We start from the raw sequence: 53,609 nt of genomic DNA on the forward strand, positions 1-53,609 counted from the left end.
ACGGCCGCCACCGAAGCCGAACAGGCAGCCAAGGACGCCGCCAAGTACGCCAAGGAAGCCCAGGACGCGGCCGACAGAGCCGAGAAAGCGGCCAAGGGCAAGCAGATCGAAGACGGAGCCGTCAGCGACGAGAAGGGCTCCATCGGCAACGTCTTCTACGAAGTCGACCACATCGAGAAGATCGGCGATCCGGAGGTCGTCAGCAAGACGGACGGCTGCGACCACTGGTGGAACCACCTCGCCTACCGGGGCAACTGCACGATCACCACGAAGATCCGGTACAAGGCCGTTCTGAGCCTGTACCTGTGCGCCGCCGAGGGCATCGACCCGCAGAAGCTCATGTGCCCGAGCGCTGCCACGACGTATCTGGGCGAGGTCAAGACCGACGAGCTGTCCCAGAAGTTCACGCACACCATCACGATCGCCGAGTGGCAGGACGGCGTCGATCCCGTCGACATCCTCTTCGGCAGCTGGATCAAGTGCGCCCAGAAGTTCAGCTCCGGCTTCGAGAGCGGAAGCTGGGGCGGCTGCGCCTGGGCGTCCCTGGACGTCGCGAGCCTGTTCGCGGGCAAGATCATCAGGCCCATCGCGGAAGCACTGCGCGCCGTGGACGCCGCGTTCGCCACCGGCATCGGCGTCCGGGACGCGTTCAAGGCGCTCAAGGCCGTCAACGGCATAGACGCGGCGGCGGTGGCCGCGATCGAGCGGGAGGTCGAACTCTACGAGGACATGATCACCACCTGCACCCGGAACAGCTTCCCGGGTGACACCCAGGTCCTCATGGCGGACGGAAGCCACAAGGCGATCCGCGACGTACGCGTAGGTGACACGGTCCGAGCGACGGATCCGGAGACCGGCCGGGCGTCGGCACGGCGGGTGACCGACACCATGCGGCACGCGACCCGCCGCCTCGTCGAGATCACGGTGGCCGGCGGAAGCCTGTCCAGCACGGCGGGCCACCGCTTCTTCGTCGAAGGCCGCGGCTGGACCCTGGTCTCCGCCCTGCACGTGGGCGACAGCCTGCGCACACCGGACGGCACGTTCCGCACCGTGACGGCCGTGAAGGACCGGGCCGGCCTGCCGCCCCGTGACGTCTTCGACCTGACGGTCGACGGCATCCACACGTTCTACGTCGGTACCGAGGGAGCCCACCCGCAGAACGTCCTCGTCCACAACTGCGAGGACATCGTCCTCGACGAGGACGTGGAGGGTGCGCACACCATCAGCGAGCACGTGAACAAGACCGACCAGCAGATGGAGGCCAAGGCCCTCGACCCGAGGACCACAGGGGGTGTTGCCACCCGCTGGGCCAGCCTCGACATCGCCAAGGACGCCGTCGACAAGACCATGACCCAGTGGCTGGAGCACAATCCGAAGCACCTGCAGGAACTCACCAAGTGGCAGACCGAGCAGGCGCAGAAGATGGGGCGCAAGCTGCCGACGAAGCTCAAGACGATCCGCTGGGAAGTCAGGGACATCGACACCGGGGGCGGCCCGCTGGGCTACAAATGGGTGAAGACCGGCAATACGGCCCAGAAGAGCGTGGTCACGTCCAAATGGGTCATCGTCCAGCTCAAGTACATCGGCAAGGGCAGTCGCCTGCACCCTCATGGCAAGTGGGTCGTGTACACCAGCTACCTGGAGGGGTGACCGTGGCGCACGAACCCGAAAGTGACGCCCCCGGAGAGTTCCTCGAGGGCATCTACACGACAGACATCGGGCTGACCTGGGTGGCCTCGCAATGGGAAGTGCTGGAGGAGGTCTATCGGGAGTACGTCCGGTCCCGTCCCGACCACGGCCCCGTCATGGTGTGGCTCAGGATCGTGGAGATGTCGGTCGACGAGTTCGACCGCTCCAAGGCCGCCCAGCTGGGCGAGGACATCCGGCGACTGCTGAACTCCTCGCTGACGGACGCGACGATCCGTACGGTCTGGCTCGCCGCCACCCACGGCGTCTTCGACCCGAACGAGCACGGCATGAGCGCCGGTGCCTGGCTACGCAGGGCCGAGGAGACATGGCTGGCCCGGGTACGCGAGGACGATCCGGCGTTCGAGCCCCCGCCGCCACGGCCGGTGGCGGACGACGAACTGCGGCGGGCCGTCCTGGAGGCGCTCCACCCGGTCGCGGAGCGGCTGAGCCGAGCGGTCGAGGATCCCCCGTTCGGCACTCCGGTGTCCGGCCTCGTCCCCGCGCTGGAGCGCGTGGTCACCGAGTGCTGCGCGGACCTCGGCTACCGGCTGTTCCTGCGCGCCATGAAGGCGTACCACGTGCCGGCCGACCGACCGGGACTCGTCGCCCTCGGTGAGCGGTTCGGCTACCCGGAATGGGTCGTACCCGAAGGGCTCAACGACCGGACCGACTGACGCGGGGCCCCAGGGGCGGGCGGACACGGAACTCCGCCCGCCCCTGCGGCATGTCCCGCCCCGGCCCACGTGACGCACCCCACCCACCACCCCCTTCGAACTCCGTTAACAATGGACTGTGATCTCACCGGTCCCCTCGATGCCCCGGAGCGCCCACCGGCCCAGGCCGGAGGCGACTCCCTACGTCGATCTCACCCGTGCCGAGTGGAGCGCGCTGCGGAACAAGACGCCGCTGCCGCTGACCGCCGAGGAGGTCGAGAAGCTGCGCGGGCTCGGCGACGTCATCGACCTCGACGAGGTGCGGGACATCTACCTCCCGCTCTCCCGCCTGCTCAACCTCTACGTCGGCGCCACGGACGGCCTGCGCGGGGCGCTGAACACCTTCCTCGGTGAGAAGGGCTCGCAGTCCGGGACCCCGTTCGTCATAGGCGTGGCCGGCTCGGTCGCCGTCGGCAAGTCGACCGTCGCCCGCCTCCTGCGCGCCCTGCTCTCCCGCTGGCCCGAGCACCCGCGCGTCGAACTGGTCACCACCGACGGTTTCCTGCTGCCGACCAGGGAGCTGGAGGCCCGCGGGCTGATGTCGCGCAAGGGGTTCCCGGAGTCGTACGACCGCCGGGCGCTGACCCGGTTCGTCGCCGACATCAAGGCGGGCAAGGCGGAGGTGACGGCGCCCGTCTACTCCCACCTGATCTACGACATCGTCGACGACGAGCGGCTCACCGTACGCCGGCCCGACATCCTGATCGTCGAGGGCCTGAACGTGCTGCAGCCCGCCCTGCCCGGCAAGGACGGCCGCACCCGGGTGGGCCTCGCGGACTACTTCGACTTCAGCGTGTACGTCGACGCGAGCACAGAGGACATCGAGCGCTGGTACCTCAGCCGCTTCAGGAAGCTGCGCCAGACGGCCTTCCAGAACCCGAACTCGTACTTCCGCAAGTACACCCAGGTGTCGGAGGACGAGGCCCTGGACTACGCGCGCACGCTCTGGCGGACGATCAACAAGCCGAACCTGGTCGAGAACATCGCCCCCACCCGCGGCCGCGCCACCCTCATCCTGCGCAAGGGCCCCGACCACAAGGTGCAGCGGCTGCGGCTCAGGAAGCTGTGACGGGGTCGCGGACGCCTGTTAGAAAGACGTCATGCTGCATCTGCGCCTGATCACCCCGGCCGACCGGACCGACGAAGTGGTCCGCCTGGCCGAGAAGACCGTCGGCACCACCCACCTCGTGGTGCTGCCGGGAGCCGCCCGCAACCCGGCCGGGGACGTGGTGATGTGCGACGTGGCCCGCGAGGCGGGCGACGAACTCATCGCCGGGCTGCGGCGGCTGGGGATCGACGACACCGGTTCGATCGCCGTCGAGAACATAGACCTGTCGCTGTCCCGGCGCGCCGACAAGGCGGAGGAGGAGGCACCGGGCGAGGGCGCGGACGCGGTGCTGTGGGAGGGCCTGACGGACGCCACCCACGAGGAGTCGACCCTCTCCTTCACCTACGTCGCCTTCATCACGCTGGCGACCATGATCGCGGCCTGTGGTGTCGTGCTGGACAACGCCATCCTCATCGTGGGCGCCATGGCGGTCGGCCCGGAGTTCGGCCCGCTGGCCGGCGTCTGCACGGCCCTGGTCCGGCGCTACCCGCGCCTCGCCCTGCGCTCCCTGACCGCGCTGCTCGTCGGCTTCGCGCTGGCGATGGCGGTCACCGTCGGCTTCACCCTGTTCATGGACGCCATCGGCCTGTTCCACCGGTCCGACCTGGAGGGCAAGCGGCCCAACACGGCCTTCGTGTACGCCCCCGACGCCTTCTCGTTCGTCGTGGCGGTCCTGGCCGGCATCGCCGGCACCCTGTCGCTCACCTCGGCGAAGTCGGGCCTGCTGGTGGGGGTGGCCATCTCCGTGACGACCGTCCCGGCCGCCGCCAACGCCGCCGTGGCACTGGCCTACGGCGACACCGCCCAGACCCTCGGCTCGACGGACCAGCTCCTGCTGAACCTGCTGGGCATCCTCCTGGCCGGAACGCTGACGCTGCTGGCCCAGAAGTGGCTGTGGGCCAGGCAGCGCCAGCGTACGGTCAGGGCCGACGGGTTCTAGAACCTCTTCTCGCAGTTCGAGGAGACCGTGTCGCCGGTGTCGGCGAAGACCGTGTCGACGCCCCCGCCGCAGCTCACCGTGTCACCACTGCCGTTGTCCTGGACGTCGATCAGATCGCTGCCGCCGGCCGTGGTGACGTTGTCCCTGCCGGTGCCGGCGTCGACGACGACGTTGACCGAGGCGCCGACCGAGGCGTCCACCACGGCCTTGTCGTCCATGTCGTCCAGCGCCATGACGAGCCGGGGGACGGTGCTCACGCTGCCGCAGTCGGCGCTGGTGGCGGACCTTCGGGTGCAGCCCGGGCCGATCGCGACGCCTGTCGCGTCCGAGAGGATCAGACGGCCGCCGATGACCTCGGCGCGGACGTCGTTCGCCACCCCGGACCGCGCCTGGAGCCCGGCGAGCACCCCGAAGAACCGGAACGCGGTGGACCCCGGCGTGGCGGCGGTCGCGGCGGCCGCGGCCGGGGCGGCGGCCGAGGTGACGACGAGACCGGCGACCAGGGCCGGGCCGGCGGCCCGCTTCAGAATGCTGCTCACGATCTTCATGCTGTGGCTCTCTCTTTCGTCGAGGCGGTGGCCCCCCGACGAAAGTGAACAGTCAGCCTCCGGTCGTGCGCCCTCCGTCGCGTTCCTTCGGGTGACGAACCCGACCCGCAGGAGGTACGGGCGTTAGCCCAGCGCCGACTTCACCGCGTCCGCCAGACGCCCGGCGACGGTCCGGGCCTGGTCGATGTCCGCCGCCTCGACCATCACCCGGACCAGCGGCTCGGTGCCGGACGGGCGCAGCAGCACCCGGCCCGTCCCGCCCAGTTCCCGCTCCGCCTCGGTGACGGCGGCGGCGAGTTCGGCGGACGTGTTCACCCGGGACCTGTCCACGTCCGGCACGTTGATCAGGACCTGCGGCAGCCGCTCCATCACGGAGGCCAGCTCGCGCAGCGTACGGCCGGACTCGGCGACGCGGGCCGCCAGCAGCAGGCCCGTCAGCGTGCCGTCACCGGTGGTCGCGTGGTCGAGGATGATCACGTGCCCGGACTGCTCGCCGCCCAGGGCGAAGCCGTGCTCCTTCATCTCCTCCAGCACGTACCGGTCGCCGACGGCCGTCTGCACCAGGCGGATCCCGGCCCGCTCCATGGCCAGCTTGAAGCCGAGGTTGGACATCACCGTGGCGACGACGGTGTCGGAGCGCAGCTCGGACCGCTCCCGCAGGGCCAGCGCCAGCACGGAGAGGATCTGGTCGCCGTCGACCTCCTCGCCGGTGTGGTCCACGGCCAGGCAGCGGTCGGCGTCGCCGTCGTGCGCGATGCCGAGGTCGGCGCCGTGCTCGAGGACGGCGGCCTTCAGCTTGTCCAGGTGCGTGGAGCCGTAGCCGTCGTTGATGTTGAGGCCGTCGGGCTCGGCACCGATCGTGACGACCCGGGCGCCGGCCCGCCGGAACGTTTCCGGAGAGACTCCGGAGGCCGCGCCATGCGCCTCGTCCAGGACGACCGTCAGCCCGTCGAGCCGGTTCGGCAGCGCGCCGAGGAGGTGGCCGACGTACTCCTCGAAGCCCTCGTCGTACGCGCGCACCCGGCCGACGCCGGAACCGGTGGGCCGCTCCCAGGGCTCGCCGTGGCGGTGGGAGTCGTAGACGGCCTCGATCCGGTCCTCGAGCTCGTCGGCGAGCTTGTGGCCGCCGCGGGCGAAGAACTTGACGCCGTTGTCCGGCATGGCGTTGTGGCTCGCGGACAGCATCACGCCGAGGTCCGCGCCGAGCGCGCCGGTCAGGTACGCCACCGCGGGCGTCGGCAGCACGCCGACCGTGAGCACGTCCACGCCGGCGCTCGCCAGGCCGGCGACCACCGCGGCCTCCAGGAACTCCCCGGACGCACGCGGGTCCCGTCCGACCACGGCCTTCGGCCGGTGGCCCGCGAAGGTGCCCGCCTCGGCCAGCACGTGCGCCGCCGCGACGGACAGGCCGAGCGCCATCTCGGCCGTCAGGTCCGCGTTGGCGACACCGCGCACGCCGTCCGTGCCGAAGAGTCGTCCCACTTGTCCTCCTGAGGAAGCGTCAGTTCGTGCCGGGCCGGGCATCCCATCACACCAGCCGTTGAACACCTTGTGCCGTTATACGCCCAAGTCTCGTGATAGACGAACGCCCCGGTGGCACAGTGGCGTGCCGCCGGGGCGTTCGGAGTACGAGCAGGCAGCTGTGATTAGCGCTTGCTGTACTGCGGGGCCTTGCGGGCCTTCTTCAGACCGGCCTTCTTGCGCTCGACCGCACGGTCGTCGCGCTTGAGGAAGCCGGCCTTCTTCAGCGGGCCGCGGTTGTTGTCGACGTCGGCCTCGTTCAGCGCGCGGGCGACACCGAGACGGAGCGCACCGGCCTGACCGGAGACACCGCCACCGGCGATGCGGGCGATGACGTCGTAACGGCCCTCGAGCTCGAGCACCTTGAAGGGCTCGTTGACTTCCTGCTGGTGCACCTTGTTCGGGAAGTAGTCCTCGAGGGTGCGACCGTTGATCTTCCACTTGCCGGAGCCCGGGACGATCCGGACGCGGGCGATGGCGTTCTTGCGGCGGCCCAGGCCGGCGGCCGGCTGGGGCTCGCCGAAGCGGGAGGCCATGGACTCCGAGGTGTACTCACCCTCGACGGGGACCTCGGACTCGGTGGTGTAGCTGTCGATGTCAAGCTCTTCGAGCGGCTGCTCGGCAGTGGTCTCGGCCACGATTCTCCTCAGATTCTCTTCAGTCTTAGGGGGTGGCCGGACTTACTGCGCGACCTGGGTGATCTCGAACGGCACCGGCTGCTGGGCAGCGTGCGGGTGCTGGTCACCCTTGTAGACCTTCAGCTTCGAGAGCATCTGACGGCCCAGAGTGTTCTTGGGGAGCATGCCCTTGACGGCCTTCTCGATGGCCTTCTCCGGGTTCTTGTCCAGCAGCTCGTCGTAGCGGACGGAGCGCAGACCGCCCGGGTAGCCGGAGTGGCGGTAGGCCATCTTCTGGGTCCGCTTGTTGCCGGAGAGGTGCACCTTGTCGGCGTTGATGATGATGACGAAGTCACCAGCGTCGACGTGCGGCGCGTAGATCGGCTTGTGCTTGCCCCGGAGGAGGGTCGCTGCGGTGGTGGCGAGACGGCCCAGGACGACGTCCTGAGCGTCGATGACGTGCCACTGGCGCGTCACATCGCCGGGCTTGGGGCTGTACGTACGCACGGTTCGTAGCCTTCGCTTCGAGTGAATGGTCCTGAACAGGTCACCGAAACGATCACGACAGCCTTGACCGCACTGCGGTGACGCAAACCGCGTGCTGGTCGCTGGTCATCGGCCCGGTGGACCGGTGTAAGGGCCCGTCCCGTGAGAATGAGCAAGCCAATACACAACGAAGAAGCAGGTTACCTGCCCGGCCCCGGACGGGTCAAAACGACGCCGTTCCCCCTCATGTCGGCGGACAAACGCGGCATGCCGCCGCACGCACTCCAGCACCCCTCGCCCCCCGTCTAAGATGCGCCCCATGAGTTACGGGCAGGGGGGACCCCAGTCTCAGTGGGATCCCTGGAAACCGAATTCCCAGCAGCCCTGGAGCAGCGGCGGCGGTGACGGGACTCCGGACTGGGCGGCGCTCGCCGAGGCCTCGGAGACGCGGAACAGGCGCCGTAGGCTGCTGTTCATCGGCGGCGGCGTGGTCGCGACGATCGCGGTCGGCACCGCCGTCGCGATGGCCGTAGTGTCCGCGAACAGCGGCGACCAGGCCTCCGGCAAGCCCACCAACCTGCCCGCCAGCGCCGCCCTGCCGAGCGGCTCGGCCACCGCGCCGTCCTTCGCGCCCACCAGCGCCCCGCCGCCGCTGGACCCCAAGGACTTCATATCCAGCGCCGCGAAGGACACCGCCCCGCTGAGCCCGGAGACCCTCTTCCCGGGCACCCAGCTGACCATGGGCGACACGGTGTACAAGAAGGGCGCCACGGCCGACACGCAGAACTGCGCGAGCGTCGCCGGCGGCACCCTGCCCAAGGTCCTCACCGCGAACGGCTGCACCCGGCTGATGCGGGTCAGCTACGTCAAGGACGGCGTGGCCGTCACGGTCGGCGTGGCCGTCTTCGACACCGAGGCGAAGGCCGGCAAGGCCAAGACGCAGGCCGACAAGAAGAGCATCGTGCGGTCCCTGTCCGGCAAGGGCGTCAAGGCCTTCTGCGACGCCGCGATCTGCCGCACCACCACCAACGCCTACGGCCGCTACGCCTACTTCACGATCGCCGGCTTCACCAATGGCAAGAACGTGACCGGCAAGGACACCAAGGTCTTCGCGGCCGGCGACGACCTGGCGGAGTTCACCTTCCGCCAGATCCGCCGCCGCGGCGAGGCGCAGGCCTCGGCTGCCGCCAACCGGTAGGGCCGCCTCAGCAGCACCCCGCCGGCGGAAGCGAGCGCTTGTTCCGCGCCTCCTTGTTGCGCGCGGCAAGCAGCTCGTCGGCGGGGTAGCCGACCTCCTCCAGGGTCAGCCCGTGCGGCCGTACGACGTGGACGGCCGAGTCGCGGACCCCCGCGGCCAGCACCGTGCCGGGCCACTCGGGCCCCCGGTGCCCGTCCCCGACGAACAGCAGCGCGCCGATCAGCGAGCGCACCATGTTGTGGCAGAAGGCGTCGGCGCGGACGGTGGCGGTGATGATGCCGTCCCCGCCCCGCACCAGGCTCAGCTCCTGGAGGGTGCGGATCGTCGTGGCACCCTCGCGCTTCTTGCAGTAGGCGGCGAAGTCGTGCTCGCCGAGCAGCCGCCGCGCCGCCTCGTTCATGGCGTCGACGTCGAGCGGCCAGTCGTGCCACAGGACGTGGTTGCGCAGGATGGGGTCCACACCACCGGGGTTGTCGGTGACCCGGTAGGCGTACCGGCGCCAGACGGCGGAGAACCGGGCGTTGAAGCCGCTCGGCGCGGGCCTCAGCGCCCACACCCGCACGTCCTTCGGCAACCGCCCGGCGAGCCGCTTGAGCAGCTTCTGGTTGTGCTCCCGCCAGACCTCCTCGGGCAGGTCGACGTGCGCCACCTGGCCGCGCGCGTGCACCCCGGCATCGGTCCGTCCGGCGACGGTCAGCTCGTACGTCTCCCGCGACCGCGTCACCGTGCGCAGGGCGTCCTCGATCTCGCCCTGCACGGTCCGCCTCCCGCCGGCCTGCTTGGCCCAGCCGTGGAAGTCGGTGCCGTCGTAGGAGACGTCGAGGCGGACGCGGACGTGCCCGGGCTGTACTTCATCACTCACGTGGAGATCCTCTCAGGGCGGTGCCCCGGGGGAAAAACGCGGAAGCGGGCCCGTCCACGAGGGACGGACCCGCTTCCGGCGTCAGGCGGAGCCTCAGGCGTCCTTCGACTCCTCGGCGGCGGCCTCGTCGGCCGGAGCCTCGGTGGTCTCCTGCGCCTTGGCCTCGTCGGCCTCCTTGACCGCACGCTTGGTGGCGGCCTCGGCCTCACCCACGGCGTTCTGCTGCACCGTCAGCGCCTCGACCAGCTCGATGACGGCCATGGGCGCGTTGTCGCCACGGCGGTTACCGATCTTGGTGATGCGGGTGTAGCCACCGGGACGGTTCTCGTAGCGCGGGCCGATCTCGGTGAAGAGCGTGTGGACGACGCTCTTGTCCGTGATCACCTGGAGCACCTGACGGCGGTTGTGAAGGTCGCCCTTCTTCGCCTTGGTGACCAGACGCTCGGCGTACGGACGCAGCTTGCGCGCCTTCGCCTCGGTGGTGGTGATGCGGCCGTGCTCGAACAGCGACTTCGCGAGGTTCGCGAGGAGCAGCTTCTCGTGCGCGGCACTGCCGCCCAGACGGGCACCCTTGGTGGGCTTCGGCATGGTTCTTCTCCTGTGTGTCTGCCCCGGCCGTATCAGGTACCGGAGTCAGTATCCGAGCAGGCGGTCGCCTGTCGGAGACCCCGCGCCCGAAGGGGCGCGGGGAACTGCGCGGCCAGCCACGGCGGGCCGGCAGCCGAAAACGGACCGGTGGGCCCGAGCTCTCAGTACTGCTCGGTCTCCACGAAGCCCGCGTCCGCGTCGTCGTCCGCGCCGAACGCGTCCGCCGCAGCGGTGGGGTCGAACCCGGGGGGCGAGTCCTTCAGCGCCAGGCCCATACCCGCCAGCTTCGCCTTGACCTCGTCGATCGACTTCGCACCGAAGTTGCGGATGTCGAGCAGGTCGGCCTCGGAGCGGGCGACGAGCTCACCCACGGAGTGGATGCCCTCGCGCTTGAGGCAGTTGTACGACCGAACGGTGAGCTCCAGCTCCTCGATCGGCAGCGCCAGGTCGGCGGCCAGGGCGGCGTCCGTCGGGGACGGGCCCATGTCGATGCCCTCGGCGTCGATGTTCAGCTCGCGGGCGAGACCGAACAGCTCGACGAGCGTCTTGCCCGCGGAGGCCATGGCGTCACGGGGACGCATCGCCTGCTTGGTCTCGACGTCGACGATCAGCTTGTCGAAGTCGGTGCGCTGCTCGACACGGGTCGCCTCGACCTTGTAGGTGACCTTGAGAACCGGCGAGTAGATGGAGTCGACCGGGATACGGCCGATCTCCTGGCCCACCTGCTTGTTCTGCACGGCGGAGACGTAGCCGCGACCGCGCTCGACGGTCAGCTCCATCTCCAGCTTGCCCTTGCCGTTGAGCGTGGCGAGGACCAGGTCGGGGTTGTGCACCTCGACACCGGCCGGGGGCGCGATGTCGGCGGCGGTGACCAGACCCGGGCCCTGCTTGCGCAGGTACATCACGACCGGCTCGTCGTGCTCCGAGGAGACGACCAGCTGCTTGATGTTGAGGATCAGGTCGGTGACGTCCTCCTTGACGCCCGGCACGGTGGTGAACTCGTGCAGGACACCGTCGATGCGGATGGACGTGACCGCCGCACCCGGGATCGAGGAGAGGAGCGTACGACGCAGGGAGTTGCCGAGGGTGTAGCCGAAGCCCGGCTCCAGCGGCTCGATCACGAACCGGGAGCGGAATTCGTCGACGACCTCTTCGGTCAACGAGGGACGCTGAGCGATCAGCATGTGTGGATCAGATCCTTCAGTCGTGGGCGCCCGCTATATGACACCCGACTCAAGCCGCACCCGGAAAGGTGCGGGTATTGCAAGGGTACGGGCGGTACCGCCCCGAAGGGGAGATACCGCCCGGACCGCAGCACGCTTGGGCGTCAGACGCGACGACGCTTGGGCGGACGGCAGCCGTTGTGCGGGGTCGGGGTGACGTCCTGGATGGAGCCGACCTCGAGACCCGTGGCCTGCAGGGAGCGGATCGCGGTCTCACGACCGGAACCCGGGCCCTTCACGAACACGTCGACCTTGCGCATGCCGTGCTCCTGGGCGCGGCGGGCGGCCGACTCGGCGGCCATCTGCGCGGCGAACGGCGTGGACTTCCGGGAGCCCTTGAAGCCGACGTGGCCGGCGGAGGCCCAGGAGATCACGTTGCCGGACGGGTCCGTGATGGAGACGATCGTGTTGTTGAACGTGCTCTTGATGTGCGCGTGGCCGTGAGCGACGTTCTTCTTTTCCTTGCGGCGCACCTTCTTGGCAGCGCCCTGACGTCCCTTGGGGGGCATCTACTAACTCCTACGGGAGGTGGTCGGTCCTACAGCGAAGACCGTGGACAGGTGTCCGCTGCGGACTACTTCTTGCCCGGCTTCTTCTTGCCGGCGATGGCGCGACGCGGGCCCTTGCGGGTACGGGCGTTCGTGCTGGTGCGCTGACCGCGGACGGGCAGACCACGGCGGTGACGCAGACCCTGGTAGCAACCGATCTCGACCTTGCGGCGGATGTCGGCCTGGATCTCGCGACGGAGGTCACCCTCGGTCTTGATGTTGTTGTCGACGTACTCGCGGATCGCGACCAGCTGCTCTTCGGTCAGGTCACGGACGCGGGTGTTCGGGTCGATACCGGTCTCGGCCAGCGTCTGCTGGGAGAGGGTCCGGCCGATGCCGAACACGTAGGTCAGGGCGACCTCCACGCGCTTTTCGCGCGGGATGTCAACACCGGAAACGCGTGCCATTCAATGGCTCCTGGTGATCTTCGGAGGTCTTCCACAGAACCGGCTCCCAGCCGCCGTACCAGGTACGAACTGGGTCCCCGGCCTCCGAACCGGGGGTGTCAGACGGGTGCTCGCCCGGCTGGGTCCTGCGTATGAACAAATTCAGCTTGCGTCGCGCGAATCTCTGCGGTGGATGCAGAGGGATCGGTCCTGCGTCAGCCCTGGCGCTGCTTGTGGCGCGGGTTCTCGCAGATGACCATGACCCGACCGTGACGGCGGATCACCCTGCACTTGTCGCAGATCTTCTTGACGCTCGGCTTGACCTTCATGGGATTGAGGTTCTCCGGGTCAGTTGCCGGCAGCCCCGCGTGGGTACGCGGGACGTGGGCAAGATCTACTTGTAGCGGTAGACGATCCGGCCACGCGTCAGGTCGTACGGAGACAGCTCCACCACGACCCGGTCGTCAGGGAGGATGCGGATGTAGTGCATGCGCATCTTGCCGCTGATGTGTGCCAGGACCTGGTGGCCGTTCTGGAGCTCGACCTTGAACATGGCGTTCGGAAGAGACTCGACGACAGTGCCCTCGATCTCGATGGCACCTTGCTTCTTGGCCACGCTTCGCCCTTCGAATCGACTACCTTGATCGACTCACGAGCTTTCCCTTGCGGGCGCATGCGGACATGCGGGTGCACGAGAGCCGACGAGTCAGTCTACGTCAGCGCACCCGGAAACACGAATCGAGGAAGTCTGCCCCGCACCGGTGATCGTCATGCGAGCGGGTCGGGGGCCGCCGTCACGCCGTGCTCCGCCAGCTTCGCCCGGCCTCCGTCCGGGGCCGTCAGCACCAGGGGGCCCTGCTCGGTCAGGGCGACCGAGTGCTCCCAGTGGGAGGACCAGGTGCCGTCCGTCGTGATGACCGTCCAGTCGTCCGACAGGACCTCCGTCTTCGGCGTGCCCAGCGACACCATCGGCTCGATGGCGAGGCAGAGGCCGGGGACCAGCTTCGGGCCCTTGCCGCGGCGGCGGTCGACGTAGTTCAGCAGGTGCGGGTCCATGTGCATCTCGGTGCCGATGCCGTGGCCGCCGTAGTCCTCGATGATCCCGTACTTGCCGCCGCCCGGCTTCGGCTGGCGGCGGATGTAGGTCTCGACGGCGCGGGAGATGTCGACGAGGCGGTTGCCCTGCTTCATGGCCGCGATGCCGGCCCACATCGACTCCTCGGTCACCCGGGAGAGCTCGATCAGCTCCGGGGCGTGACCGGAGCCGACGAAGGCGGTGTAGGCGGCGTCGCCGTGCCAGCCGTCGACGATCGCTCCGCAGTCGATGGAGATGATGTCGCCGTCCTTGAGGACGACGTCGTCGGAGGGGATGCCGTGGACGACGACGTCGTTCACGGAGGTGCAGATGGTCGCGGGGAAACCGCCGTACCCCAGGAAGTTCGACTTGGCGCCGTGCTCGGCGAGGACCTTGCGGGCGACCTCGTCCAGGTCCTTGGTGCTGGCGCCGGGGACCGCCGCCTCCCGGGTGGCCGCGTGGATCGCGGCGACCACCAGCCCCGCCGCACGCATCTTCGCGATCTGCTCGGGGCTCTTGATCTGCACCATGGGGGCCTGCGCTCTCCGTCACTCACGTCGACTGGGGTACGTACACAACACTACGGCCGCGGCGCCCGCCAGGGCACCGCGGCCGGAAGGACCGCGATCTACTTGTTCTCGGCCTTCTCGCGCTTGAGGGCCTCCAGCGCCCGCTCCGTGATCTCGTCCACCGGGCCCAGGGAGGAGATGGTCACGACCAGGCCCTGCGCCTTGTAGTAGTCGATGATCGGCTCGGTCTGCGTGTGGTAGACCTCGAGCCGGGTGCGGACGGTGTCCTCGGAGTCGTCGTCGCGCTGGTACAGCTCGCCGCCGCACACGTCGCAGACGCCCTCCTGCTTCGGCGCGCTGTACGTCACGTGGAAGACGTGGCTGGAGTCGTTGCGGCAGATGCGCCGGCCGGCGATCCGCTTGACGACCTCCTCCTCCGGGACCTCCAGGTCCAGGACGGCGTCCAGCTTGATGCCCTCGGACTCCAGCAGCTCGTCGAGCGCCTCGGCCTGCGAGACGTTGCGCGGGAAGCCGTCCAGCAGGAAGCCGCGCGCGGCGTCCGGCTGCTCCATGCGGTCCTTGGCCATCGCGATGGTGACCTCGTCGGGTACGAGGTTGCCGGCGTCCATGTAGGACTTCGCGAGCTTGCCCAGCTCCGTCTGGCGGCTGATGTTGGCGCGGAACAGGTCACCCGTGGAGATGTGCGGGATGGCCAGCTTCTCTGCGAGCCGGACGGCCTGCGTTCCCTTACCGGCACCCGGCGGCCCGACGAGGACGATACGCATCAGCGGAGGAACCCTTCGTAATTGCGCTGCTGGAGCTGGCTCTCGATCTGCTTCACCGTCTCCAGACCCACACCCACGATGATCAGGATGCTCGTCCCGCCGAACGGGAAGTTCTGGTTCGCGTTGAAGCCCACCAACGCCATTGTCGGCACGAGAGCGATCAGACCCAGGTACAGCGAACCCGGCCAGGTGATCCGGTTGAGCACGTAGCTGAGGTACTCAGCGGTCGGTCGGCCAGCCCGGATGCCCGGGATGAAGCCACCATACTTCTTCATGTTGTCGGCGACTTCCTCGGGGTTGAAGGAGATCGCCACGTAGAAGAACGCGAAGAAAACGATGAGCAAGAAGTACGAAGTGATGTAAATCGGGTGATCACCCTTGGTCAGATTCTGGGTGACCCACTGCTTCCAGCCCGAGTTGCCCCCCGCGAACTGCGCCACCAGTGCCGGGATGTACAGCAGCGACGAGGCGAAGATGACCGGAATCACACCGGCCTGGTTCACCTTGAGCGGGATGTACGTGGACGTACCGCCGTAGGAGCGCCGGCCGATCATGCGCTTCGCGTACTGCACGGGGATGCGCCGCTGGGCCTGCTCGACGAAGACGACGAGCGCGACCATCACCAGGCCGACCAGGATGACGGTGCCGAACTCGATCCAGCCGCCGGCCAGAGTGCCCTGCTTCTTGATGGCCCACAGGTTGCCCGGGAAGGTCGCGGCGATCGAGATGAACATCAGGATCGACATGCCGTTGCCGATGCCGCGGTCGGTGATCAGCTCGCCGAGCCACATCACGACGGCCGTACCGGCGGTCATGCAGATCACCATGGTGATCGTGGAGAAGATCGCCTGGTCCGGGACGATGCTCGAGGCGACCGAGCAGCCGCTGAACAGGGCGCCGCTGCGGGCGGTGGCGACCAGGCCGGTGCCCTGGAGGATGGCGAGCGCCACCGTCAGGTACCGGGTGTACTGCGTGATCTTCGTCGTGCCGGCCTGGCCCTCCTTCTTCAGGGCTTCCAGGCGCGGGATGACCACGGTCAGCAGCTGAAGGATGATGCTGGCCGTGATGTACGGCATGATCCCGAGCGCGAAGACCGTGATCTGCAGCAGCGCACCGCCGCTGAACATGTTCACGAGTCCGAAGAGGCCCTGATTGGCCCCCGCCTCGCCGACACACTGCTGGACGGCCTTGTAGTTGACGCCGGGGATCGGGACGTGGGTACCGACCCGGTAGACCACGATGATGCCCAGCGTGAAGAGCAGCTTCTTGCGCAGGTCGGGCGTCCTGAACGCCCGGGCGAACGCGGTGAGCACGGTGCCTCCTGCGACCCCCGCGCAACTGCGTCAAGGGTGACGGTCTTGAGGTTCGACGAATACGAAAAAGAACAGTGCAGGCCACCTTACCGGCGACACTGCCCCCCTTGGAACGACCGACCGGGGATACCTCATTGTGAGGTATCCCCGGTCGGGTTCGTTTACGACATCGAGCGTCCGCCTGAAGGGACTCAGACCAGCTCGGTGACCGTGCCGCCGGCGGCGGTGATCTTCTCCTTGGCGGAGCCGGAGACGGCGTCGACCGTCACCTGCAGCGCCACGGAGACCTCGCCCTGGCCGAGGACCTTGACGAGGCTGTTCTTGCGAACGGCACCCTTGGCCACGAGACCCTCGACGGTGACCTCGCCACCCTCCGGGTACAGCGCGGCCAGCTTGTCGAGGTTCACGACCTGGTACTCGGTCTTGAACGGGTTCTTGAAGCCCTTCAGCTTCGGGAGGCGCATGTGGAGGGGCATCTGCCCACCCTCGAAGCGCTCCGGAACCTGGTAGCGGGCCTTCGTGCCCTTGGTACCACGACCGGCCGTCTTACCCTTCGACGCCTCACCACGACCGACACGGGTCTTGGCGGTCTTGGCGCCCGGGGCGGGACGGAGGTTGTGGATCTTGAGCGGGTTGTTCTCCGCCATGATCAGTCGACCTCCTCGACCGTCACGAGGTGGCGGACGGTGTGCACCATGCCGCGGAACTCGGGGCGGTCCTCCTTGACGACCTGCGTGTTGATGCCCTTGAGACCAAGGGAGCGCAGGGTGTCGCGGTGGTTCTGCTTGCTGCCGATGTAGGACTTGACCTGCGTGATCTTGAGCTGCGCCATGATTACGCACCCACCCCGGCACGCGCACGCAGCAGGGCCGCGGGAGCGACGTCCTCGAGGGGCAGACCACGGCGGGCCGCGATCTCCTCGGGACGCTGCAGACCCTTCAGGGCCTCCACGGTGGCGTGCACGATGTTGATGGCGTTGTCGGAGCCGAGCGACTTCGACAGCACGTCGTGGATACCGGCGCACTCGAGCACGGCACGCACCGGACCACCGGCGATGACGCCGGTACCCGGGGACGCGGGCTTGAGCAGCACGACGCCGGCAGCCTTCTCACCCTGGATGGGGTGGGGGATGGTGCCCTGGATCCGGGGGACCTTGAAGAAGTGCTTCTTGGCCTCCTCAACACCCTTGGCGATGGCGGCCGGCACCTCCTTGGCCTTGCCGTAACCGACACCCACGGTGCCGTCACCGTCGCCCACCACGACCAGCGCGGTGAAGCTGAAGCGACGACCACCCTTCACAACCTTGGCGACGCGGTTGATCGCGACGACACGCTCGACGTACGCGGTCTTCTCGGCGGCAGCAGCGCCGCCGTCACGGCCCTTCCGGTCCCGCCGCTCGCCGCCACCGGCACCGCCACCGCGGCGCTGGGGTCCAGCCATTGGAATTACCTCTCTCTGTTTCCGCTAGCTACGGCAGGCTCAGAACTTGAGCCCGGCTTCGCGGGCGGCGTCCGCCAGGGCGGCGATGCGCCCGGCGTACTGGTTGCCACCACGGTCGAACACGACAGCCTCGACACCGGCGGCCTTGGCGCGCTCGGCGACCAGGGCGCCGACCTGCTTGGCCTGCGCCGACTTGTCGCCCTCGCCACCGCGGACGGACGCGTCCAGGGTGGACGCCGACGCCAGGGTGTGGCCCTTGAGGTCGTCGATCACCTGCGCCACGATGTGGCGGTTGGAGCGGGTCACGACCAGACGGGGACGCTCCGCCGTACCGGCGATCCGCTTGCGGATCCGGATGTGACGGCGCTTGATCGCGGCGCGCTTGTAGGCGTCGCCCTTGAGGATCTTCTGCCCGTATGCCATGGCTTACTTACCCGCCTTTCCGACCTTGCGGCGGATGACTTCGCCCTCGTACTTGACACCCTTGGCCTTGTACGGGTCGGGCTTGCGCAGCTTGCGGATGTTGGCCGCAACCTCGCCGACCTTCTGCTTGTCGATGCCCTCGACCTGGAAGCGGGTCGGGGTCTCCACCTTGAAGGTGATGCCCTCGGGCGCCTCGACGACGATCGGGTGGCTGTAGCCCAGAGCGAACTCGAGGTTCGAACCCTTGGCGGTCACGCGGTAACCGACACCGCTGATCTCGAGCTTCTTCACGTAACCCTGGGTCACGCCGGTGATCATGTTCGCCACCAGCGTGCGGGACAGGCCGTGGAGAGCCTTGTTCTGACGCTCGTCGTTCGGGCGGGTGACGTTCAGAACGCCGTCCTCACCCTTGACGATCTCGATCGGCGCCACGACGGTGTGGGTCAGCTCGCCCTTGGGGCCCTTGACCGAGACCGTACGGCCGTCGATGGTGACGTCCACGCCGGCGGGAACCGTGATGGGGAGCTTGCCAATACGCGACATAGCTGTTTCCTCCGTTCCCTTCCGCTACCAGACGTAGGCGAGGACTTCCCCACCCACGCCCTTCTTGCCGGCCTGCTTGTCGGTGAGGAGCCCGTGCGACGTGGAGATGATCGCCACGCCCAGGCCGCCGAGCACCTTCGGCAGGTTGGTGGACTTCGCGTACACCCGGAGACCGGGCTTGGAGATCCGCTTGATGCCCGCGATGGAGCGCTCACGGTTCGGGCCGAACTTCAGCTCGAGGACGAGGTTCTTGCCGACCTCGGCGTCCTCGACCTTCCAGCCCGTGATGAAGCCCTCCTGCTGGAGGATCTCCGCGATGTGAGACTTGATCTTCGACGCCGGCATCGTCACGGAGTCGTGGTATGCCGAGTTCGCGTTACGCAGACGCGTAAGCATGTCTGCGATCGGATCAGTCATGGTCATGAATTGGCCTGTGGCCTTTCTCGCCGGGGTTTCCTATATGCGCCATCCCTCTCCCCGTACTTCTGCAGACGGGACGGGTGCGGTGCGGGGACCTACGGCGTAGTAAGTCGTTCAGGGCGGCAGAGCCCAACCCCACAAGCCTACGGCATGCGGGGGTCGGGCCCTGCCGTCCCGGTTGCTTACCGAGAGGTCCAGGAATCCCTAAAGGGGGGATTACCAGGAGCTCTTGGTCACGCCCGGCAGCTCGCCACGGTGAGCCATCTCACGAAGGCACACGCGGCAGAGGCCGAACTTGCGGTAGACGGAGTGCGGACGGCCGCAGCGCTGGCAGCGGGTGTAGCCACGCACACCGAACTTGGGCTTGCGAGCAGCCTTGGCAATCAGAGCCTTCTTCGCCATCTCGCTCACGCCTCCTTGAACGGGAAGCCGAGGTGACGAAGGAGCGCGCGGCCCTCAGCGTCGTTGGTCGCCGTGGTGACCACGGTGATGTCCATGCCCCGGGTACGGTCGATCTTGTCCTGGTCGATCTCGTGGAACATGACCTGCTCCGTGAGACCGAAGGTGTAGTTGCCACGGCCGTCGAACTGCTTGGGGGACAGGCCGCGGAAGTCGCGGATGCGCGGCAGCGCGAGCGACAGGGTGCGGTCCAGGAACTCCCACATGCGGTCGCCACGGAGCGTGACGTGCGCGCCGATCGGCTGACCCTCGCGCAGCTTGAACTGCGCGATGGACTTGCGGGCCTTGGTGACGGCCGGCTTCTGACCGGTGATGGTGGTCAGGTCGCGGATCGCGCCCTCGATCAGCTTCGAGTCACGGGCGGCGTCGCCGACACCCATGTTGACCACGATCTTGACGAGGCCGGGAACCTGCATGACGTTCTCGTACTTGAACTCGTCACGCAGCTTGCCCGCGATCTCCTCGCGGTACTTCTGCTTCAGACGCGGAGTGGTGGTGGTAGCCATCAGATGTCCTCACCCGTCCGCTTGGCAACGCGGATCTTGTTGCCCTCTTCGTCGAAGCGGTAGCCGACACGCGTGACGACCTTGTTGCCGTCCTTCTCCACGACCAGCTGAACGTTGGACACGTGGATGGGGGCCTCGGTGGTCACGATGCCGCCGGCCTGGGAACCGCGAGCGGTCGGACCGGCCTTGGTGTGCTTCTTGACCCGGTTGACACCCTCGACCAGGACGCGGTCCTCGCGGGGGTAGGCCGCGATGACCTTGCCCTGCTTGCCCTTGTCCTTACCGGTGATGACCTGGACCAGGTCGCCCTTCTTGATCTTCATGCTTACAGCACCTCCGGCGCGAGCGAGATGATCTTCATGAACTTCTTCTCGCGCAGCTCACGGCCGACGGGGCCGAAGATACGGGTGCCGCGAGGGTCGCCGTCGTTCTTCAGAATGACGGCGGCGTTCTCGTCGAAGCGGATGTACGAGCCGTCCGGACGGCGGCGCTCCTTGACGGTGCGAACGATGACCGCCTTGACGACGTCACCCTTCTTCACGTTGCCACCGGGGATCGCGTCCTTGACGGTGGCGACGATGACGTCACCGATGCCCGCGTAGCGGCGACCGGAGCCACCGAGCACACGGATGCAAAGGATCTCCTTCGCACCAGTGTTGTCGGCGACGCGCAGTCGCGACTCCTGCTGGATCACGTCTATCTCCTGAATGTCTGCCGGTTCCCCGGGGGCCGCTCACCGAGCGGCCCCCGGAGCCTGGCGGAACTGTCCTGCGAGGGGTGCCCCGCAGGAGAATTACTTGGCCTTCTCGAGGATCTCGACGACGCGCCAGCGCTTCGTCGCGGACAGCGGCCGGGTCTCCATGAGGAGGACGCGGTCGCCGACACCCGCGGCGTTCTGCTCGTCGTGCGCCTTGAGCTTGTTGGTACGGCGGATGACCTTGCCGTACAGCGCGTGCTTGACGCGGTCCTCGACGGCGACGACGACGGTCTTGTCCATCTTGTCGCTGACGACGAGACCCTCACGGGTCTTGCGGAAGCCGCGGGCCTCTGCAGTCTGCTCAGTCACGTTGCTCTCACTCATCAGGCGCTCTCCACCGTCTCGATGCCCAGCTCGCGCTCACGCATCAGGGTGTAGATCCGCGCGATGTCCTTGCGGACGGCCTTCAGCCGACCGTGGTTCTCGAGCTGACCGGTCGCCGCCTGGAAGCGGAGGTTGAACAGCTCTTCCTTGGCCTCGCGGAGCTTGCCCAGAAGCTCCTCGTTGCCCAGCTCGCGCAGCTCGGACGCCTTGGTACCGGCCGACATCACGCTTCACCTGCCTCGCGCTTGACGATCCGGCACTTCATCGGCAGCTTGTGGGCCGCGCGAAGGAGCGCCTCACGGGCGATCTTCTCGTTGGGGTACGACAGCTCGAACATCACCCGACCCGGGTGAACGTTCGCGATCCACCACTCCGGCGAACCCTTACCGGAACCCATGCGGGTCTCGGCAGGCTTCTTGGTCAGCGGGCGGTCCGGGTAGATGTTGATCCAGACCTTGCCGCCACGCTTGATGTGGCGGGTCATCGCGATACGGGCCGCCTCGATCTGGCGGTTGGTCACGTACGCCGGCGTGAGGGCCTGAATGCCGTACTCGCCGAACGCAACCGTCGTACCGCCCTTGGCCATACCACGGCGCTTCGGGTGGTGCTGCTTGCGGTGCTTGACCCTACGGGGGATCAGCATGACGGTCAGGCCTCCGTTCCGGTGCTCTCAGCCGGAGCGGACGCGGGAGCCTCGGCCTTGGGGGCCTCGGCGCCGGCAGCCTGCTGCGGCTTGCGACCGCGCCGCTCGCCACCACGGCCACCACGGGCCGGGCGGTCTGCACCACCACGGGCCGGGCGGTTACCCGCACGGGCCGCAGCGTTCTCGGCGCGGACCTCGGCGATGTTCTTGACGTCGCCCTTGTAGATCCAGACCTTCACACCGATGCGGCCGAAGGTCGTCTTGGCCTCGAAGAAGCCGTAGTCCACGTTCGCGCGGAGCGTGTGCAGGGGCACGCGGCCCTCGCGGTAGAACTCCGAGCGGGACATCTCGGCGCCGCCGAGGCGGCCACCGCACTGGATCTTGATGCCCTTGGCGCCGGCCTTCATCGCCGACTGCATGCTCTTGCGCATGGCACGGCGGAAGGAGACGCGGGAGGACAGCTGCTCGGCGACGGCCTGGGCCACCAGCTGAGCGTCCGTCTCCGGGTTCTTGACCTCGAGGATGTTGAGCTGGACCTGCTTGCCGGTCAGCTTCTCCAGGTCACCGCGGATGCGGTCGGCCTCGGCGCCGCGGCGGCCGATGACGATGCCCGGGCGAGCGGTGTGGATGTCCACGCGGACGCGGTCACGGGTGCGCTCGATCTCCACCTTGGAGATGCCGGCGCGCTCCATGCCGGACGTCATCATCCGACGGATGGCGACGTCTTCCTTGACGTAGTCCTTGTACAGCTTGTCGGCGTACCAACGCGACTTGAAGTCGGTCGTGACACCGAGCCGGAACCCGTGCGGGTTTACCTTCTGGCCCATTACCGGGTTCCTTCCTTGCTGCTGACGACCACGGTGATGTGGCTGGTCCGCTTGCGGATCCGGTAGGCACGGCCCTGGGCGCGCGGCCGGAACCGCTTCAGGGTCGGGCCCTCGTCGACGTAGGCCTCGGAGATGTAGAGGCTGTCGGCGTCGGTGTGGTCGTAGTTGTGCGCGGCGTTGGCGATGGCGCTGTCGAGCACCTTGCCCACCGGCACGGAGGCGGCCTGCGGAGCGAATCGCAGGACGGCCTGGGCCTCCGTGGCGTCCATGCCACGGATGAGGTCCACCACGCGGCGGGCCTTCATGGGCGTGACGCGGATGTACCGCGCCTGGGCCCTGGCTTCCATGGTTGTCCCTTCAGTTACTTACGTGTCTGAATGCGATCCGCTACTAGCGGCGCTTCGACTTCCGGTCTTCCTTGACGTGGCCCCGGAAGGTGCGCGTCGGCGAGAACTCGCCGAGCTTGTGGCCGACCATCGACTCGGTGACGAACACCGGGATGTGGGTCTTGCCGTTGTGCACCGCCAGCGTGTGGCCGAGCATGGCCGGGACGATCATCGAGCGGCGGGACCAGGTCTTGATGACGTTCTTGGTGCCGGCTTCGTTCTGGGCGTCCACCTTCTTCATGAGGTGGTCGTCGACGAAGGGCCCCTTCTTCAGGCTACGAGGCATCTCAACCCGTCCTTAGCGCTTCTTGTTCGTCTTGCGGCGGCGGACGATGTACTTGTTCGACGCCTTCTTGGGCGAACGAGTACGGCCTTCCTTCTTGCCCCACGGGGACACGGGGTGGCGGCCACCGGAGGTCCGGCCCTCACCACCACCGTGCGGGTGGTCGACCGGGTTCATCACGACACCACGGACGGTCGGGCGAACGCCCAGCCACCGCTTGCGGCCGGCCTTGCCCCAGTTGATGTTGCTCTGCTCGGCGTTGCCGACCTCACCGACGGTGGCGCGGCAGCGCGCGTCCACCATGCGGATCTCGCCGGACGGCATACGCAGGGTCGCCATGGCGCCCTCACGAGCCAGCAGCTGAACCGAGGCGCCCGCGGAACGGGCGAGCTTCGCGCCACCACCGGGACGGAGCTCGATCGCGTGGATCGTGGTACCGACCGGGATGTTGCGGAGGGCCAGGTTGTTGCCCGGCTTGATGTCGGCCCCGGGACCGTTCTCGACGCGGTCACCCTGCTGCAGGTTGCGCGGGGCGAGGATGTAGCGCTTCTCGCCGTCGGCGTAGTGCAGCAGCGCGATGCGCGCGGTGCGGTTGGGGTCGTACTCGATGTGCGCGACCTTCGCCGGCACGCCGTCCTTGTCGTGACGACGGAAGTCGATCACGCGGTAGGCGCGCTTGTGTCCGCCACCCTGGTGGCGAACGGTCACACGACCGGCGTTGTTACGGCCGCCCTTGCTGTGCAGCGGGCGGACCAGCGACTTCTCCGGCGTGGACCGCGTGACCTCGACGAAGTCGGCGACGCTGGCGCCACGACGGCCCGGCGTAGTCGGCTTGTACTTGCGGATTCCCATTTCTCAGTCCTCGTCCGATATCGGACGATCCGACCCGCTTACGCGGTCGGACCGCCGAAGATGTCGATACGGTCGCCCTCGGCGAGGGTCACGATCGCGCGCTTGCTGCCCGCGCGCTGACCGAAACCGGTCTTCGTGCGCTTGCGCTTGCCCTGGCGGTTGATCGTGTTGACCCCGGTGACCTTGACGTCGAAGACCGCCTGGACGGCCTGCTTGATCTGGGTCTTGTTGGCGTTCGGGTCGACGATGAACGTGTACTTGTTCTCGTCGAGGAGCGCGTAGCTCTTCTCGGAGACGACCGGCTTCAGCAGGACGTCACGGGGGTCCGTGTACGACTTGCTCAGCGGGGTCTCGACGGTGTTCTTGCCCTCGGTGGCGTGGCGACGCGCCTTGGCGACGCGCGCGGCCTTGGCGGCCTTGGCGGCCTTCGAGGCGATAGCGGGGTGACGGATGGCCATCAGACCTCGCTCCCTTCGGTGTCGTTGGCCTTCGGGCCGGCGACGAAGGACTCGAAAGCGGCCTGGGTGAAGACCACGTCGTCCGAGACGAGAACGTCGTACGTGTTCAGCTGGCCCGGCTCCAGGATGTGGACCTGGGGCAGGTTGCGGGCGGACAGCCACGCGGCCTCGTCGGCGCGCTCGACGACCAGGAGCAGGTTCTTGCGCTCGCTGATCTTGCCGAACAGGCTCTTCGCGGCCTTGGTGCTGGGGTTCTCGCCCTCGACCACGCCGGAGACGACGTGGATGCGGTTGTGGCGCGCCCGGTCGGTGAGGGCACCGCGCAGGGCGGCGGCCTTCATCTTCTTCGGGGTGCGCTGCGAGTAGTCGCGCGGCTGGGGGCCGTGCACGACGCCACCGCCGGCGAACTGCGGCGCGCGGGTCGAGCCCTGACGGGCGCGACCGGTGCCCTTCTGGCGGTACGGCTTCTTGCCACCGCCGCGGACCTCGCCACGCGTCTTGGTCTTGTGGGTGCCCTGGCGGGCAGCGGCCAGCTGCGCGACGACGACCTGGTGGATCAGCGGAACGCTGACCTTGGCGTCGAAGATCTCCGCGGGGAGCTCGACGGAACCGGCCTTGTCGCCCGCCGGCGAAAGGATGTCAACAGTGCTCATCGGTTACCTCAGGCCCCCTTGGCCGCGGTGCGGACCAGGACGAGGCCGCCGTTCGGACCGGGAACCGCGCCCTTGATGAGCAGCAGACCCTTCTCCGCGTCAACGGCGTGGACGGTCAGGTTCTGGGTGGTGACCCGCTCGTTGCCCATGCGACCCGCCATGCGGAGGCCCTTGAACACGCGGCCCGGGGTGGCGCAGCCACCGATGGAACCGGGCGAGCGGTGCTTGCGCTGGGTGCCGTGTCCGGCGCCGAGGCCCTTGAAGTTGTGACGCTTCATGACACCGGCGAAGCCCTTGCCCTTGCTCTTGCCGGTCACGTCGACCTTGATGCCGGCCTCGAACACCTCGGCGGTGATCTCCTGGCCGAGGGTGTACTCGCTGGCGTCAGCGGTACGGATCTCGACGAGGTGGCGGCGGGGAGTGACGTCGGCCTTGGCGAAGTGGCCCTTGAGGGGCTTGTTCACCTTGCGCGGGTCGATCTCGCCGAACGCGATCTGGACGGACTCGTAGCCGTCGACGTCGTTCGTGCGGACCTGGGTGACGACGTTGGGGCCGGCCTTGACGACGGTGACCGGAACAACACGGTTGTTCTCGTCCCACACCTGCGTCATGCCGAGCTTCTCGCCCAGGATGCCCTTGATCTGCTTAGCCATCGTTCAGATCACCGGCCTCAGAGCTTGATCTCGATGTCGACACCGGCCGGGAGGTCGAGTCGCATCAGAGAGTCAACGGTCTTGGGGGTCGGGTCGAGGATGTCGATCAGGCGCTTGTGCGTGCGCATCTCGAAGTGCTCGCGCGAGTCCTTGTACTTGTGCGGCGACTTGATGACGCAGTACACGTTCTTCTCAGTGGGCAGCGGCACCGGGCCCGCGACCGACGCACCAGTGCGGGTCACCGTCTCGACGATCTTCTTCGCCGAGGAGTCGATGACCTCGTGGTCGTAGGCCTTGAGCCGGATGCGGATCTTCTGTCCCGCCATGGCTACTCAGTAGTCCTGTCTCTCTTACGCTCTGGAACCCGGCGGATTCCTTCTGCTGCCGTCGTTTCTCCGACCCACGCGGTCGGGCGTGTCGCGCTCCCGCTGACACAGATGTCCCTTGTTCGAACATCCCTGCGGGGAATGCAACGGCCCTTCCGGAACCGCGGACCGGGGACCTCGGGCCCACCGGGCGCCTGGCCGGTGCCGCACTCACACTTCCCGGAAGATTCCCGTACTTCCAACCCGCGCAGGGTTGACGAGTACCGTGGGACTCGCTTCCGGTCCTCCCGGCGGGAGGCGCGCAGCATCAACACTCGACCGAGCAACTCGGACAGTCTGCCACAAGGGGCGGGGGGCTGGCCAATCGGGTCGATGAGAGTACCCCCGGAGTGACGCAGGTCAAACCCGGGCGGGGCCGAGGCCGCGCTCCCCCTCTTCTTTGTCTCCCCTTGAAACGCCAATCACGGCCGACGCATTGACGCGTTCACGGCAGCGCCCTTACCTTCCGTTGCGGAAGAAAGCGCTTTCTCCTGCACATGTGCACGCCCCCCACTGGGTCCACGGGACTGAACCTGGAGGCACAACCATGCAAGTACGCCCCGTCATCGCCTGCGTGAGTCTGCTGGCCGGCGCGCTGTTAGCGGTGTCCGGCACCGCCGCGCAGGCCGCGACCGCCGCGAGCAGCACCCTCTACGTGTCACCGAGCGGCAGCGACAGCGCGGCCGGCACGCAGTCGGCCCCCACCACGCTCACGTCGGCGATCGGCCGCATCGCCCCCGGCGGAACGATCTACCTGCGCGGCGGCACCTACACGTACACGTCGACCATCACCATCCCGGCCGGCAGCAACGGCACCTCGGGCGCCCGCACCACCCTGACCGCGTACGCGGGCGAGAAGCCGGTGCTGGACTTCTCGGGCGAGAGCGACGGCAGCCGCGGCATCCAGCTGAACGCGTCGTACTGGCACCTGTACGGCCTCACCGTCGAGCACGCCGGCGACAACGGCATCTACGTCGGCGGCAGCGACAACGTGGTCGAGCGCGCGGTCACGGCGTACAACCGGGACACGGGCCTGCAGCTCGGCCGGATCGCCTCGACCACGCCGAGCAGCCAGTGGCCGTCGAACAACCTGATCGTCAGCTCGGAGTCGCACGACAACAAGGACTCCACCGGCGAGAACGCCGACGGCTTCGCCTCGAAGCTCACCACCGGCACCGGGAACGTCTTCCGCTACGACGTCTCCCACAACAACGTCGACGACGGCTGGGACCTCTACACGAAGTCCGCCACCGGCCCCATCGGCCCGGTGACCATCGAGTACTCCCTGTCCTACGGCAACGGCACCCTCTCCGACGGCACCCAGAACAAGAACGGCGACCGCAACGGCTACAAGCTCGGCGGCGACGACATCGCGGTCGACCACGTGGTCCGGCACGACATCGCCTACGACAACGGCCACCACGGGTTCACGTACAACAGCAACCCCGGCAGGATGACCGTCTCGAACAACGTCAGCATCGACAGCGTGCAGCGCAACTTCTCGTTCGACGCGGGCAGTTCGGTGTTCCGGAGCAACACGTCCTGCCGCTTCAAGGTCAGCGGCTCGAACGACAAGACGGTCGGCGACGCGGACGGCTCGAACCAGTTCTGGACCGGCACGAACGGCTCTCGCTGCTCCTCCTACTCGGGTGCGCTGGGCTGGTCCTTCACGTCGAGCGGCTCGCTGGCGGTCACGTTCGGGGGGAAGGTCGTGACGCCGTAGGGCCGGGTTTGCTTCGAGCGCCCCGCTGCCGGTCCGTACCGGGGGCGGGGCGTCTGCCTTGCGGTTGATCGTTCACGCGCAGCCCAGTGTTTTGACGGTGGCTGGGAAGTAGGCGCGGATGAAGGTTTCGATGTCTTTGCGGTGGGAGTTGTCTCCCGGTTTCACTTGGGGTAGCTGGAGGGTGAGGGTGAAGTAATTTCCGCCCTTGGTCTTACAGGGGGTTTGAGAGATTGCGCCGTCGGTTCCCACCAGCGTTTTGTATAGACTGTTGTCCATGTAGCGCGGGGCAGTGACGCCTGAGACTTTTCCGGTATCTTTCGCCAGGTACATCAAGTCCGTTGCCACCGCCCGCCAGGAGAAGCGGACACTCACAACTTCATTGCTTCCCGAGAGGACAAAGCAAGGCGCTGTGATCGCTCGCTGTCGATCGACCCGGTTGTACTCATGCCAGTTCTTGGTCGGCGTCCCAAGTCGACGGGTGAGAGCGGGATCGATATGTGTTCCACAGAGCACATCGGGCACCTCATCGGGCGCTGGCCGAGCACACGACGCCAGGATCACGAGCAGGCCCAGGAGAGGGATGCGCAAGCATGCTTTCACTTGGCCATCACCCCGGATACTCCAGCAGCGTGATCGAGGCCGTCTCCGGCGGATCTGCTGACCTCGGTCTCCGGGTCGAAGTGGGGATCCGTAGCCGTTCGATGCACTTTGGACCATTCGCGAGCAAGAGCGACCAACTGCTGGTTCCTGTCAGAGTATGCCTGGACATTGTCGGCCGTCTGTTTCGCATCGAGCCTTTCCTGCTCGTCCTCCAGCCACTTTCCTGTCACGTAGTCGAAGCCTGCCTGAACGTCGGAGCTGGCCACAGGGATGTAACTGATCGCCTTATCGAACAGTGGCTTGGCTTCGAACTCAGCGGTCTGCGGATCGCCCTGAGATTGAATGCGAGCCTCCTCCAAAAAACCAACGGTTCGCCCGGCCCGGCGCAAGGATCCCGCCGACTCCGAGTGATCATCATGGATGTCGGCAACCATCGCCTGATTGAGGCCGCCGTTGAGCGTGCCGTAGGCGTCCTTGTCCTTCGAGACCTGCTTGGCGACCTCGAAGAGCTGGCCCTGGTCCAGGGGTGACTTCGAGATGTCGACCTCGCTCATGGACGCATGAACAACCGCCCCGTGGTTCACCAGAATCGAGGCCACGGGCTGCCGCAGAGACGGCGGGAACTTGTCGCCGCTGTCGGCCAGGTAACCGACCGCCGATTTGAAGACCGCTTCGTTCTGCCCGGTGTGCGCCACATAGCGCGCGTGCTTGTCGGACGGATCGATCCCCGTCGTCGCCGCCTGCAAGGCCCTGCCGAAGCCGGCGCGGTCGTCCCCGTCCAGGCCGGCCGCGTACGTGCTGACCGTCGCGCCCTCGTGCTCGTGGAGGACGACGTTCCAGTCGCGCTCCTTCATCAGGTACTTCATGCGGGCATCCGAGGAGAGGTAGTGCGCCGCCGTGCCCGGGTCCCGGCTCATGATGCCCAGCGCGCCGTCCACCGGATCGTTCGCGAACCAGCCACCCCGCTTGCCGCTGTACTCGCCCTTCAGCCGCCAGATACCCGGATCGCTCCGCTCCGCCGCGATCATGTCGTCGGTCAGGTCCTCGAGCATCGCAGGCGCGTACCCATGCCCCTTGCTCATGAGCGTGACGAGGGACTGGTAGCCCACCGCCTTGTCCAGGCGTACGCCCTGCGCGTCCGTGGCGTGGTGCTCGACGCCGGCGTGCCGCATGGCGGCGCGCCAGTGCCGGTACCAGGCCGAGTGCGTGTCCCTCGTCGCCGTCGCGAGTGTGTTCGCCAGGCCCGACTCGATCGTCGCGTACGTCCCCGCTCCCGGCCCGCCCCGGGCGTGGATCAGATCGTTCAGCTCGTTCGTCAGCGTGATCGTGCCCGCGGGGCCCAGGTCGTCCAGCAGAGTGCGGGAGAACGCCTCGTCACCGGAGTTGTCACGGAACACCCGTTCCAGCTCGGCCAGTTGCCGCCGCGACAGGTGCCCGCCCCGGCTCAGCTTCCGCAGCGCCCCCTCCGCCGCCAGTGCCTCGTACTTCTCGACGTCCCCGACCGCCCTGCCGTTGAAGCCGCGGCCCCCGACCAGCGGGTCCGCGTCGACGACCGCGGCCTTCAGCGCGACCTCGACGCCCGTGTCCGCGTCCGTCACGGCCCGTACCGCCGCGTCGATACGGTCCTGCCAGGACCGTACGGCCGACTCGTCTGCCTCTTTGACCCGTGCCGGATCCGCGCTCACCCGGCCGCTGTCCGAGACCCGCATCCCGGCCGCCGCCGCTTCCTTCCGGGCCGCCATGAGTCGGCCCTTCAGCTCCGTGAACTGGGCGTGGGCGTCCCGGAGCAGGGAGGCGATCGCCTTCGCCTCCGTCTGCGCGTACTGGAACTCCGTGAGCGTGACGCCGAAGCGCCCGTGCGCCGCCTCCGCGCTCATGCCCCTCCAGGAGGGGGCGATCGTGATGCCGTGGACGTCCCGGCGGTACGCCTTCTCCTGCTTCGCGAACTCCGCCGCCATGCCGTCCCAGCGCTCGGCGGCGGTGGTGAGTGCGGTGAGGTCCGTGCTCATGATCTCGTGGTACGTCGGCATGCCCGGCCGCCCCCGTCAGTACCGGTCCAGTGCCGAGGTGCGGCGCAGCTCCGACCCGACGGCAAGGTCCGCGCCGGTCAGCACCGTGTTCGTACTGCGCAGCGAGTCCTTCTCGGCGCCCAGCCGGTCCATCAGGTTCTTCACCTGGGCGCCCCACGTCCCGTGGGCCTTGCGCAGCGCCCCCGAGGTCGCCCAGCCGTCCCCGTCCCGGGCGCCGAACGCCTTCAGGGCCGCGCCGGTCTCGTCGTCGGCCCATTCCCCGGCCTTGCGTGTGCCCGGCTCGATGTGGTCGTGGATGGCCCTGGCCGCCGCCTTCTTCTCGGCCGGCGAGGACGCCAGCGCCCCCGCCCCGAAGCCATCGGTCAGAACGCCCACCGGACACCCCTTGCCGCTCTCGGCCCTCCACCGTCAGCCCTTCAACTGGCGAACGCCGATCTTCGTCACGGGTCCAGGTAGCCGCGTGCGGAGGCGATCAGAGCAGGATCGGGATGCCCCTGGTTGAGGTCGTCGATGCTGCGTGCCGTGGGACGCGTGTCGCCGTCCGTGTCCGCGACGAACAGGACGGGGTGCCACCCGGGATTGACCTCGGCGATGCCGGCCCGGACACGGGGGTCGCCCAAGGCGCCTTCCAGGGCAGCACGGGCAAGGTCACGCCGTGTGTACGGATCGTCGGCTCGTGCGTCACTGGCCGCGAGCATGGCCTCGCTGATGTCGGCCGTCGACTCGACTCCGTTCTCGGGGCTCACGTCGTCATCCGAGATCCGCCACTCGTCGGGCCACCAGCGGTAGTGATCGGCCTCTTCGTCCGCCGTGACGTCGTTCTCTTCGAGAAGCGTCCCGAGGGCTTCCTCGGTGTGCGCCACCAGGCGGAGCGTGACGACGTCGCTGTCCGTCGTGATCGCCAGTGCGTACAGCTCCTCCGACGCGTGTGCTTTCAGCATGGGGCTCAGCGTCGCGCAGACGGAGGTGACGATCCGCTCCCGCAAGGAGTCGATTTCTCTAGCCGACGGCACTCCGCCGCCTGGCGAGGGTGAACGCCGCGGCGATTCCACCCACGATCACGACCGCGCCGGCGCCCAAGGCGACCCACAACGTGCGGTCGTAGCCGTCGCTCTTGGTGGACGCGGCGGCCTCGGCCTTCTGCCCCGCGGGCTGCTTCGCGGGCGTCGAGGCCGTGGCCTTGGGGGATGCCGAGGCCGCCGCTGCCAGGTCCGGCAGCGGATAGACGTTCGCCGGGCCCGGGTCGCCCGGGTTCTGGAGGGCGACCCGGGGGCGCACGATGCCGTAGCCGATGGAGTCGTTGCGCTTGGCGCCGTTCGTGGGGGCGCCGATCGTGTTGAGCATGACGCGGAGGACCTGGTTGTTGGTCCACTTCGGATGCGCGGACCAGATGAGGGCGGCGCTGGCGGAGGCGAGGGCGGCGGCTCCACTGGTGCCGTGGCTCTTGCAGAGACCGGTCTTGCCGCCGCAGGCATGAACCAGGTCATCGCCAGGAGCTGCCATGTCGTTCTGGGGCCCGAACTCCGACTCTGCGGTCTTGCGGAGATCCTTGCCGACCGCTGACACACCCACTACACCGGGCGTGGCTGCCGGGTATTCAACGGGGTTGCCCTTAGCACCCTCGTTCCCTACAGACGCGAAGATGAGCGACCCATGAGACAGGGCGTACTTGACTGCAGCGGTGAGCTCCGGGGAGGTAATAGGCGCCCCCATGGAGATGTTGATGACCTGGGCCCCAGAATCCGCCGCGTAGCGGATGGCCTTGCTGAAGTCCGAAGGGCCGGCGAAGCCATTGGTGTCACTTGGAGCAGGCATACGGATGGGGAGAATCTTGACGCCTGGTGCCAGACCGAACGCTCCCTTGCCTCCGTCATACGCACCAGTGCCGGCGATCAGTCCGGCCATCCCCGTACCGTGGCCTTTGTAGTCCGTGTGTTCGTCACCGGCACGCTTGGCGGGAGCCAGATCCTTCCCGTCGAGTACCTGGCCCTTGAGGTCAGGATTGGACGGGTCGACGCCGGTGTCGATCACCGCGACCGTGATGCCCTTACCCGTGCTCGTACGCCACATCTCCTCCGCATGCATGGCATCCAGATACCACTGCTGGGAACGTGTGGAGTCGGCGTGAGCCTGCGCTGCTGTACCGCCCACCAACAGCAGGACAATGGCCGTTGAGGTCCCGGCACGCAGGCCTTTCTGCCAGGAGTTGGCCCCAGAGATGGGCATGGTTTCTCTTACCCCTTGGTCTCAGCCGGTGGTCGGCGGTTCATTCCGGCGGTCGTCCCGCTGCTTGCCATTCCGCTGCCGCGCGCGACTGGTCTGTCCGCCCGGAGCGCCGCGATCGCCACGTCCCGCACGAGTCTCACTCGGCACACCGCCCGAGATGCCCCCTCGCATGGGTGCGGACGGTACGGGGGCATCGGGTCGGGCTGGAGCTCGCCCCGTCCTCTGCGGCGTACCGCCGATGATCCCCTCGCGCGGCGTGGCACCAGGACGCCCGGCGGAGGGCCCCACGGTGCGGGCGGCAGGCTGTCCTACCGCTCCCGTGTTCGGCAGGCGACCGGTCATCCGGCGACCGGCCGCAGAATCACCACTGGGCGCGACGCCAGGCATCCGCCCCGACGCCTTACCAGTGCCGGAAGACGCAACGGGGCGCCCACCAGTGATTCCCGAGGCTGGCCTACCACCTGTCCCGGAGGCAGGCACCTCTCGTGCAACGGCAGGGCCGACCGTGCGGGGGGCATTGGGCAGACCACGGCCCGGGGCAGGGGTGACCCCGGTGGGTTGCCGTCCCAAGCCTCGTCCAACGGGCCCTTGCACGGGCTGTCCGGGTCGCCCACCCATCGGTCTTGCCGATCCGCCGGATGCCGAAGGCAGACGGACGGGACCACCTGACATAGGCGGGACCGGGCCACTCGCCGGTGGCAGAGGTCCAGTTTCCGGATGGACCGTAGTGGGCGGTCCTGCCGGAGAGGCCTGGGGAGGCTGATGAATTTCTGGAAGCGTGGTGGTCGAGTCGATGTGTGTAGCAGGCACATCGATCGTCGGCGGACGCAGGTGATGGGAAGAAGAGCCAACGGTCGGCGAGTCCGTGTGAAGTTCGGGGCCGGCGCTCACCGAACCTCGGTGTTCGGTTCGTACGGTTCCGGCACTCTCAGCGCTGGTTCCGGGAACGACACCACCTCCACTGTGAACGCCACCGGAGCTGCCACCTCCGGGGCGAGCCAGGTCCTCGGACGAAATGAAAGGAGCCGGCGTAATCGCCTTAGGCGGCGGCGGAAACTTAGGCCGCTCCAACCCGTTCATCTGCGAAGCCGACAGCTCGTACGACTGCCCCAGCTTGTTCATCTGGTCCACCGCCTCCTGGCGGACCTTCTCCTGGTCGGCCTTCAGGGCGGCCAGGTTGGCGGCGGACTTCGCGCGGACCGAAGCGGAGTCCGGGTCGTTGTGGGCCGAGATCGCCGCGTCCAGGTTCGCCTGAGAGCTCTTGGCGTCGCGCGGGATCGACGCCTGGACCGTCGCGATCGCATCCGAGGCGTGGCCCAGCCACTTGCCCGCGCCCTCGCTGAAGTCACCCAGTCGCAGCGTTGAGTTGGCCAGGTCGTTGGCCCAGGTGCGGAACGCGTCGGCGCCCTCGCCCTTCCACTCCACCCACTGCGGGCGGACCTTCAGCTCCTCCCCGATCTTGCGGATCTCCTTGGCGGCCGCGGTCAGCCGGTCGGCGGCGGACTGCACCTCGCCGGCGTTCGCCTGGTCCAGCCACGCGAGCATCTCCTCGTGGCTCATGCTCTCGAAGGGCGTTCCCTTGCCGGTCATCGAACCTCCCCCGTCGCCTTCGGAACCATCAGATCGTGCCACCCGCGTCGCCGGCCGGCGGCTGCTCCGGCGTCGTCCCGCCACCGTGGTGCTTCTTCGGCAGGGACGGGTCGTAGGCCCCGCCGTAGTGCCGGGTCGTCTCGGCGCTGATCGCCGCCATCCGGGCGCGGACGTCCGCGTCGATGTTCTGGTAGCCCTTGTGCGAGGCCACGACCGCGATCGCCATGCCCTCCATGGAGTCGGACAGCAGCTTCGACAGCGTCTCCAGTTCGCTGACCACCGTCTCGTACGCCGTGTGGAGACCGGCGGCCTCCGACCACGTCCCGCCTCCGCCGCCGAACTGACGGCGTGCCAGGCGCGCCTCCCCGACCTTGCCGGGGCCGGCGTCCGAGCCCTTGAGGTCCCGGATCAGGTCGTCCACTCTCTTCTTGAACTCAGTGAAGGACGACAGCTCGGTGACCAGGTCCGCCGCCGCTCCAGCAGCGGCACCCGCCACACCAGACAGCCCGAACAGGCCGGTCAGCAACGGCGCCAGCGGCGCGTCCGTCCCACCATCGCTCGACAACTTGGCACCTCCCCCGTGCGTTCATCAAGCCGAAGCTCCGGATACCACTCTAGCTACCCCCTGTGACACCCCGCAGCCGAGGCATACGTCATGAAGGACATTGCGCCCACGCCGGCGACGCGTGGCCGCAGGAACGGCTACGGCGTCATCCACGAGAACACCCGCCACACCACCCGCTTCACGGTGGTCGGCAACCACCTGGCCCAGCACCCGGAGATGTCGCTCGTCGCCATCGCGCTGGCCGTGCACATCCAGTCGCTGGCGAGCAACGCCCCCGTGGACATCAAGACGCTCGCCGAGCGGTTCCCGGAGGGCCGGGACCGGATCGCCTCCGGGCTGCGTGAGCTGGAAGCCCACGGCAATCTGCGCCGCGAACGCGAACGCGCCCCGACCGGCCGCATCGTCACCCGCACGATCAGCTGCAACCAGCCGAAAGCACCGCGCGACCACACCCCCGAGAAGCGGGCAGCGCGGCTCGGCGCACCCCGCGAACCTCGCAAGCAGCATCCGCTGCCGCCCGTCCCCCAGCCGGCGTACCCCTCCCCCGCCCTCCTCCAGACGGCCATCGACCCGCTCGCCGACCTGCACCGGGATGACCGCCGCCTCCTGCTGAGCGCGTGCGACACCGCCCACCTGGCCCCCGGCGTCGCCACCTGGCTGCAACGCGAGGTCCCGGCGACGGCCGTACGCCGCGCACTGACCGACGGCCTTCCACCGGAGCCTCTGCGGCGCCCGGCCGCCCTCCTGGCCCACCGCCTCGGCGCCCAGCTACCGCCCCCACCCCCGTTCCGTGCCCCAGCCGCCCCACCGCCGTCCGTCCCGCACCGCATGCAGAACTGCGACGGCTGCGACCGCGGCTTCCGGGCGCCGGCACCGGGCCTGTGTGCCGAGTGCCGTGCTGCGACCCGCGAACCAGGCGGATCTTCGTCCGGCTCCAGCTCCTCTCACACCCACTGACCAGGGAGATCGGCACATCATGTTCGTGGCCCACTACCCCAGCCGTCCCGGGCGGCTAACCTGGCCAGTGCACTCCCGGGAGGACTCCATGAGCACGCAGGTCGACCACGGACACGAGCTGGTTCCGAGCCCCGAACAGACCCCGGATGCTCTGCGGGCCGCCCTCGCCGTCGTCGATCCGGCGCGCCTGCCGGAGATGCAGCGGACGAAGGACGAGGCGTTCGCCAAGGCTGTGGAGTGGCAGTCCCTCAGCCCGGTGCGGAGCTGGGTCCTGGCCTGGGCCAGGGACATCGAGATCGCGCGCCGGCCCGACCTCGCCGTACGCCACGCCCATGCCAAGCACAACCTGGAACACGAGGACGCGGCCGTCGCCCATCGGGCCCTTCAGGAGCTGAGCACCGTCCTGGACGAGGCCATGAAGGCAGTCCGCGGTTGAGCTGGAGCTGGGAGTAGGCCTTCGGAGCGGAAGCAGCCGCACGGAATGCCCCATCCGACTTCCTCGCCGAAGTGGAACGCAAAGCCGCCGAGCTGGTGACAGCGGCTGAAGCACTTCACGTACACGGTACGAGCCATGGTGACCACGACCCCAGGGGCGGGGACATCGTCGTCCCCGGCGGAATGTTCACCTACCAGATCGTCGTGCGCAGCGAACGGGTCTACGTCGTGCAACTGACCTACCTGGGCTGGTGAGGCAGATACACGTCACCACGTCACCGCTCACCCCACCCGCCGACTCTCCACCGGCCCCAGATACAGCTCCGGCAGCCCGCCCACGTCGATCAGCAGCCTCTGTACCACCACCGTCGGGTCCACCATCCACAGCTTCAGGCGGTGGACGCCGGGTGAGGTCAGGCGGTGGCGGGTGGCGGTGCGGTTGATGTTGTCCGAGGTGTTGCGGGCCCAGGTGGTGTTCAGGAGGCCGTCGTCCGCGCCCTCGGTGATGTCGACCGACTGCGGAGGCGCGTCGTCGAAGGACACGGCGTAGCGCAGGCCGTCCGCCGGCAGGGCAGGGTTGCGGGGGGAGAGGTACGCCCACACCGTCACCTCGTCGGCCGGGGTCAGCAGGGTCACCTCGTACTCCAGGTGCGGGGAGGAGCCCCCGGGGGTCCGGCGGGGGGACGTCACCGGCCACGGGGTCATGCCCGCGCCGGTGCGGCCGATGCCGTCGATGCGGCGCCACTCGCCGACCGCGCGGTCGTAGTGGTCCGCGTCGATCGCCACGTAGCCGCCGGCCTCGACGAAGCCGCGCGAGCCGCGCAGGCTCCGGGGGGACGGCCGGTCGGCCACGCACCGCACCGTCACGCAGTCGCCCGCGCCCGTCACCGTCAAGGTGCCCTCCGCGCGGCCGGCCGGGGCCCGGGTCCAGTCGACCCGGACCTCCAGGCGCACCTGCTGGTCCACCCGGCCGCGGGGGTGGTCCACCAGCAGCCAGGGGACCGACGGCGACACCTCGTACTCGAAGGACGTCCGGCCTCGGTTGAAGACCTCCACGTACTGCTGCGGGCGGGTCTGGTGCGGGCTGAAACCGGGGAGGACCGGCTGCCGGGAGGAGCCGCCCGGCCACCACTCCCCCGTGTCCTCCGCGCCGTCGACCGAGACGCCCAGCTCGGCGGCCTCCGGCAGGTCGATGCGCCGTACCGCCGGGAAGAGGACGTCCGGCAGGGCCGTGTTGTCCTTCTCGGGCTGCTGCCAGCCCGCGTTGGGGCCGTAGCGGTCCACGTCCCCGTAGTCGATGTGGGGCTGGGTCTGGAAGCCCTTCCACTTGCCGTTCGCCACCGAGGTGCCGAAGCGGTCCGCGAGGGCCAGGTCGCGGGCGAGGGCCTGCTCGGCCTCCGCCGCGCGGGCGTTCGCCGCCGCTCTGCCCTGCCGCGCGTAGAGGAGGTTGGTGAACTCGGCCTCGCGCAGGCCGTAGAGGTTCGCCGTCGCGGTCACCTCGTAGCCGACCAGTTCGAACCAGGCGTCCTGGAGGGCGGCGGGCAGCCGCCGGGCGATCCGGTCGGCCTGGCGGCCCAGCCGGCGCCAGTCGTCGGTCGCCCGTTCCAGTTCGCGGTGTGCGAAGTAGTAGGGGGTCTGCCGGTCGTCGTACACCACCTGGCCCGCGTCCGAGAGCGTGATCCGGCGGTTCAGCAGCTCCGGCTTGCGGCGGGCCTGGAGGCGGCCGTACGCGGACAGGACAGCGGCGATCGCGGGCGCCTGTGCCGGGCCGAAGTTCTGGCGGGCGTAGCGCTCCTCCCACTCCGGGAGGCGGTCGAGGGGCCAGGCGTCCGGGTTCCAGGCGTAGGTGAGGAAGAACTCGGCCGGGACCTCGTTGCCCTTCAGGTCGCCGACGTTGGCCACCCACAGGCCGTGGTTGCCGTAGGCGTGGGCCTGGTGGAGCTGGTCCCAGACGTTGCGGAGGTTCGCGGTGTCGACCCACTTGTAGTTACGGCCGGCGCCGACGTAGTCGAAGTGGTAGTAGAGGCCGTAGCCGCCGGGGCGGGGCTCGGCGGGGTGCTTGCGGATGTTGCCCCAGTTGTCGTCGGTGAGGACGACCGTGACGTCGTCGGGTGCGCGCAGGCCGCGGTCCCAGTAGCGCTGGACCTCCTTGTAGAGGGTCCAGACCTGCGGGGTCTCGGCGGCCGGGCGTCCCGTCACCTCCTCGATGATGCGGCGCTGGTCCGCGATGATCTGCTGCATCAGCTCGATGCCGTCGCCGTCGGGGAGGCTCGTGTCGCCGTTGCCGCGCATGCCCAGGGTCACGACGCCCTCGAAGCCCTGGTCCACCATCCGCTGGACGCCGGCGCGCCAGTAGGCCCGGATCGCCTCCGGGTTTCGGCGGTACGACCACTCGCCGGTGCCCCCGTAGGGGTCGTGGCCCGTGCTCGCGTGGCGGTTCCACTCCTCGATGCCCCGCATCATCGGGGCCTCGTGGGAGGTGCCCATGACGATGCCGTACTCGGCGGCCCGCCGGTGGTTCTCCGGGTCGTCCTCGGCGAAGGCCCGGCCCCACACGGCCGGCCAGAGGTAGTTGCCCTTCAGGCGCAGGAGGACCTCGAAGACCTTCTCGTAGAACGCCGCGTTGAAGCCGCCCGGGTATCCCGGTGCCTTGCCCGGGCCGAAGAACGCCGGCGCCCAGGTGCCGAGAGCCGGGTTCTCGTCGTTGACGAAGACGCCGCGGTACCTCACCGCCGGGGTGCCCTGGGTCCAGCGGCCGGGGCGCACGTACACGGCGTCCCGGTGCACGGGCGGTACGTCGTCCCACCAGTGCCAGGGCGAGACGCCGATGCCGTACGAGACGTCGTAGGCCCCGAAGATCGTGCCGCGCGGGTCGCTGCCCGCGATGACGAACGCCCGCTCCACGCCGGGCATCGGATGATCGACGACCGTCTGCAGCGAGGTCTCCCAGCGGCCGCGGACGCCGGACACGTCCAGCCTGCCGCTCGCCACCAGCCGGTCGATCAGGGGGCTGCGGCCGATCGTGCCCACCAGCACCGGGAAGCGGCCGATCGCCGGGCCGGGCCGCACGCCCGTCACCCGTTCGAGGTCGTCGCGCAGGTCGCCGGCGACGCGTACGACGCCGGGGTGGTCCTCGGAGCTGACCACGACCGGCGCGCCGACCAGGGAGAACGCCCCACCGGTGAAGGAGATGTACGACCCGGGGTCCGTCACCCGCGGATCGGCGCCGTCCCCGGCCCACGCCACCCCGGACGTCAGCGCCGGCACGGCGGCGAGCCCGGCTCCCAGCACAGTCCTGCGACGGACAGACATGCCTCACCCCTCCACCCGAATTTGGTCAGCGGCATGACAAATACTGGAGGGGGTGGCGGGCCCGGGGAAGCCGTCGGGACCGCCGAATAGTTTCGGGCAGCGAAGAGGCCCGCACGACCGGAGTCGTACGGGCCTCTCCTGGGTCGGTTACCGACCGTGAAGCAAGCGGAGCTTACTTGACGATCTTGGTGACCTGGCCGGCGCCCACGGTGCGACCACCCTCACGGATGGCGAACTTCAGGCCCTCCTCCATGGCGACGGGCTGGATGAGCTCCACCTTCATCTCGGTGTTGTCACCCGGCATGACCATCTCGGTGCCCTCGGGGAGGGTCACGACGCCGGTCACGTCCGTCGTACGGAAGTAGAACTGCGGCCGGTAGTTGTTGAAGAACGGCGTGTGGCGGCCACCCTCGTCCTTGGACAGGATGTAGGCCTGCGCCTCGAACTCGGTGTGCGGGGTGACCGAGCCCGGCTTGATGATGACCTGGCCGCGCTCGACGTCCTCGCGCTTGATGCCGCGGAGCAGCAGACCGACGTTCTCACCGGCCTGGCCCTCGTCGAGCAGCTTGCGGAACATCTCGATGCCGGTGACCGTGGTGGAGGTCTTCTCGGTCTTGATGCCGATGATGTCGACGGTCTCGTTGACCTTGAGGACACCACGCTCGATACGGCCGGTGACGACCGTACCGCGACCGGTGATCGTGAAGACGTCCTCGATCGGCATCAGGAACGGCTTGTCGACGTCGCGCTCGGGCTCCGGGATCGCGGTGTCGACGGCGTTCATGAGGTCCAGGACGGACTGGGTCCACTTCGGGTCGCCCTCGAGCGCCTTCAGAGCGGACACGCGGACGACCGGCAGGTCGTCGCCCGGGAACTCGTACTCGGAGAGGAGCTCGCGGACCTCGAGCTCGACGAGCTCCATGATCTCCTCGTCGTCCACCATGTCGGCCTTGTTCAGGGCGACCACGATGTACGGAACGCCGACCTGGCGGGCCAGGAGCACGTGCTCCTTGGTCTGCGGCATCGGGCCGTCGGTGGCGGCGACCACGAGGATGGCGCCGTCCATCTGCGCCGCACCCGTGATCATGTTCTTGATGTAGTCCGCGTGACCCGGGCAGTCGACGTGGGCGTAGTGACGCGCCTCGGTCTGGTACTCGACGTGCGCGATGGAGATGGTGATACCGCGCTGGCGCTCCTCGGGCGCCTTGTCGATGTTGTCGAACGGGGTGGCCTCGTTCAGGTCCGGGTACGCGTCGTGCAGCACCTTGGTAATGGCGGCCGTGAGGGTCGTCTTACCGTGGTCGATGTGACCGATGGTGCCGATGTTGACGTGCGGCTTAGTCCGCTCGAACTTCGCCTTCGCCACTGGGGTCCTCCTGTGGAGTGGTTCTGTACGCCTTACTTCATCGGCGCCAGGTGATCTTTGCTGTAAAGGCCCGGAACCCGGGGGCATTCCGTCCGCGATTGCGGGGGAATGCCCCTGGAGGCTCCGGAGTCAAGCCTACGGCGTGTGAACGCGGTGCGTTACTCGCCCTTGGCCTTCGCGATGATCTCCTCGGCGACGTTCCGCGGAACCTCGGCGTAGGAGTCGAACTGCATGGAGTAGCTGGCGCGGCCGGACGTCTTGCTGCGCAGGTCGCCGACGTAGCCGAACATCTCCGAAAGGGGCACGAGGCCCTTCACGACGCGGGCACCGGCCCGCTCCTCCATGGCCTGGATCTGGCCACGGCGGGAGTTGATGTCGCCGATGACCTCACCCATGTAGTCCTCGGGCGTGGTGACCTCGACGGCCATCATCGGCTCGAGCAGCACGGGGCTGGCCTTGCGCGCGGCCTCCTTGAAGGCCTGCGAACCGGCGATCTTGAAGGCGAGCTCGGAGGAGTCGACCTCGTGGTAGCCACCGTCGTGCAGGATCACACGGACGCCGGTCATCTCGTAGCCGGCGAGGATGCCGAACTGCATGGCCTCCTGCGCACCCGCGTCCACCGAAGGGATGTACTCCTTGGGGATGCGGCCACCGGTCACCTTGTTGATGAACTCGTACGACGCGTCGCCGCCCTCGATCGGCTCGATGCCGATCTGGACCTTGGCGAACTGACCCGTACCACCGGTCTGCTTCTTGTGCGTGTAGTCGACGCGCTCGACGGCCTTGCGGATCGTCTCGCGGTAGGCCACCTGCGGCTTGCCGACGTTGGCCTCGACCTTGAACTCACGGCGCATGCGGTCGACCAGCACCTCGAGGTGCAGCTCGCCCATACCGCCGATGATGGTCTGGCCGGTCTCCTCGTCCGAGTGGACCTGGAAGGACGGGTCCTCCTCGGCCAGGCGCTGGATCGCGACGCCGAGCTTCTCCTGGTCGCCCTTCGACTTGGGCTCGATGGCGACCTGGATGACCGGGGCCGGGAAGTCCATGGACTCCAGGATGACCGGGTTCTTGTCGTCGGACAGCGTCTCACCGGTGGTGGTCTGCTTCAGGCCCATGACGGCGACGATGTCGCCGGCGCCCACCGACTCGATCTCCTCACGCTTGTTCGCGTGCATGCGGTAGATCTTGCCGATGCGCTCCTTCTTGCCCTTGACGGAGTTCAGCACCGAGGTTCCGGACTCCAGGCGGCCCGAGTAGACCCGGACGAAGGTGAGCTTGCCGAGGTGCGGGTCGCTCATGATCTTGAACGCCAGCGCGGACAGCGGCTCGTCGTCGGACGGCTTGCGCTTGACGACCACCTCGGGGTCCTTGACGTCGTGGCCCTCGATGGCCTCGATGTCGACGGGCGAGGGGAGGTAGCGCACGACCGCGTCGAGCAGGGGCTGGACGCCCTTGTTCTTGAACGCGGTACCGCAGAACACCGGGGTCACGGTGGTGCCGGTGCCCTTGCCGGACGCGATGGTGATACGACGGATCGCGGCGTACAGCTGCTCCACGGAAGGCTCCTCGCCCTCCAGGTACAGCTCCATGATCTCTTCGTCGTTCTCGGCCACGGCCTCCAGCAGCTTGCCGCGGTACTCCTCGGCAGCCTCGGTGTGCGTGTCCGGGATGTCGACGACGTCGTACATCTCGCCCTTGGTGGCCTCGGCGGACCAGACCAGGGCCTTCATCGTCACGAGGTCGACGACGCCCTTGAAGTCGGCCTCGGCACCGATCGGGAGCTGCATGACGATCGGCTGCGCGCCCAGGCGGTCGCTGATCATGTCGACGCAGCGGTGGAACTCGGCACCGGTCCGGTCGAGCTTGTTGACGAAGCAGATACGCGGCACGCCGTAGCGGTCCGCCTGACGCCACACCGTCTCGGACTGGGGCTCGACGCCGGCGACGCCGTCGAACACCGTCACGGCACCGTCGAGCACGCGCAGGGAACGCTCCACCTCGACGGTGAAGTCGACGTGGCCCGGCGTGTCGATGATGTTGATCGTGTGGTCGACGTCTTCCAGCGGCCAGTGGCAGGTGGTGGCAGCAGACGTGATCGTGATGCCACGCTCCTGCTCCTGCTCCATCCAGTCCATGGTGGCGGCGCCGTCGTGGACCTCACCGATCTTGTACGAGACGCCGGTGTAGAACAGGATCCGCTCGGTGGTGGTCGTCTTGCCCGCGTCGATGTGGGCCATGATCCCGATGTTGCGGACCTTGGCCAGGTCAAGTGAAGTGGTAGCCATAAGGCTTCAGTCTTCTCTCGGTCTCGATGTGGGTAGCGACTACCAGCGGTAGTGCGCGAAGGCCTTGTTGGACTCGGCCATCTTGTGGGTGTCCTCGCGCTTCTTCACGGCCGCACCGAGGCCGTTCGAGGCGTCGAGAAGCTCGTTGAGGAGACGCTCGGTCATGGTCTTCTCGCGACGGGCGCGGGAGTAACCGACCAGCCAGCGCAGCGCCAGGGTGTTGGCACGACCGGGCTTGACCTCGATCGGAACCTGGTAGGTGGCGCCACCGACACGGCGGGACTTGACCTCGAGGGTCGGCTTGATGTTCTCCAGCGCGCGCTTCAGCGTGATGATCGGGTCGTTGCCCGTCTTCTCACGCAGACCCTCCATGGCACCGTAGACGATGCGCTCGGCGGTGGAGCGCTTGCCGTTCAGCAGCACCTTGTTGATCAGCGAGGTCACCAGAGGAGAACCGTAGACCGGGTCGATGATGACCGGGCGCTTCGGGGCGGGGCCCTTACGAGGCATTCTTACTTCTCCTTCTTGGCGCCGTAACGGCTGCGAGCCTGCTTGCGGTTCTTGACACCCTGGGTGTCGAGCGAGCCGCGGATGATCTTGTAGCGAACACCCGGCAGGTCCTTCACACGGCCGCCGCGCACGAGCACGATGGAGTGCTCCTGCAGGTTGTGTCCCTCACCCGGAATGTAAGCGGTGACCTCGATCCCGCTGGTCAGACGCACACGCGCGACCTTACGCAGGGCCGAGTTCGGCTTCTTCGGGGTGGTCGTGAACACACGCGTGCAGACGCCACGACGCTGAGGGGAACCCTCGAGTGCGGGCGTCTTGTTCTTCTCGACCTTGTCCTGCCGGCCCTTGCGGACCAGCTGCTGGATCGTAGGCACTACTTCTCCGGTTTCTGTGTGCCGATGGGTACAGCTAACCTGGAACGTCGCCGACCCACGCGGTCGGGTGTGTCGAATCCGCCGCACTCCCGCCGCCAGGCAGAAAGAGGCACGATTACGGTGGCCGGTGTCGACTCCGCGTGCGGTTGAAGGCACGCACCAGAGCCAGGGCACACCCCAGGCACAAGGTCTGAGCGTACCTACCGCACCGACTCCGGTCAAAACAAAAGCAACAGGGCCGCTGACCGGGTACTTCCCAGAGGTCCGACCGTACCTCCGGCGGGTCCGGCCCGCATGTCGCCCCGCGTCGCGCCCCGCTTTTCGCCCGCTTCTCCCCCGCTCCCCTCCCGCTCGCTATCCACTATCACACCGGCGGGCGTGGCGCGACTCAGGATCGCCGGGCCGCCTCCTGCGTCTGCTCCGCCGTGTCGTGGCCCACGAAGTAGGTGGGCCGGTTCTGCAGGGCCGTGTAGATGCGGGCGACGTACTCCCCGAGCAGCCCCACGCAGATCAGCTGCACCGCGCCGATGAACAGGACCCCCGCGAACAGCGAGGTCCAGCCCGCCACGGTGTGACCGAGGACGTGGGCGCCGAGCGTGTAGACCATCAGTCCGAGGCAGACCAGGAAGGCGAAGCCGCCGAGCCAGGTGGCCAGCCGCAGCGGGGCCGCCGAGAACCCGGTGACGCTGTCGACGGCGAGGCGGATCATCCGGCCCAGCGGGTACTTGCTGCGCCCGGCCGCGCGCGGCGCGCGCTCGTAGGTGACCTGCCCGCTGGGGAAGCCCAGCCAGGGCACCAGCAGCCGGTACACGCGCTGCTGGTCCGGCAGCGCCTTCAGCGCGTCGACGGCCGCCCGGCTCAGCAGCCGGAAGTCGCCCGCCTGCGCGGGCACCGAAGGCCCGGCCAGGCGCCGCACGAGCCGGTAGTAGAGCCCGGCGGTCCACCGCTTGAAACCGGAGTCGCTGGCCCGGTCGGCGCGCACGCCGTACACGATGTCGAGTTCCTCGCCGCGGGCCAGGGTCAGCATCTCGGGGATCTTCTCCGGCGGGTCCTGCAGGTCGGCGTCCAGGCTGACGACGTACGCGCCGACGGCCCGGTCCAGGCCGGCGGTGAGGGCGGCCTGATGGCCGGAGTTGCGGCGCAGGCCGATCACCCGCAGCTCCGGCCAGCCGAGCCGGAAGGCCCCGAGCAGCTCGGCCGTGCCGTCGGTGCTGCCGTCGTCGACGGCGACGAGCTCGTACGGCACGCCGAGGCCGTCCAGCACCGGGCGCAGCCGGCTGACGAGGACGGGCAGCGCCTCCACCTCGTTGTACATCGGTATGACGACGGACAGTTCGGTCGTCGGGTCCGCTTCCCGGCCCACCCGGTCCTCCCCCCTCGGCCGCGTCCGTGCGACGCTTGGCCGCGCACAAGCGACTCACATGTGATCTTGTGATCGAGACTTCACGACCGTGCAGGCGCCGGCGCGTCCTCCGGCCCGGCGGTCGGGCGAGGGGGACCACAGCATGAGCACGGCTTCCAGGGACACCGGGGCGGACCCCGGGACGGACCCCGCCCCGCCCGGCGAGCCGGACGGCAGTCCGCGCCCCGGCCGCCGCCTCACGCTGCCGCCCGGTGCGCGCCCGTACGTCGCTCCCCTCGCCCTGTACTGCGTCACGAAGCTCGTCGGGCTCACCATATTCGCCCGGCTGCTCGAACACGCCGGGGACTACCGCACGAAGGACCCCCGCTTCGGCGGCGGCGCCCACTGGTGGGACGTCCTGTCGACCTGGGACGGCTGGTGGTACCTGCAGGTCGCGCAGCACGGGTACGACCCGAAGCCGCTCCAGCCGCTGCCTCCGGGCGGGATGTTCACGGTCCAGCAGAACTCGGTCGCCTTCTTCCCGCTCTACCCCGGACTGATCCGCGGCGTCTCGGAGGTGACCGGGCTCGGCCTGTTCGGTTCGGCGATCCTGGTGTCGGTCCTGGCCTCGCTGGTGGCGGCGGCCGGCATCTACGCGGTGGTCTCCGCGCTGGCCGGGGCGCGGGCGGGCACGATCGCCGCCGGGCTGTGGGCCGTCGCGCCCGGGGCGGGCGTCGAGTGGGCCGTGTACTCCGAGTCGCTGTTCGTCGCCATCGCCGCGTGGGCCTGCTACTGCGTGATGCGCGGCCGCTGGGTGCCGGCGGGCCTGCTGGCCTTCCTGGCCGGCCTGAACCGGCCCACCTCGGCGGCGCTCATCGGCGCGGTGGGGCTGGCCGCCCTGGTCACGCTGGTACGGCGGGACGGGCGGCGCGAGCACGGGGTCGCCGGACCGGTGTACGCGATGATCGCGGCCCCCCTCGGCCTCCTCACGTACATCACGTGGGTCGGGCTGAGCATGGGGAAGCTGACCGGGTACTTCACGCTGCAGCGCGAGGGGTGGGCGCACTACTTCGACTGGGGCCACTACACGCTGGACGTCCTGCGCAACATCGCGGTGGGGCGCAACAACTACCTGTTCGCCTACCCCGTGCCCGACCTGATCGCCTTCCAGCTGGTGATCGCGCTGCCCTTCCTGGTCGCGCTGATGCTGCGCCGCAGGCCCCCGCTGGTGCTGGTGGCGTACGCCCTGGCGAGCATCGTGACGGTCCTGGGGACCCAGCAGATGTTCGGCAACACCCCCCGCTACCTGCTCCCCGTCTTCCCCCTCCTGCTCGCCCCGGCCGCCGCCCTGAGCCGCCTGAAGTGGCCGGGGCTGACGGTGTTCTTCACGACGGCGGCGGTGGCGTCGGGGTGGTACGCGCACTATGTGATCTTCGAGCTGGGGATTCCGTAGGGGCCGGCGTCGTCGGCGGGCGCGCGGCGGGCCGGGCGGGAGGTGCCGCGGGCGGCTCGTTCGGCCGCGAAGACGTCCTCCAGCCGGAACAGCTGGGCCCGGCCCGCCTTCCCGGCCGCCTTGAGGTGGCCGAGCTGGACCCACTTGCGGATGGTGGCGGGGGCCACCCCCGCCTCCTGGGCCGCCAGGGGGCCGGGGACGAGCGTGGGCAGGGCGGCGCACCCGCTCATCCGGCGGCCCCCTTCGGGCCGCTGTCCCCGCGCCGCCACTCGTCCTCGTCCCAGGTGTGCCGGTAGGCCGGGTCGTCGTGGCAGCCGCACAGGGGGTCGGCGCAGCGGCAGGCGGGGTTGACGCACAGCACCGCGCCGCGGTCGGGGAAGGCGCGCAGGGAGACCGAGTCGCACCAGGGGCAGCGGCCGGGGACCCGTACGACGGTCTCGGTGTCGCCCAGCGCGCGGGCGCAGCGGCGCGCCATGCGGCGCGTCTCGTCGCGTACGTGGGCGGCGAGGACGGGGTCGGCGGCCACGGCGTCGAGCAGGCCGGCAATCCGGCGCAGCCGCTCGGGCACCGGGGCGCGCCGGGCACGCGGCAGTCCGAGCCGCTCCCGGACCGCCTCCTCCAGTTCGACGACGCCGTCGGTGACGTCGCGGAGCGTGTCGGAGATGTGCAGGCGCAGCGGCGCGGCGCTGTGCCCGGGCGCGACCAGGCCGTGCCGCTGCTGCAGGAGCAGAGCCTCCTCGCGCTCCGCGCGAAGCCGGCCGGCGAGGTCCGCCGGGGGCGGGGGCGGGGCGGGACGGTGGGCCGGCGCGGAGCGACCCGGCACGAGCTCGACGGCCAGCTCCGGAAATTGCTGAAGCAGCGTGCCGATCCAGAGGGCGGCCTGCCGGATGGCCTGACCGGCCGGGCCGTCGTGGGGGGTCGGGGGGGTGTCGGGGGTCGGTCGGGCGTCAGGCGCGGGGCCTACCTCGGACGGTGAACGTGCATCGTCAGGAGCCGAACGTGCCGCGGAGGTCGAGCGGGCCTCGGACGCCGGGCGGGCGACGGACGCCGGGCGAGCGTCAGGCGTCGGGCGAGCGTCAGGCGTCGGGCGTGCCGCGGAGGTCGAGCGGGTCTCGGACGCCGGGCGAGCGTCGGACGCCGGGCGAGCGTCAGGCGTCGGGCGAGCGTCAGGCGTCGGGCGAGCCGCGGAGGTCGAGCGGGTCTCGGACGCCGGGCGGGCCTCGGACGCCGGGCGAGCGTCGGACGCCGGGCGAGCGTCAGGCGTCGGGCGAGCGTCAGGCGTCGGGCGTGCCGCGGAGGTCGAGCGGGTCTCGGGCGCCGGGCGGGCGTCCGGCCTGGGGCGGGCATCGGGCACCGGGCTTGCGTCAGGCGTCCGGCGTGCCGCGGAGGTCGAGCGGGCCTCGGGCGCCGGGCGGGCGTCCGGCCTGGGGCGGGCATCGGGCACCGGGCGAGCGTCAGGCGTCCGGCGAGCGTCAGGCGTCGGGCGTGCCGCGGAGGTCGGGCGCGCGTCGGGTGTCGAGCGTTCGTCAGGCAAGGCGGCCTCCGTCGTGGGCGGTGCGGAGGCGGGGGCCGGCCGGTTGGGGGACGGCGTGGCGCGTCGGCGCCGCAGAGTGCTTCGGAGTCGCAGGGGGGAGGTTCGCGGGGAGCGGGACCGGGCGGCCGGAGCGCCACAGGCGGCCGCCGCAGACGCCGTCGAACCAGCTCTCCGCCGGGGCGACCGCAGCCTCGCAGTGGCGCCGTACCGTGCAGCCGGCGCAGGCGCGCAGCGCGGGAGCGGCCTCCTTCGCCTTCTTGGAGAAGACGACCTTCGGCGGAAGCCCGGCGCAGGCCGCGGCGGACCGCCAGCCCGGGGGTTCGAGCGGAGGGGGCGTGGAGCACGGGCCGAGGACGGACATGGGGCCTCCCTGGTGTGGCGGGTGGGGCAGGAGCGCCGTCCAGACTTACAGATTGCGCGCGCGCTCGCAACAAAGTTCGGAAGCCGCCAACCCCCACCCATGCCCCCTTCACTGTGATTGCACGAGCGCACGTAATACCGCGCGCGCAAGCAAGCTAAACTCGGGGTCTCCGAGAGAGAAGCGAGCACAAGATGACCAGCCAGGATCTGGACGCCTTCGCGGCGTGGGTCGAAGACCTGATGCGCGAACGCGGATACGACATCGACAGCCCGCGCGGGGGCGGGAAGTCGCGGATCGCGGACGAGGCGGGGGTGCACCGCGCCGCCGTCACCCGCCTGTTGCAGCGGCAGAGCATGCCGGACCTGGAGACCACGCGCCGGCTGGCCCGGGTGCTGGGAGTGCCGGTGCGCGAGATGCTCATCCGCTCCGGCCGGCTGACCGCCGAGGAACTGGCCGACCCCCATGACCACCTCGCCTCCCCCGGGCCCGGCACCGAGTTCGGCCGCCGGCCCACGCTGGAGGAGGTGGCGGAGCTGCTGGGGGTGCCCGCCGACCGGCGCGAGATGTTCGTCAGGGTGGTGGAGCAGTTCCTGCCGAGCGAGGCGGAGGCCGCGCCCCGGGCACCGGAAGGGGGACGGACGCGGGTGGAAGCGACCACCGGCGCGCCGGCCTCCGGCGACTGATCCCTCGGCCGACACCGCCACAGGCTCCCTCTCCCCGCGACCGACGCCCCCGCGGCCGCGCTCCGAGCACCCAACGGAACATCGCTTCACGAATTAGTTGCGTGCGCGCACGCTCTCTGTCACAGTTGGTGCAGCGGCGGAGCTGTGCCCGCAGGCCGGGCGACGGCTCACCGCTTCCCGGTGCCGGGGTCCCGGGCCCCGTGCCCGCCACCCACGCCGCGCCCCGCGCGCCCGCACCCCTGAGGTGACCCGGCATGACCACACCCACTCCACCGAGCGCCTTCCCGGACGTCGAGGCCCTGGTCGTCGACATCCTGAAGCAGGACCCGGCGCTCGCCACCGCGCTCGTCACCGTCCAGCCGCCCTCGACCTTCGACGGCACGACCGCCGCCGTCCTCGTCAACCGTCGCGGCGGCGCCTGGGTCGGCGAACTCCACGTCGACCAGCCGCTCATCGAGCTGGAGGTGTACGGCCCGACCAAGCACGACGCGCACGTCCTGGCCAACGAGGCCCGCCGCGCGCTGCTGGCGACGGCCGGCAACCGGTACGGCACCAGCCTCATCACCGAGGTGGACGAGCAGGACGGCCCGCGCTGGCTGCCCGACTACCTCTACCACGCGGCGAACCGCTACGTGAGCGTCCACAAGGTGTACCTGGACGTCTACTGACCGCCCGCGCGCCGCACCCCACAGACCGAAGGCCCCGCCACCCCGGCGGGGCCTTCGCCGTATCCGGAAGACCCGGGCACGGCAGCCTTCCCTCACGAGGAGAGACACCACCATGGCAGGAACCAACTCGTCCGAGATCCGCGTCGCCGGCGTAGGCCGTCTGTACGTCGCCGCCGCCGACACCAAGGTCCCGACGACCTTCTCCACCGACTCCGCCACCGACTGGGCGAGCTGGAAGAACCTCGGCTTCACCAGCGGTGACGGCGTCACCTTCAGCAAGAAGGACAAGCTGGAGCCGATCGACGTGTGGCAGGCCGTCAGCCCGGTGCACTTCGTGTACTCGGACCGCGACCTGACCCTGAAGTTCTCGCTGCTGCAGTTCAACGAGGACACGCTGCCGTTCTTCATGGGCGGCGGCGGCGTCGACGCGGTGACCGGTTCCACGGGCGTCTACAAGTACGACGTCGCCGAGCGCCCGTTCGCCGACGTCCGCGCCCTCGGCCTGGAGTTCTCCGACGTCCGCGCGAGCGACGGCTCCACGGTGACCTACCGCTTCGGCATCCCGCGCGGCCAGGTCACGGCGGCGGACGACATCAAGCTGGCCCGCAAGGCGGCCTCGCAGCTCGGCATCACGTTCACGGCGATGTCCGCCGCCGACGGCTCGGCGCTGGCCTCCTTCGTCATGAAGGACTCGGCGTACGCCGCGAGCTGATCCGGCCGGTCCACCGGGGCGGGCCGGACCCCGGCCCGCCCCACCACCGCTTCCCCACCTGCCCCACGGACTTCACGGACTTCAAGGACTTCAAGGAGTACGCATCACCATGACCCGTTTCGACGTCAACGCGGCCCGCGCCCAGCGCCTCGAAGCCCTCGGCCGCACCTGGTCGTTCGAGCTCGACGGCGAGAGCTACACCCTGCCCACGGAGCTGACCCGCACCACCGCCAAGGCGCTGCGCAAGCTCGACGACAACGACGTCGACGGGCTGCTGAGGCTGCTCCTGGGCGAGAAGCAGTTCGCCCGCTTCGAGCAGCACGAGATCACCATGCAGGACATCGCCGCGATCCTGGAGGCGTACGGCAAGGAGACCGGGCTCGGCCTGGGGGAAGCCTGAGCCTCGTCGGGTTCGTCGACGAACACGCCGAGGCCCTCGAAGCGGACCTGCTCCGCTACTACGGCATCGACCTGCTCGACTGGCATCGCGACCGCCTCTCCGCCCGGCGGCTCGCGGTGCTCGTCAAGGAGCTGCCACGCGACAGCGCCCTCAACCGGGAGCTGCACGGCGAGGCGGCCGAGTGGTCGGTGACGGACCACCTGCTGGCGGCGGTCGTGGACCATCTGGCGGCCGCCAACTGGATGTTCGCCTCCGTCAACTCGGACGAGGGCGACCAGCCGGATTATCCGGAACCGGTGCCACGTCCGCTGGACGCGGCGGAGGAGACGGACGAGGGCGGCGACGAGGACGGAAGCGGGAACGCGCGGACATCCGCGGCCACGGAACGCGAGGCCACCACGCGGCCGGCCCGCTCCGCACCGCAGAGCACCGATCCCCCCTCCGGAGCTCCCTCGGCCGTCCAACTGGTCAGGTTCTTCGGCTGACCGTCGTGCCTGGCCCCGGGCCGCGGGTTCAGCGGGAATCCGCGGGCCCGGGCGGCTCGTCCTTCCGGCGGTCCGCCGCCCTGCCCTCCAGATCGTCGGCGAGGGCGCGGGCACGGTCGGAGAGGCGGAGCCGCTCCCCGGCGCCTGCCGCCGGCGGGTCGGCCGGCTCCTCCTGCCGTTCCTCCTGCTCGGCGCGTCGCCCCTTGTCCCGGCCGGATCCCGTGTCGCCGGGCCGGGCGAGCGGGGGACGCTGGGCCGGCCGTTGCGCCGGACCACCGGCCGCCGCTCCGCCTGCGCCGTCCGTTTCTCGCGCACCTCGCGGGCGGAGAGCAGGATGCCGGCGCCGGAACCGGAGACGGTGGCGGCGCCCGGCCGGTCGACCCCATCGCCGGAACCGTCGGCGTCCTCCGGGCCACCGGGCGCGGAAGGGGCGGCCGGCCGGGCGTGGGCCGACGGGTCGGCACCGGCCGTGACCTGGCCACGGCTGGGTTCCCGGGCCGGTCCATGCCCGCCGGACCGACCACCGCTCCCGGCCGGGGGCCCACCGGCCGCGCCCTCCGCCGGGGCGCCGGACGGTCCCGCGGCCGCCGACACCGGTGTCCCGTCGGCCACCGAGCGCTCTCGGTCGCCGCGTTGCTCCACCCGCGTCACCTCGGAGGGAGGCCGCAACAGCTGGACATAGGGCAGCGGGATGACCTCTCCGCCGCGGCTCGGCCCCCGCTCGCCCTCGGGCCGTCGGGCCCGGCGCGGCCGGCGGCCGGTGCGGGCGTCCTCCTGGCCCTGGAGGTAGGCGGCGGTGATCCGCTCCTCGTAGGCGCGCCGGACGGCCGGGAGCCGCTCGTCGACCACGTCGGCCCAGCCCGCGCTGTACGCGGCGAGTTCGCGCCGGTCCAGCTCGGCCCGGGGAAGGATCACGAGGTCTTCCGGCGCGTGTCCGAGGCGGAGGACGAGCTCGGAGAGACGAGCGATGAGATGGGGCAGATCGGGGGCTTGTTCAAGCCAATCGATCCCATGCCGTCGCTCCGCGTTGCCCGCGTCCCCGTCCACCCCGTAGGCCTTGCTCTCGTCCCTGCCCCATCACGTCCCCGCGCGAGAACGGCTGCCCCGCCGCCGTCCACCGTCGCATGACCGGCCCTCAGATCCCGTGCCGTACAGGGCCGTTCACTTCTCCTTCACCGACGGAGGAACGGCCGGATCCTACTCCACCGCTTCCCGGCGCCCCCCAGGTGGCCCCTGGCATTGCCGCAGGTCGCACCGGTTCGGCCACGGAGAGTTCTCGACAAACACGGAACGCACCACGGGATTACTCGTACACTAGTTCGAACAGACGCTTCGCCCACCACAGGAGCGCCACCTGTACCTCGAGCACAGCCCAGCGGACAGACCGGAAAGCAGGACGGCATGGCGACTCGCACGAGCAACATCCCAGAGCAGCCGATCGACACCTACGCCCGCCTCGCGCATCTCCTGCGCTCCCCCACGCCCGACCGCGAGGCCCTGCTCGACCGGCTGTACGAGGAACTGCTCGCGCGGGAGTCGAAGGCCTATGCGGCGGGGTGGTCGGACGCACTGACGGAGGCCCGGCGCGTCCGACCGCGCGGGTGACCGCCGGCCGGCCAAACCTCGGCAACCGCCGGCCCAGGGCCGGCCATCGGCATCTTCAATGAGCCCGCCGGGCCGAGCCCGGCGGGCTTTCGGCATGCGGTTTCACAGGGACCAGAAGAGCAGCGCGAGCGCCACCGAAACGATCCCTACGCATGCAAACCCCAGGAAAGTCTTGTCGTTTGCCCTCTTCGGATCTTTTTTGCGGATGTCCCATTCCGAAAAAGAAATGAAGCCGGTAATCAGCGCAACCAGGCCGAAAAAAGCGCCGACGAACCAGAACAAGACCCGCATA

67 protein-coding genes are annotated in these 53,609 nt (G+C 69.1%); 16 read left to right on the top strand and 51 right to left on the bottom strand.

The annotated features are described in order from the left end of the window. The 4 genes from AQJ66_RS13850 to AQJ66_RS13865 all read left to right on the top strand — a co-directional run. The coding region (locus AQJ66_RS13850) for a polymorphic toxin-type HINT domain-containing protein (RefSeq protein WP_279617322.1) at nt 1-1,650 on the top strand (1,650 nt) is incomplete at its 5' end. Nucleotides 1,651-1,652: 2 nt separating this feature from the next. Continuing rightward, a complete protein-coding gene (locus AQJ66_RS13855) occupies nt 1,653-2,363 on the top strand; it encodes a hypothetical protein (RefSeq protein ID WP_061920696.1) in 711 nt (236 codons plus the stop codon). Between the two features lie 139 nt (nt 2,364-2,502). After that, nucleotides 2,503-3,471: a type I pantothenate kinase gene (gene coaA, locus AQJ66_RS13860; RefSeq protein WP_061920699.1), complete on the top strand. Its 969-nt coding sequence runs from the start codon at nt 2,503-2,505 to the stop codon at nt 3,469-3,471. 31 nt (nt 3,472-3,502) lie between these two features. Next, a complete protein-coding gene (locus tag AQJ66_RS13865; RefSeq protein ID WP_061920701.1) occupies nt 3,503-4,450 on the top strand; it encodes a DUF389 domain-containing protein in 948 nt (315 codons plus the stop codon). Here AQJ66_RS13865 and AQJ66_RS13870 read toward each other — a convergent pair. The 4 genes from AQJ66_RS13870 to rplM all read right to left on the bottom strand — a co-directional run bounded on the left by AQJ66_RS13870 (nt 4,447) and on the right by rplM (nt 7,643). Continuing rightward, a complete protein-coding gene (locus AQJ66_RS13870) occupies nt 4,447-4,989 on the bottom strand; it encodes a hypothetical protein (RefSeq protein WP_159052566.1) in 543 nt (180 codons plus the stop codon). The two genes, AQJ66_RS13865 and AQJ66_RS13870, sit on opposite strands and share 4 nt — an antisense overlap. Before the next feature lie 132 nt (nt 4,990-5,121). Further along, nucleotides 5,122-6,480, bottom strand: coding sequence for a phosphoglucosamine mutase (gene glmM, locus AQJ66_RS13875; protein WP_061920705.1), 1,359 nt, complete (start codon nt 6,478-6,480; stop codon nt 5,122-5,124). Nucleotides 6,481-6,644: 164 nt separating this feature from the next. Beyond that, entirely contained in the window at nt 6,645-7,157 is a 513-nt protein-coding gene (gene rpsI / locus AQJ66_RS13880; RefSeq protein ID WP_030831638.1) for a 30S ribosomal protein S9, read from the bottom strand. Nucleotides 7,158-7,199: 42 nt separating this feature from the next. Continuing rightward, nucleotides 7,200-7,643, bottom strand: a complete 444-nt coding sequence (gene rplM, locus AQJ66_RS13885; RefSeq protein ID WP_030345455.1) for a 50S ribosomal protein L13 — start codon at nt 7,641-7,643, stop codon at nt 7,200-7,202. 298 nt (nt 7,644-7,941) lie between these two features. On the opposite strand from rplM, the gene AQJ66_RS13890 reads away from it, so the two are divergent. Next, on the top strand, nt 7,942-8,820 hold the full coding sequence (locus AQJ66_RS13890; RefSeq protein ID WP_061920707.1) for a hypothetical protein: 879 nt from the start codon (nt 7,942-7,944) through the stop codon (nt 8,818-8,820). A 7-nt stretch (nt 8,821-8,827) separates the two neighbouring features. Here AQJ66_RS13890 and truA read toward each other — a convergent pair whose 3' ends face one another. The 31 genes from truA to rpsJ form a co-directional block, all read right to left on the bottom strand. Then, on the bottom strand, nt 8,828-9,682 hold the full coding sequence (gene truA / locus AQJ66_RS13895) for a tRNA pseudouridine(38-40) synthase TruA (protein WP_061920708.1): 855 nt from the start codon (nt 9,680-9,682) through the stop codon (nt 8,828-8,830). 93 nt (nt 9,683-9,775) lie between these two features. Continuing rightward, the gene (rplQ, locus tag AQJ66_RS13900) at nt 9,776-10,270 is read right to left on the bottom strand and encodes a 50S ribosomal protein L17 (RefSeq protein ID WP_061920709.1); all 495 of its coding nucleotides are present in this window, start codon (nt 10,268-10,270) and stop codon (nt 9,776-9,778) included. Nucleotides 10,271-10,431: 161 nt separating this feature from the next. Further along, nucleotides 10,432-11,454, bottom strand: a complete 1,023-nt coding sequence (locus AQJ66_RS13905) for a DNA-directed RNA polymerase subunit alpha (RefSeq protein WP_003966937.1) — start codon at nt 11,452-11,454, stop codon at nt 10,432-10,434. Nucleotides 11,455-11,597: 143 nt separating this feature from the next. Then, on the bottom strand, nt 11,598-12,002 hold the full coding sequence (gene rpsK / locus AQJ66_RS13910) for a 30S ribosomal protein S11 (protein ID WP_003956432.1): 405 nt from the start codon (nt 12,000-12,002) through the stop codon (nt 11,598-11,600). Between the two features lie 65 nt (nt 12,003-12,067). After that, nucleotides 12,068-12,448 carry a 30S ribosomal protein S13 gene (rpsM, locus tag AQJ66_RS13915; RefSeq protein ID WP_031167100.1) on the bottom strand — a complete coding sequence of 127 codons (381 nt, stop codon included), beginning with the start codon at nt 12,446-12,448 and terminating at the stop codon, nt 12,068-12,070. A gap of 194 nt (nt 12,449-12,642) precedes the next feature. Next, a complete protein-coding gene (rpmJ, locus tag AQJ66_RS13920) occupies nt 12,643-12,756 on the bottom strand; it encodes a 50S ribosomal protein L36 (protein ID WP_003998809.1) in 114 nt (37 codons plus the stop codon). Nucleotides 12,757-12,821: 65 nt separating this feature from the next. Beyond that, nucleotides 12,822-13,043 (bottom strand): translation initiation factor IF-1, encoded by a 222-nt coding sequence (infA, locus tag AQJ66_RS13925; RefSeq protein ID WP_003948620.1) that lies wholly within the window; start codon nt 13,041-13,043, stop codon nt 12,822-12,824. A gap of 152 nt (nt 13,044-13,195) precedes the next feature. Further along, nucleotides 13,196-14,032 carry a type I methionyl aminopeptidase gene (gene map / locus AQJ66_RS13930; RefSeq protein ID WP_061920710.1) on the bottom strand — a complete coding sequence of 279 codons (837 nt, stop codon included), beginning with the start codon at nt 14,030-14,032 and terminating at the stop codon, nt 13,196-13,198. A gap of 98 nt (nt 14,033-14,130) precedes the next feature. Beyond that, nucleotides 14,131-14,796, bottom strand: coding sequence for an adenylate kinase (locus tag AQJ66_RS13935; protein WP_061920712.1), 666 nt, complete (start codon nt 14,794-14,796; stop codon nt 14,131-14,133). Continuing rightward, nucleotides 14,796-16,109, bottom strand: a complete 1,314-nt coding sequence (gene secY / locus AQJ66_RS13940) for a preprotein translocase subunit SecY (RefSeq protein WP_061920714.1) — start codon at nt 16,107-16,109, stop codon at nt 14,796-14,798. Before secY ends, AQJ66_RS13935 begins: the two co-directional genes overlap by 1 nt. Before the next feature lie 191 nt (nt 16,110-16,300). Next, complete coding sequence (rplO, locus tag AQJ66_RS13945) at nt 16,301-16,756, bottom strand: 50S ribosomal protein L15 (protein ID WP_006140897.1); 456 nt, start codon at nt 16,754-16,756, stop codon at nt 16,301-16,303. Nucleotides 16,757-16,758: 2 nt separating this feature from the next. Then, nucleotides 16,759-16,941 (bottom strand): 50S ribosomal protein L30, encoded by a 183-nt coding sequence (gene rpmD, locus AQJ66_RS13950; protein ID WP_003974250.1) that lies wholly within the window; start codon nt 16,939-16,941, stop codon nt 16,759-16,761. Nucleotides 16,942-16,943: 2 nt separating this feature from the next. Then, nucleotides 16,944-17,549 (bottom strand): 30S ribosomal protein S5, encoded by a 606-nt coding sequence (rpsE, locus tag AQJ66_RS13955; RefSeq protein ID WP_003998815.1) that lies wholly within the window; start codon nt 17,547-17,549, stop codon nt 16,944-16,946. Between the two features lie 39 nt (nt 17,550-17,588). Continuing rightward, entirely contained in the window at nt 17,589-17,972 is a 384-nt protein-coding gene (gene rplR, locus AQJ66_RS13960) for a 50S ribosomal protein L18 (RefSeq protein WP_030860987.1), read from the bottom strand. A gap of 3 nt (nt 17,973-17,975) precedes the next feature. Next, complete coding sequence (gene rplF / locus AQJ66_RS13965; protein ID WP_061920715.1) at nt 17,976-18,515, bottom strand: 50S ribosomal protein L6; 540 nt, start codon at nt 18,513-18,515, stop codon at nt 17,976-17,978. 24 nt (nt 18,516-18,539) lie between these two features. Continuing rightward, entirely contained in the window at nt 18,540-18,938 is a 399-nt protein-coding gene (gene rpsH / locus AQJ66_RS13970) for a 30S ribosomal protein S8 (RefSeq protein ID WP_007384075.1), read from the bottom strand. Between the two features lie 213 nt (nt 18,939-19,151). Beyond that, a complete protein-coding gene (locus tag AQJ66_RS13975; RefSeq protein ID WP_003948630.1) occupies nt 19,152-19,337 on the bottom strand; it encodes a type Z 30S ribosomal protein S14 in 186 nt (61 codons plus the stop codon). A gap of 5 nt (nt 19,338-19,342) precedes the next feature. Continuing rightward, nucleotides 19,343-19,900 (bottom strand): 50S ribosomal protein L5, encoded by a 558-nt coding sequence (rplE, locus tag AQJ66_RS13980; protein WP_061920719.1) that lies wholly within the window; start codon nt 19,898-19,900, stop codon nt 19,343-19,345. After that, nucleotides 19,900-20,223, bottom strand: a complete 324-nt coding sequence (rplX, locus tag AQJ66_RS13985) for a 50S ribosomal protein L24 (RefSeq protein ID WP_061920721.1) — start codon at nt 20,221-20,223, stop codon at nt 19,900-19,902. Before rplX ends, rplE begins: the two co-directional genes overlap by 1 nt. Before the next feature lie 2 nt (nt 20,224-20,225). After that, nucleotides 20,226-20,594: a 50S ribosomal protein L14 gene (gene rplN / locus AQJ66_RS13990; protein WP_003998823.1), complete on the bottom strand. Its 369-nt coding sequence runs from the start codon at nt 20,592-20,594 to the stop codon at nt 20,226-20,228. A 99-nt stretch (nt 20,595-20,693) separates the two neighbouring features. Then, nucleotides 20,694-20,981 (bottom strand): 30S ribosomal protein S17, encoded by a 288-nt coding sequence (gene rpsQ / locus AQJ66_RS13995; RefSeq protein WP_003992363.1) that lies wholly within the window; start codon nt 20,979-20,981, stop codon nt 20,694-20,696. Continuing rightward, nucleotides 20,981-21,205 (bottom strand): 50S ribosomal protein L29, encoded by a 225-nt coding sequence (rpmC, locus tag AQJ66_RS14000; protein ID WP_030174543.1) that lies wholly within the window; start codon nt 21,203-21,205, stop codon nt 20,981-20,983. Before rpmC ends, rpsQ begins: the two co-directional genes overlap by 1 nt. Beyond that, nucleotides 21,205-21,624: a 50S ribosomal protein L16 gene (gene rplP / locus AQJ66_RS14005; RefSeq protein ID WP_061920723.1), complete on the bottom strand. Its 420-nt coding sequence runs from the start codon at nt 21,622-21,624 to the stop codon at nt 21,205-21,207. Before rplP ends, rpmC begins: the two co-directional genes overlap by 1 nt. Nucleotides 21,625-21,629: 5 nt before the next feature. Beyond that, the gene (gene rpsC, locus AQJ66_RS14010; RefSeq protein ID WP_003998826.1) at nt 21,630-22,451 is read right to left on the bottom strand and encodes a 30S ribosomal protein S3; all 822 of its coding nucleotides are present in this window, start codon (nt 22,449-22,451) and stop codon (nt 21,630-21,632) included. Further along, nucleotides 22,451-22,798: a 50S ribosomal protein L22 gene (gene rplV / locus AQJ66_RS14015; protein WP_019329637.1), complete on the bottom strand. Its 348-nt coding sequence runs from the start codon at nt 22,796-22,798 to the stop codon at nt 22,451-22,453. The genes rpsC and rplV overlap by 1 nt, the downstream gene beginning before the upstream one ends. A gap of 43 nt (nt 22,799-22,841) precedes the next feature. Continuing rightward, nucleotides 22,842-23,123, bottom strand: coding sequence for a 30S ribosomal protein S19 (gene rpsS / locus AQJ66_RS14020; RefSeq protein ID WP_030233885.1), 282 nt, complete (start codon nt 23,121-23,123; stop codon nt 22,842-22,844). 12 nt (nt 23,124-23,135) lie between these two features. Further along, nucleotides 23,136-23,972 carry a 50S ribosomal protein L2 gene (gene rplB, locus AQJ66_RS14025; RefSeq protein WP_061920724.1) on the bottom strand — a complete coding sequence of 279 codons (837 nt, stop codon included), beginning with the start codon at nt 23,970-23,972 and terminating at the stop codon, nt 23,136-23,138. A gap of 38 nt (nt 23,973-24,010) precedes the next feature. Continuing rightward, nucleotides 24,011-24,430, bottom strand: a complete 420-nt coding sequence (gene rplW / locus AQJ66_RS14030; protein ID WP_030601206.1) for a 50S ribosomal protein L23 — start codon at nt 24,428-24,430, stop codon at nt 24,011-24,013. Next, the gene (gene rplD, locus AQJ66_RS14035; protein ID WP_061920726.1) at nt 24,430-25,083 is read right to left on the bottom strand and encodes a 50S ribosomal protein L4; all 654 of its coding nucleotides are present in this window, start codon (nt 25,081-25,083) and stop codon (nt 24,430-24,432) included. Before rplD ends, rplW begins: the two co-directional genes overlap by 1 nt. Nucleotides 25,084-25,091: 8 nt before the next feature. Continuing rightward, complete coding sequence (gene rplC / locus AQJ66_RS14040; RefSeq protein WP_020135811.1) at nt 25,092-25,736, bottom strand: 50S ribosomal protein L3; 645 nt, start codon at nt 25,734-25,736, stop codon at nt 25,092-25,094. Nucleotides 25,737-25,753: 17 nt separating this feature from the next. Further along, a complete protein-coding gene (gene rpsJ / locus AQJ66_RS14045) occupies nt 25,754-26,062 on the bottom strand; it encodes a 30S ribosomal protein S10 (protein WP_003948644.1) in 309 nt (102 codons plus the stop codon). Nucleotides 26,063-26,648: 586 nt separating this feature from the next. On the opposite strand from rpsJ, the gene AQJ66_RS14050 reads away from it, so the two are divergent. Next, nucleotides 26,649-27,824, top strand: a complete 1,176-nt coding sequence (locus tag AQJ66_RS14050) for a right-handed parallel beta-helix repeat-containing protein (RefSeq protein WP_061920728.1) — start codon at nt 26,649-26,651, stop codon at nt 27,822-27,824. A gap of 72 nt (nt 27,825-27,896) precedes the next feature. Here AQJ66_RS14050 and AQJ66_RS38855 read toward each other — a convergent pair whose 3' ends face one another. From AQJ66_RS38855 to AQJ66_RS14080, 6 genes are all read right to left on the bottom strand, one after another. Next, nucleotides 27,897-28,346, bottom strand: a complete 450-nt coding sequence (locus AQJ66_RS38855) for a hypothetical protein (RefSeq protein WP_159052567.1) — start codon at nt 28,344-28,346, stop codon at nt 27,897-27,899. Between the two features lie 74 nt (nt 28,347-28,420). Beyond that, a complete protein-coding gene (locus tag AQJ66_RS14055; protein ID WP_244162820.1) occupies nt 28,421-30,433 on the bottom strand; it encodes a hypothetical protein in 2,013 nt (670 codons plus the stop codon). A gap of 36 nt (nt 30,434-30,469) precedes the next feature. Beyond that, a complete protein-coding gene (locus AQJ66_RS14060; RefSeq protein ID WP_061920731.1) occupies nt 30,470-30,829 on the bottom strand; it encodes a hypothetical protein in 360 nt (119 codons plus the stop codon). Between the two features lie 65 nt (nt 30,830-30,894). Beyond that, nucleotides 30,895-31,395: a DUF4303 domain-containing protein gene (locus AQJ66_RS14065; protein WP_159052568.1), complete on the bottom strand. Its 501-nt coding sequence runs from the start codon at nt 31,393-31,395 to the stop codon at nt 30,895-30,897. Nucleotides 31,396-31,453: 58 nt separating this feature from the next. Next, nucleotides 31,454-32,680: a type VII secretion-associated serine protease mycosin gene (mycP, locus tag AQJ66_RS14070; protein ID WP_061920743.1), complete on the bottom strand. Its 1,227-nt coding sequence runs from the start codon at nt 32,678-32,680 to the stop codon at nt 31,454-31,456. A 1,618-nt stretch (nt 32,681-34,298) separates the two neighbouring features. Beyond that, nucleotides 34,299-34,835, bottom strand: coding sequence for a hypothetical protein (locus tag AQJ66_RS14080; RefSeq protein WP_244162821.1), 537 nt, complete (start codon nt 34,833-34,835; stop codon nt 34,299-34,301). 90 nt (nt 34,836-34,925) lie between these two features. Here AQJ66_RS14080 and AQJ66_RS14085 point away from each other — a divergent pair, with 90 nt between their 5' ends. The 3 genes from AQJ66_RS14085 to AQJ66_RS14095 all read left to right on the top strand — a co-directional run bounded on the left by AQJ66_RS14085 (nt 34,926) and on the right by AQJ66_RS14095 (nt 36,482). Next, the gene (locus tag AQJ66_RS14085; RefSeq protein ID WP_061920747.1) at nt 34,926-35,792 is read left to right on the top strand and encodes a hypothetical protein; all 867 of its coding nucleotides are present in this window, start codon (nt 34,926-34,928) and stop codon (nt 35,790-35,792) included. Nucleotides 35,793-35,880: 88 nt separating this feature from the next. Next, the gene (locus tag AQJ66_RS14090) at nt 35,881-36,228 is read left to right on the top strand and encodes a hypothetical protein (RefSeq protein ID WP_061920749.1); all 348 of its coding nucleotides are present in this window, start codon (nt 35,881-35,883) and stop codon (nt 36,226-36,228) included. A gap of 71 nt (nt 36,229-36,299) precedes the next feature. Continuing rightward, nucleotides 36,300-36,482, top strand: a complete 183-nt coding sequence (locus AQJ66_RS14095) for a hypothetical protein (RefSeq protein WP_341849412.1) — start codon at nt 36,300-36,302, stop codon at nt 36,480-36,482. 27 nt (nt 36,483-36,509) lie between these two features. Here AQJ66_RS14095 and AQJ66_RS14100 read toward each other — a convergent pair whose 3' ends face one another. From AQJ66_RS14100 to AQJ66_RS14125, 6 genes are all read right to left on the bottom strand, one after another. Beyond that, nucleotides 36,510-39,539: a glycosyl hydrolase 115 family protein gene (locus AQJ66_RS14100; protein ID WP_079060218.1), complete on the bottom strand. Its 3,030-nt coding sequence runs from the start codon at nt 39,537-39,539 to the stop codon at nt 36,510-36,512. Between the two features lie 172 nt (nt 39,540-39,711). Further along, the gene (gene tuf, locus AQJ66_RS14105) at nt 39,712-40,905 is read right to left on the bottom strand and encodes an elongation factor Tu (RefSeq protein ID WP_061920752.1); all 1,194 of its coding nucleotides are present in this window, start codon (nt 40,903-40,905) and stop codon (nt 39,712-39,714) included. Nucleotides 40,906-41,063: 158 nt separating this feature from the next. Further along, nucleotides 41,064-43,190 carry an elongation factor G gene (gene fusA / locus AQJ66_RS14110; RefSeq protein WP_061920754.1) on the bottom strand — a complete coding sequence of 709 codons (2,127 nt, stop codon included), beginning with the start codon at nt 43,188-43,190 and terminating at the stop codon, nt 41,064-41,066. A 39-nt stretch (nt 43,191-43,229) separates the two neighbouring features. Next, nucleotides 43,230-43,700, bottom strand: coding sequence for a 30S ribosomal protein S7 (gene rpsG / locus AQJ66_RS14115; protein ID WP_003992340.1), 471 nt, complete (start codon nt 43,698-43,700; stop codon nt 43,230-43,232). A 2-nt stretch (nt 43,701-43,702) separates the two neighbouring features. Further along, nucleotides 43,703-44,074, bottom strand: a complete 372-nt coding sequence (gene rpsL, locus AQJ66_RS14120; RefSeq protein ID WP_003948652.1) for a 30S ribosomal protein S12 — start codon at nt 44,072-44,074, stop codon at nt 43,703-43,705. A gap of 388 nt (nt 44,075-44,462) precedes the next feature. Then, nucleotides 44,463-45,389 carry a glycosyltransferase family 2 protein gene (locus AQJ66_RS14125; RefSeq protein WP_061920918.1) on the bottom strand — a complete coding sequence of 309 codons (927 nt, stop codon included), beginning with the start codon at nt 45,387-45,389 and terminating at the stop codon, nt 44,463-44,465. A 190-nt stretch (nt 45,390-45,579) separates the two neighbouring features. On the opposite strand from AQJ66_RS14125, the gene AQJ66_RS14130 reads away from it, so the two are divergent. Beyond that, the gene (locus AQJ66_RS14130; protein WP_061920755.1) at nt 45,580-46,869 is read left to right on the top strand and encodes a glycosyltransferase family protein; all 1,290 of its coding nucleotides are present in this window, start codon (nt 45,580-45,582) and stop codon (nt 46,867-46,869) included. On the opposite strand, the gene AQJ66_RS14135 is transcribed toward AQJ66_RS14130, so the two are convergent. From AQJ66_RS14135 to AQJ66_RS14145, 3 genes are all read right to left on the bottom strand, one after another. After that, nucleotides 46,839-47,099: a MerR family transcriptional regulator gene (locus AQJ66_RS14135; RefSeq protein ID WP_061920920.1), complete on the bottom strand. Its 261-nt coding sequence runs from the start codon at nt 47,097-47,099 to the stop codon at nt 46,839-46,841. The genes AQJ66_RS14130 and AQJ66_RS14135 overlap by 31 nt on opposite strands. Next, complete coding sequence (locus tag AQJ66_RS14140; RefSeq protein WP_425264277.1) at nt 47,096-47,692, bottom strand: hypothetical protein; 597 nt, start codon at nt 47,690-47,692, stop codon at nt 47,096-47,098. The genes AQJ66_RS14135 and AQJ66_RS14140 overlap by 4 nt, the downstream gene beginning before the upstream one ends. Nucleotides 47,693-48,395: 703 nt before the next feature. Further along, the gene (locus AQJ66_RS14145; RefSeq protein ID WP_079060219.1) at nt 48,396-48,764 is read right to left on the bottom strand and encodes a WhiB family transcriptional regulator; all 369 of its coding nucleotides are present in this window, start codon (nt 48,762-48,764) and stop codon (nt 48,396-48,398) included. Between the two features lie 191 nt (nt 48,765-48,955). Between AQJ66_RS14145 and AQJ66_RS14150 the strand changes: the two genes are divergently transcribed. The 6 genes from AQJ66_RS14150 (at nt 48,956) to AQJ66_RS14180 (ending at nt 53,317) form a co-directional block, all read left to right on the top strand. Beyond that, nucleotides 48,956-49,447, top strand: a complete 492-nt coding sequence (locus AQJ66_RS14150; RefSeq protein ID WP_061920757.1) for a helix-turn-helix domain-containing protein — start codon at nt 48,956-48,958, stop codon at nt 49,445-49,447. A 254-nt stretch (nt 49,448-49,701) separates the two neighbouring features. After that, nucleotides 49,702-50,115: a hypothetical protein gene (locus AQJ66_RS14155; RefSeq protein WP_061920759.1), complete on the top strand. Its 414-nt coding sequence runs from the start codon at nt 49,702-49,704 to the stop codon at nt 50,113-50,115. Nucleotides 50,116-50,227: 112 nt separating this feature from the next. Next, the gene (locus AQJ66_RS14160) at nt 50,228-50,827 is read left to right on the top strand and encodes a phage tail tube protein (RefSeq protein WP_061920761.1); all 600 of its coding nucleotides are present in this window, start codon (nt 50,228-50,230) and stop codon (nt 50,825-50,827) included. 109 nt (nt 50,828-50,936) lie between these two features. Next, on the top strand, nt 50,937-51,227 hold the full coding sequence (locus AQJ66_RS14165; RefSeq protein WP_061920763.1) for a hypothetical protein: 291 nt from the start codon (nt 50,937-50,939) through the stop codon (nt 51,225-51,227). Between the two features lie 116 nt (nt 51,228-51,343). Continuing rightward, nucleotides 51,344-51,712: a hypothetical protein gene (locus AQJ66_RS40965; protein WP_425264278.1), complete on the top strand. Its 369-nt coding sequence runs from the start codon at nt 51,344-51,346 to the stop codon at nt 51,710-51,712. A 1,401-nt stretch (nt 51,713-53,113) separates the two neighbouring features. Beyond that, a complete protein-coding gene (locus AQJ66_RS14180; protein ID WP_061920768.1) occupies nt 53,114-53,317 on the top strand; it encodes a hypothetical protein in 204 nt (67 codons plus the stop codon). Nucleotides 53,318-53,419: 102 nt separating this feature from the next. Here the strand turns inward: AQJ66_RS14180 and AQJ66_RS14185 are convergent, their stop codons facing one another. Beyond that, complete coding sequence (locus AQJ66_RS14185) at nt 53,420-53,599, bottom strand: hypothetical protein (protein WP_159052569.1); 180 nt, start codon at nt 53,597-53,599, stop codon at nt 53,420-53,422. Nucleotides 53,600-53,609: the final 10 nt, after the last annotated feature.

The sequence above is a fragment of the Streptomyces bungoensis genome (genome assembly GCF_001514215.1).
Taxonomy (GTDB): domain Bacteria; phylum Actinomycetota; class Actinomycetes; order Streptomycetales; family Streptomycetaceae; genus Streptomyces; species Streptomyces bungoensis.

Excerpts from the sequence above, each read along its gene's own strand:
- coaA (WP_061920699.1), top strand. The coding sequence starts at position 2,503 with ATGCCCCGGAGCGCCCACCGGCCCAGGCCGGAGGCGACTCCCTACGTC.
- AQJ66_RS13865 (WP_061920701.1), top strand. The coding sequence starts at position 3,503 with ATGCTGCATCTGCGCCTGATCACCCCGGCCGACCGGACCGACGAAGTG.
- AQJ66_RS13890 (WP_061920707.1), top strand. The coding sequence starts at position 7,942 with ATGAGTTACGGGCAGGGGGGACCCCAGTCTCAGTGGGATCCCTGGAAA.
- rplQ (WP_061920709.1), bottom strand. The coding sequence starts at position 10,270 with ATGCCGAAGCCCACCAAGGGTGCCCGTCTGGGCGGCAGTGCCGCGCAC.
- AQJ66_RS13905 (WP_003966937.1), bottom strand. The coding sequence starts at position 11,454 with ATGCTGATCGCTCAGCGTCCCTCGTTGACCGAAGAGGTCGTCGACGAA.
- rpsK (WP_003956432.1), bottom strand. The coding sequence starts at position 12,002 with ATGCCCCCCAAGGGACGTCAGGGCGCTGCCAAGAAGGTGCGCCGCAAG.
- rpsM (WP_031167100.1), bottom strand. The coding sequence starts at position 12,448 with ATGGCACGCGTTTCCGGTGTTGACATCCCGCGCGAAAAGCGCGTGGAG.
- rpmJ (WP_003998809.1), bottom strand. The coding sequence starts at position 12,756 with ATGAAGGTCAAGCCGAGCGTCAAGAAGATCTGCGACAAGTGCAGGGTG.
- map (WP_061920710.1), bottom strand. The coding sequence starts at position 14,032 with ATGGTGCAGATCAAGAGCCCCGAGCAGATCGCGAAGATGCGTGCGGCG.
- AQJ66_RS13935 (WP_061920712.1), bottom strand. The coding sequence starts at position 14,796 with ATGCGTATCGTCCTCGTCGGGCCGCCGGGTGCCGGTAAGGGAACGCAG.
- rplO (WP_006140897.1), bottom strand. The coding sequence starts at position 16,756 with ATGGCGGAGAACAACCCGCTCAAGATCCACAACCTCCGTCCCGCCCCG.
- rpmD (WP_003974250.1), bottom strand. The coding sequence starts at position 16,941 with ATGGCGCAGCTCAAGATCACGCAGGTCAAGTCCTACATCGGCAGCAAG.
- rpsE (WP_003998815.1), bottom strand. The coding sequence starts at position 17,549 with ATGGCTGGACCCCAGCGCCGCGGTGGCGGTGCCGGTGGCGGCGAGCGG.
- rplR (WP_030860987.1), bottom strand. The coding sequence starts at position 17,972 with ATGGCATACGGGCAGAAGATCCTCAAGGGCGACGCCTACAAGCGCGCC.
- rplF (WP_061920715.1), bottom strand. The coding sequence starts at position 18,515 with ATGTCGCGTATTGGCAAGCTCCCCATCACGGTTCCCGCCGGCGTGGAC.
- rpsH (WP_007384075.1), bottom strand. The coding sequence starts at position 18,938 with ATGACCATGACTGATCCGATCGCAGACATGCTTACGCGTCTGCGTAAC.
- AQJ66_RS13975 (WP_003948630.1), bottom strand. The coding sequence starts at position 19,337 with ATGGCGAAGAAGGCTCTGATTGCCAAGGCTGCTCGCAAGCCCAAGTTC.
- rplE (WP_061920719.1), bottom strand. The coding sequence starts at position 19,900 with ATGGCTACCACCACCACTCCGCGTCTGAAGCAGAAGTACCGCGAGGAG.
- rplX (WP_061920721.1), bottom strand. The coding sequence starts at position 20,223 with ATGAAGATCAAGAAGGGCGACCTGGTCCAGGTCATCACCGGTAAGGAC.
- rpsQ (WP_003992363.1), bottom strand. The coding sequence starts at position 20,981 with ATGAGTGAGAGCAACGTGACTGAGCAGACTGCAGAGGCCCGCGGCTTC.
- rpmC (WP_030174543.1), bottom strand. The coding sequence starts at position 21,205 with ATGTCGGCCGGTACCAAGGCGTCCGAGCTGCGCGAGCTGGGCAACGAG.
- rplP (WP_061920723.1), bottom strand. The coding sequence starts at position 21,624 with ATGCTGATCCCCCGTAGGGTCAAGCACCGCAAGCAGCACCACCCGAAG.
- rpsC (WP_003998826.1), bottom strand. The coding sequence starts at position 22,451 with ATGGGCCAGAAGGTAAACCCGCACGGGTTCCGGCTCGGTGTCACGACC.
- rplV (WP_019329637.1), bottom strand. The coding sequence starts at position 22,798 with ATGGAAGCCAGGGCCCAGGCGCGGTACATCCGCGTCACGCCCATGAAG.
- rpsS (WP_030233885.1), bottom strand. The coding sequence starts at position 23,123 with ATGCCTCGTAGCCTGAAGAAGGGGCCCTTCGTCGACGACCACCTCATG.
- rplB (WP_061920724.1), bottom strand. The coding sequence starts at position 23,972 with ATGGGAATCCGCAAGTACAAGCCGACTACGCCGGGCCGTCGTGGCGCC.
- rplW (WP_030601206.1), bottom strand. The coding sequence starts at position 24,430 with ATGGCCATCCGTCACCCCGCTATCGCCTCGAAGGCCGCCAAGGCCGCC.
- rplD (WP_061920726.1), bottom strand. The coding sequence starts at position 25,083 with ATGAGCACTGTTGACATCCTTTCGCCGGCGGGCGACAAGGCCGGTTCC.
- rplC (WP_020135811.1), bottom strand. The coding sequence starts at position 25,736 with ATGGCTAAGCAGATCAAGGGCATCCTGGGCGAGAAGCTCGGCATGACG.
- rpsJ (WP_003948644.1), bottom strand. The coding sequence starts at position 26,062 with ATGGCGGGACAGAAGATCCGCATCCGGCTCAAGGCCTACGACCACGAG.
- AQJ66_RS14050 (WP_061920728.1), top strand. The coding sequence starts at position 26,649 with ATGCAAGTACGCCCCGTCATCGCCTGCGTGAGTCTGCTGGCCGGCGCG.
- AQJ66_RS14055 (WP_244162820.1), bottom strand. The coding sequence starts at position 30,433 with ATGAGCACGGACCTCACCGCACTCACCACCGCCGCCGAGCGCTGGGAC.
- AQJ66_RS14065 (WP_159052568.1), bottom strand. The coding sequence starts at position 31,395 with ATGCTGAAAGCACACGCGTCGGAGGAGCTGTACGCACTGGCGATCACG.
- mycP (WP_061920743.1), bottom strand. The coding sequence starts at position 32,680 with ATGCCCATCTCTGGGGCCAACTCCTGGCAGAAAGGCCTGCGTGCCGGG.
- AQJ66_RS14085 (WP_061920747.1), top strand. The coding sequence starts at position 34,926 with ATGAAGGACATTGCGCCCACGCCGGCGACGCGTGGCCGCAGGAACGGC.
- AQJ66_RS14090 (WP_061920749.1), top strand. The coding sequence starts at position 35,881 with ATGAGCACGCAGGTCGACCACGGACACGAGCTGGTTCCGAGCCCCGAA.
- AQJ66_RS14100 (WP_079060218.1), bottom strand. The coding sequence starts at position 39,539 with ATGTCTGTCCGTCGCAGGACTGTGCTGGGAGCCGGGCTCGCCGCCGTG.
- fusA (WP_061920754.1), bottom strand. The coding sequence starts at position 43,190 with ATGGCTACCACTTCACTTGACCTGGCCAAGGTCCGCAACATCGGGATC.
- rpsG (WP_003992340.1), bottom strand. The coding sequence starts at position 43,700 with ATGCCTCGTAAGGGCCCCGCCCCGAAGCGCCCGGTCATCATCGACCCG.
- AQJ66_RS14125 (WP_061920918.1), bottom strand. The coding sequence starts at position 45,389 with ATGTACAACGAGGTGGAGGCGCTGCCCGTCCTCGTCAGCCGGCTGCGC.
- AQJ66_RS14130 (WP_061920755.1), top strand. The coding sequence starts at position 45,580 with ATGAGCACGGCTTCCAGGGACACCGGGGCGGACCCCGGGACGGACCCC.
- AQJ66_RS14135 (WP_061920920.1), bottom strand. The coding sequence starts at position 47,099 with ATGAGCGGGTGCGCCGCCCTGCCCACGCTCGTCCCCGGCCCCCTGGCG.
- AQJ66_RS14145 (WP_079060219.1), bottom strand. The coding sequence starts at position 48,764 with ATGTCCGTCCTCGGCCCGTGCTCCACGCCCCCTCCGCTCGAACCCCCG.
- AQJ66_RS14150 (WP_061920757.1), top strand. The coding sequence starts at position 48,956 with ATGACCAGCCAGGATCTGGACGCCTTCGCGGCGTGGGTCGAAGACCTG.
- AQJ66_RS14155 (WP_061920759.1), top strand. The coding sequence starts at position 49,702 with ATGACCACACCCACTCCACCGAGCGCCTTCCCGGACGTCGAGGCCCTG.
- AQJ66_RS14160 (WP_061920761.1), top strand. The coding sequence starts at position 50,228 with ATGGCAGGAACCAACTCGTCCGAGATCCGCGTCGCCGGCGTAGGCCGT.
- AQJ66_RS14165 (WP_061920763.1), top strand. The coding sequence starts at position 50,937 with ATGACCCGTTTCGACGTCAACGCGGCCCGCGCCCAGCGCCTCGAAGCC.
- AQJ66_RS14180 (WP_061920768.1), top strand. The coding sequence starts at position 53,114 with ATGGCGACTCGCACGAGCAACATCCCAGAGCAGCCGATCGACACCTAC.